This window comes from Microbispora rosea (assembly GCF_044460045.1).
Classification (GTDB): domain Bacteria; phylum Actinomycetota; class Actinomycetes; order Streptosporangiales; family Streptosporangiaceae; genus Microbispora; species Microbispora rosea.
The window spans coordinates 778,161-833,545 of the sequence record NZ_JBITJO010000003.1 but is presented as its reverse complement, the minus strand read 5'-3'; the positions used below and the strand labels follow the sequence as shown (position 1 = coordinate 833,545).

51 protein-coding genes and 1 riboswitch (2 of these 52 cut by a window edge) are annotated in these 55,385 nt (G+C 72.1%); of the genes, 19 read left to right on the top strand and 32 right to left on the bottom strand.

From position 1 onward, the window contains the following. On the bottom strand, positions 1–1,344 hold the 5' portion of the coding sequence (gene polX, locus ACIBK1_RS16060; protein WP_396735572.1) for a DNA polymerase/3'-5' exonuclease PolX. The gene continues 375 nt to the left of window position 1, outside the view; 1,344 of the gene's 1,719 nt are visible here — the first part of the coding sequence; it begins with the start codon at positions 1,342–1,344; the stop codon falls past the left edge of the window. Positions 1,345–1,502: 158 nt separating this feature from the next. Here polX and ACIBK1_RS16055 point away from each other — a divergent pair, with 158 nt between their 5' ends. Both ACIBK1_RS16055 and ACIBK1_RS16050 read left to right on the top strand, forming a co-directional pair. Continuing rightward, positions 1,503–2,693, top strand: coding sequence for a sensor histidine kinase (locus ACIBK1_RS16055; RefSeq protein ID WP_396735570.1), 1,191 nt, complete (start codon positions 1,503–1,505; stop codon positions 2,691–2,693). Further along, positions 2,690–3,295, top strand: coding sequence for a response regulator transcription factor (locus tag ACIBK1_RS16050; protein ID WP_030507990.1), 606 nt, complete (start codon positions 2,690–2,692; stop codon positions 3,293–3,295). Before ACIBK1_RS16055 ends, ACIBK1_RS16050 begins: the two co-directional genes overlap by 4 nt. Before the next feature lie 15 nt (positions 3,296–3,310). Here ACIBK1_RS16050 and ACIBK1_RS16045 read toward each other — a convergent pair whose 3' ends face one another. From ACIBK1_RS16045 to ACIBK1_RS16035, 3 genes are all read right to left on the bottom strand, one after another. Further along, entirely contained in the window at positions 3,311–4,312 is a 1,002-nt protein-coding gene (locus tag ACIBK1_RS16045) for an acetamidase/formamidase family protein (protein ID WP_363535634.1), read from the bottom strand. Between the two features lie 5 nt (positions 4,313–4,317). Continuing rightward, positions 4,318–5,718: an APC family permease gene (locus ACIBK1_RS16040; protein WP_036406544.1), complete on the bottom strand. Its 1,401-nt coding sequence runs from the start codon at positions 5,716–5,718 to the stop codon at positions 4,318–4,320. An 81-nt stretch (positions 5,719–5,799) separates the two neighbouring features. Continuing rightward, positions 5,800–6,906, bottom strand: a complete 1,107-nt coding sequence (locus ACIBK1_RS16035; RefSeq protein ID WP_030507987.1) for a substrate-binding domain-containing protein — start codon at positions 6,904–6,906, stop codon at positions 5,800–5,802. Between ACIBK1_RS16035 and ACIBK1_RS16030 the strand changes: the two genes are divergently transcribed. From ACIBK1_RS16030 to ACIBK1_RS16020, 3 genes are all read left to right on the top strand, one after another. Then, positions 6,907–7,359, top strand: a complete 453-nt coding sequence (locus ACIBK1_RS16030) for a MarR family winged helix-turn-helix transcriptional regulator (protein WP_030507986.1) — start codon at positions 6,907–6,909, stop codon at positions 7,357–7,359. Positions 7,360–7,465: 106 nt separating this feature from the next. Further along, entirely contained in the window at positions 7,466–8,203 is a 738-nt protein-coding gene (locus ACIBK1_RS16025) for a TetR/AcrR family transcriptional regulator (protein WP_396735567.1), read from the top strand. Positions 8,204–8,218: 15 nt separating this feature from the next. Then, positions 8,219–9,481, top strand: coding sequence for a cytochrome P450 family protein (locus ACIBK1_RS16020; RefSeq protein WP_030507984.1), 1,263 nt, complete (start codon positions 8,219–8,221; stop codon positions 9,479–9,481). On the opposite strand, the gene ACIBK1_RS16015 is transcribed toward ACIBK1_RS16020, so the two are convergent. From ACIBK1_RS16015 to ACIBK1_RS16005, 3 genes are all read right to left on the bottom strand, one after another. Continuing rightward, positions 9,471–11,066 carry a peptide chain release factor 3 gene (locus ACIBK1_RS16015; protein WP_396735564.1) on the bottom strand — a complete coding sequence of 532 codons (1,596 nt, stop codon included), beginning with the start codon at positions 11,064–11,066 and terminating at the stop codon, positions 9,471–9,473. The genes ACIBK1_RS16020 and ACIBK1_RS16015 overlap by 11 nt on opposite strands. Before the next feature lie 177 nt (positions 11,067–11,243). After that, positions 11,244–11,816 carry a TetR/AcrR family transcriptional regulator gene (locus ACIBK1_RS16010; protein ID WP_396735561.1) on the bottom strand — a complete coding sequence of 191 codons (573 nt, stop codon included), beginning with the start codon at positions 11,814–11,816 and terminating at the stop codon, positions 11,244–11,246. A gap of 19 nt (positions 11,817–11,835) precedes the next feature. Continuing rightward, positions 11,836–12,828 carry an ArsR/SmtB family transcription factor gene (locus tag ACIBK1_RS16005; protein ID WP_396735558.1) on the bottom strand — a complete coding sequence of 331 codons (993 nt, stop codon included), beginning with the start codon at positions 12,826–12,828 and terminating at the stop codon, positions 11,836–11,838. 63 nt (positions 12,829–12,891) lie between these two features. Here ACIBK1_RS16005 and ACIBK1_RS16000 point away from each other — a divergent pair, with 63 nt between their 5' ends. From ACIBK1_RS16000 to ACIBK1_RS15990, 3 genes are all read left to right on the top strand, one after another. After that, positions 12,892–13,872 carry an aldo/keto reductase gene (locus tag ACIBK1_RS16000; protein WP_396735555.1) on the top strand — a complete coding sequence of 327 codons (981 nt, stop codon included), beginning with the start codon at positions 12,892–12,894 and terminating at the stop codon, positions 13,870–13,872. 159 nt (positions 13,873–14,031) lie between these two features. Then, positions 14,032–14,400 (top strand): hypothetical protein, encoded by a 369-nt coding sequence (locus tag ACIBK1_RS15995; RefSeq protein ID WP_396735552.1) that lies wholly within the window; start codon positions 14,032–14,034, stop codon positions 14,398–14,400. Further along, positions 14,401–16,140 (top strand): HNH endonuclease signature motif containing protein, encoded by a 1,740-nt coding sequence (locus tag ACIBK1_RS15990; protein ID WP_396735549.1) that lies wholly within the window; start codon positions 14,401–14,403, stop codon positions 16,138–16,140. Between the two features lie 50 nt (positions 16,141–16,190). Here ACIBK1_RS15990 and ACIBK1_RS15985 read toward each other — a convergent pair whose 3' ends face one another. The 6 genes from ACIBK1_RS15985 to ACIBK1_RS15960 form a co-directional block, all read right to left on the bottom strand. Next, positions 16,191–17,492, bottom strand: a complete 1,302-nt coding sequence (locus ACIBK1_RS15985) for a condensation domain-containing protein (protein WP_396735546.1) — start codon at positions 17,490–17,492, stop codon at positions 16,191–16,193. A gap of 112 nt (positions 17,493–17,604) precedes the next feature. Then, complete coding sequence (locus ACIBK1_RS15980; RefSeq protein WP_396735543.1) at positions 17,605–18,780, bottom strand: lipid-transfer protein; 1,176 nt, start codon at positions 18,778–18,780, stop codon at positions 17,605–17,607. After that, the gene (locus tag ACIBK1_RS15975; RefSeq protein WP_396735540.1) at positions 18,777–19,202 is read right to left on the bottom strand and encodes a MaoC family dehydratase; all 426 of its coding nucleotides are present in this window, start codon (positions 19,200–19,202) and stop codon (positions 18,777–18,779) included. Before ACIBK1_RS15975 ends, ACIBK1_RS15980 begins: the two co-directional genes overlap by 4 nt. Next, positions 19,199–20,122, bottom strand: a complete 924-nt coding sequence (locus ACIBK1_RS15970) for a bifunctional MaoC family dehydratase N-terminal/OB-fold nucleic acid binding domain-containing protein (protein WP_363537140.1) — start codon at positions 20,120–20,122, stop codon at positions 19,199–19,201. The genes ACIBK1_RS15975 and ACIBK1_RS15970 overlap by 4 nt, the downstream gene beginning before the upstream one ends. A gap of 102 nt (positions 20,123–20,224) precedes the next feature. Then, positions 20,225–21,055 carry a phosphoenolpyruvate hydrolase family protein gene (locus ACIBK1_RS15965; RefSeq protein WP_396735536.1) on the bottom strand — a complete coding sequence of 277 codons (831 nt, stop codon included), beginning with the start codon at positions 21,053–21,055 and terminating at the stop codon, positions 20,225–20,227. Position 21,056: 1 nt separating this feature from the next. Further along, positions 21,057–22,292: a Tm-1-like ATP-binding domain-containing protein gene (locus ACIBK1_RS15960; RefSeq protein WP_396735533.1), complete on the bottom strand. Its 1,236-nt coding sequence runs from the start codon at positions 22,290–22,292 to the stop codon at positions 21,057–21,059. 90 nt (positions 22,293–22,382) lie between these two features. Here ACIBK1_RS15960 and ACIBK1_RS15955 point away from each other — a divergent pair, with 90 nt between their 5' ends. Next, positions 22,383–23,774 carry an aminotransferase class I/II-fold pyridoxal phosphate-dependent enzyme gene (locus ACIBK1_RS15955; protein ID WP_396735530.1) on the top strand — a complete coding sequence of 464 codons (1,392 nt, stop codon included), beginning with the start codon at positions 22,383–22,385 and terminating at the stop codon, positions 23,772–23,774. Between the two features lie 76 nt (positions 23,775–23,850). Here ACIBK1_RS15955 and ACIBK1_RS15950 read toward each other — a convergent pair whose 3' ends face one another. From ACIBK1_RS15950 to ACIBK1_RS15905, 10 genes are all read right to left on the bottom strand, one after another. Then, complete coding sequence (locus tag ACIBK1_RS15950; protein ID WP_396735527.1) at positions 23,851–24,609, bottom strand: sugar isomerase domain-containing protein; 759 nt, start codon at positions 24,607–24,609, stop codon at positions 23,851–23,853. 10 nt (positions 24,610–24,619) lie between these two features. Next, complete coding sequence (locus tag ACIBK1_RS15945) at positions 24,620–25,360, bottom strand: GntR family transcriptional regulator (protein ID WP_363535093.1); 741 nt, start codon at positions 25,358–25,360, stop codon at positions 24,620–24,622. After that, positions 25,357–26,211 (bottom strand): ROK family protein, encoded by an 855-nt coding sequence (locus tag ACIBK1_RS15940; RefSeq protein WP_396735523.1) that lies wholly within the window; start codon positions 26,209–26,211, stop codon positions 25,357–25,359. Before ACIBK1_RS15940 ends, ACIBK1_RS15945 begins: the two co-directional genes overlap by 4 nt. Next, on the bottom strand, positions 26,208–27,032 hold the full coding sequence (locus tag ACIBK1_RS15935) for a carbohydrate ABC transporter permease (RefSeq protein WP_030512346.1): 825 nt from the start codon (positions 27,030–27,032) through the stop codon (positions 26,208–26,210). The genes ACIBK1_RS15940 and ACIBK1_RS15935 overlap by 4 nt, the downstream gene beginning before the upstream one ends. Continuing rightward, positions 27,029–27,934 (bottom strand): carbohydrate ABC transporter permease, encoded by a 906-nt coding sequence (locus ACIBK1_RS15930; protein ID WP_036409436.1) that lies wholly within the window; start codon positions 27,932–27,934, stop codon positions 27,029–27,031. The genes ACIBK1_RS15935 and ACIBK1_RS15930 overlap by 4 nt, the downstream gene beginning before the upstream one ends. Further along, positions 27,931–29,250 carry an extracellular solute-binding protein gene (locus ACIBK1_RS15925; protein WP_396735520.1) on the bottom strand — a complete coding sequence of 440 codons (1,320 nt, stop codon included), beginning with the start codon at positions 29,248–29,250 and terminating at the stop codon, positions 27,931–27,933. The genes ACIBK1_RS15930 and ACIBK1_RS15925 overlap by 4 nt, the downstream gene beginning before the upstream one ends. A gap of 138 nt (positions 29,251–29,388) precedes the next feature. Continuing rightward, entirely contained in the window at positions 29,389–30,549 is a 1,161-nt protein-coding gene (locus ACIBK1_RS15920) for a steroid 3-ketoacyl-CoA thiolase (protein ID WP_030512343.1), read from the bottom strand. After that, the gene (locus ACIBK1_RS15915) at positions 30,542–31,168 is read right to left on the bottom strand and encodes a TetR family transcriptional regulator (protein ID WP_030512342.1); all 627 of its coding nucleotides are present in this window, start codon (positions 31,166–31,168) and stop codon (positions 30,542–30,544) included. Before ACIBK1_RS15915 ends, ACIBK1_RS15920 begins: the two co-directional genes overlap by 8 nt. A gap of 112 nt (positions 31,169–31,280) precedes the next feature. Further along, complete coding sequence (gene hsaA / locus ACIBK1_RS15910) at positions 31,281–32,447, bottom strand: 3-hydroxy-9,10-secoandrosta-1,3,5(10)-triene-9,17-dione monooxygenase oxygenase subunit (RefSeq protein ID WP_030512341.1); 1,167 nt, start codon at positions 32,445–32,447, stop codon at positions 31,281–31,283. Positions 32,448–32,508: 61 nt separating this feature from the next. After that, entirely contained in the window at positions 32,509–33,273 is a 765-nt protein-coding gene (locus ACIBK1_RS15905) for a TetR/AcrR family transcriptional regulator (protein ID WP_396723146.1), read from the bottom strand. A 112-nt stretch (positions 33,274–33,385) separates the two neighbouring features. Between ACIBK1_RS15905 and ACIBK1_RS15900 the strand changes: the two genes are divergently transcribed. Genes ACIBK1_RS15900 through ACIBK1_RS15890 form a run of 3 tightly spaced genes read left to right on the top strand, consistent with a single transcriptional unit; the run spans position 33,386 to position 37,543 of the window. After that, positions 33,386–33,976: an NADPH-dependent FMN reductase gene (locus ACIBK1_RS15900; protein ID WP_396723144.1), complete on the top strand. Its 591-nt coding sequence runs from the start codon at positions 33,386–33,388 to the stop codon at positions 33,974–33,976. 1 nt (position 33,977) lies between these two features. Further along, positions 33,978–35,705, top strand: coding sequence for an ABC transporter ATP-binding protein (locus ACIBK1_RS15895; protein ID WP_396735514.1), 1,728 nt, complete (start codon positions 33,978–33,980; stop codon positions 35,703–35,705). Next, complete coding sequence (locus ACIBK1_RS15890) at positions 35,702–37,543, top strand: ABC transporter ATP-binding protein (protein WP_396735511.1); 1,842 nt, start codon at positions 35,702–35,704, stop codon at positions 37,541–37,543. Before ACIBK1_RS15895 ends, ACIBK1_RS15890 begins: the two co-directional genes overlap by 4 nt. On the opposite strand, the gene ACIBK1_RS15885 is transcribed toward ACIBK1_RS15890, so the two are convergent. The 4 genes from ACIBK1_RS15885 to ACIBK1_RS15870 form a co-directional block, all read right to left on the bottom strand. Further along, entirely contained in the window at positions 37,464–37,802 is a 339-nt protein-coding gene (locus ACIBK1_RS15885; RefSeq protein WP_030512336.1) for a TraR/DksA family transcriptional regulator, read from the bottom strand. The two genes, ACIBK1_RS15890 and ACIBK1_RS15885, sit on opposite strands and share 80 nt — an antisense overlap. After that, on the bottom strand, positions 37,789–38,574 hold the full coding sequence (locus ACIBK1_RS15880) for a rod shape-determining protein (RefSeq protein ID WP_030512335.1): 786 nt from the start codon (positions 38,572–38,574) through the stop codon (positions 37,789–37,791). Before ACIBK1_RS15880 ends, ACIBK1_RS15885 begins: the two co-directional genes overlap by 14 nt. Next, positions 38,571–38,855, bottom strand: coding sequence for a TraR/DksA family transcriptional regulator (locus tag ACIBK1_RS15875; RefSeq protein ID WP_051762837.1), 285 nt, complete (start codon positions 38,853–38,855; stop codon positions 38,571–38,573). The genes ACIBK1_RS15880 and ACIBK1_RS15875 overlap by 4 nt, the downstream gene beginning before the upstream one ends. Before the next feature lie 199 nt (positions 38,856–39,054). After that, a complete protein-coding gene (locus ACIBK1_RS15870) occupies positions 39,055–39,426 on the bottom strand; it encodes a hypothetical protein (protein ID WP_143734163.1) in 372 nt (123 codons plus the stop codon). Between the two features lie 205 nt (positions 39,427–39,631). On the opposite strand from ACIBK1_RS15870, the gene ACIBK1_RS15865 reads away from it, so the two are divergent. Both ACIBK1_RS15865 and secD read left to right on the top strand, forming a co-directional pair. Further along, complete coding sequence (locus ACIBK1_RS15865) at positions 39,632–40,039, top strand: hypothetical protein (RefSeq protein WP_030512332.1); 408 nt, start codon at positions 39,632–39,634, stop codon at positions 40,037–40,039. 33 nt (positions 40,040–40,072) lie between these two features. Beyond that, complete coding sequence (gene secD, locus ACIBK1_RS15860; RefSeq protein WP_030512331.1) at positions 40,073–42,319, top strand: protein translocase subunit SecD; 2,247 nt, start codon at positions 40,073–40,075, stop codon at positions 42,317–42,319. 61 nt (positions 42,320–42,380) lie between these two features. On the opposite strand, the gene ACIBK1_RS15855 is transcribed toward secD, so the two are convergent. After that, entirely contained in the window at positions 42,381–43,103 is a 723-nt protein-coding gene (locus ACIBK1_RS15855; RefSeq protein WP_396735507.1) for a glycoside hydrolase family 25 protein, read from the bottom strand. Positions 43,104–43,115: 12 nt separating this feature from the next. Then, a riboswitch (cyclic di-AMP (ydaO/yuaA leader) is annotated at positions 43,116–43,260 on the bottom strand. 518 nt (positions 43,261–43,778) lie between these two features. On the opposite strand from ACIBK1_RS15855, the gene ACIBK1_RS15850 reads away from it, so the two are divergent. Then, on the top strand, positions 43,779–44,351 hold the full coding sequence (locus ACIBK1_RS15850) for a flavin reductase family protein (RefSeq protein WP_396735504.1): 573 nt from the start codon (positions 43,779–43,781) through the stop codon (positions 44,349–44,351). A gap of 491 nt (positions 44,352–44,842) precedes the next feature. Then, positions 44,843–47,374, top strand: coding sequence for a DUF222 domain-containing protein (locus tag ACIBK1_RS15845; RefSeq protein WP_396735501.1), 2,532 nt, complete (start codon positions 44,843–44,845; stop codon positions 47,372–47,374). A gap of 23 nt (positions 47,375–47,397) precedes the next feature. Here the strand turns inward: ACIBK1_RS15845 and ACIBK1_RS15840 are convergent, their stop codons facing one another. Further along, entirely contained in the window at positions 47,398–48,288 is an 891-nt protein-coding gene (locus ACIBK1_RS15840; protein WP_030512267.1) for an IclR family transcriptional regulator, read from the bottom strand. 376 nt (positions 48,289–48,664) lie between these two features. On the opposite strand from ACIBK1_RS15840, the gene ACIBK1_RS15835 reads away from it, so the two are divergent. Beyond that, positions 48,665–50,347, top strand: a complete 1,683-nt coding sequence (locus tag ACIBK1_RS15835; RefSeq protein WP_396735497.1) for an alpha/beta hydrolase — start codon at positions 48,665–48,667, stop codon at positions 50,345–50,347. Here ACIBK1_RS15835 and ACIBK1_RS15830 read toward each other — a convergent pair. Continuing rightward, the gene (locus ACIBK1_RS15830) at positions 50,336–50,923 is read right to left on the bottom strand and encodes a TetR/AcrR family transcriptional regulator (protein ID WP_396735494.1); all 588 of its coding nucleotides are present in this window, start codon (positions 50,921–50,923) and stop codon (positions 50,336–50,338) included. The two genes, ACIBK1_RS15835 and ACIBK1_RS15830, sit on opposite strands and share 12 nt — an antisense overlap. Before the next feature lie 59 nt (positions 50,924–50,982). Beyond that, positions 50,983–52,266 carry a C39 family peptidase gene (locus ACIBK1_RS15825; protein ID WP_396735491.1) on the bottom strand — a complete coding sequence of 428 codons (1,284 nt, stop codon included), beginning with the start codon at positions 52,264–52,266 and terminating at the stop codon, positions 50,983–50,985. A gap of 253 nt (positions 52,267–52,519) precedes the next feature. On the opposite strand from ACIBK1_RS15825, the gene ACIBK1_RS15820 reads away from it, so the two are divergent. Together ACIBK1_RS15820 and ACIBK1_RS15815 are read left to right on the top strand one after the other, a co-directional pair. Further along, positions 52,520–53,347: a D-alanyl-D-alanine carboxypeptidase family protein gene (locus ACIBK1_RS15820; RefSeq protein ID WP_231514188.1), complete on the top strand. Its 828-nt coding sequence runs from the start codon at positions 52,520–52,522 to the stop codon at positions 53,345–53,347. Between the two features lie 117 nt (positions 53,348–53,464). Beyond that, positions 53,465–55,000, top strand: a complete 1,536-nt coding sequence (locus ACIBK1_RS15815) for a M28 family metallopeptidase (RefSeq protein ID WP_357314883.1) — start codon at positions 53,465–53,467, stop codon at positions 54,998–55,000. Between the two features lie 18 nt (positions 55,001–55,018). On the opposite strand, the gene ACIBK1_RS15810 is transcribed toward ACIBK1_RS15815, so the two are convergent. Then, positions 55,019–55,385, bottom strand: partial view of a DMT family transporter gene (locus tag ACIBK1_RS15810; RefSeq protein WP_396735487.1) — the 3' end only. The gene runs 560 nt beyond the window's last position; the window shows 367 of its 927 coding nt (coding positions 561–927); its start codon lies off the right edge, out of view; it ends in the stop codon at positions 55,019–55,021.

Here is a 55,385-nt window from a genome sequence, read left to right as displayed (position 1 = left end):
CTCGGGCGGCTGGGTGAAGTGCGAGTGCACCGAGGCCACGCACAGGTCGAACCCGGCCAGGAACTCCGGCGGCCAGTCGACCTCGCCCTCCGGGCCGATGTTGAGCTCACACCCGTGCAGCAGCGTCATGCCGTGGCGGGCCGCGCCGAGGCGGCGCAGCCGCTCGCGCTGGTCCAGCGCCTTCTCGTCGGTCATCCGCTGCATGAAGAGGTCGGGCGCGTGGTCGGTCACCGCGTAGTAGGCGTAGCCGCGCGCCGCGGCCGCCTCGACCATCTCCTCCAGCGGCGCGAGCCCGTCGGTCAGGTCGGTGTGGGTGTGCAGGTCACCGCGGATGTCGGTCAGGGTCACCACCGTGGGCAGCCCCCCGGCCAGCGCGGCCTCGATCTCCCCGGTGTCCTCGCGCAGCGCCGGCGCGATCCACGGCAGGCCGAGCATGCCGTACACCTCGGCCTCGTCCGCCGAGGTGATCTTCTCGCCGGTCGCCACGTCGAACACGCCGTACTCCGACAGCTTCAGCTTCCGATGCACGGCGATCTCGCGGGTGCGGATGTTGTGCGCCTTGGAGCCGGTGAAGTACTGCAGCGCGGCTCCCCAGGAGTCCCCCGGCACCACCCGCAGGTCGACCTGGAGCCCCGCGGCCGTGCGGACCGAGCTCTTCGTCTCGCCGTGCGCGATCACCTCGGTGACGTACGGCAGTGTGGTGAAGGCCGCCATCAGAGCGGCCGGATCCTCGGCCGTGGCCAGGACGTCCACGTCGCCGATCGTGTCCTTCATCCGCCGCAGCGACCCGGCGTACGCGCACCGCTCGCAGCCCGGCACGGCCTGCAGCGCGGGGACGATCTCCTCGGCGACCGCCATCGCGATCCCGATGTGCACCCGGCTGCCGGTCTTGCGCATCACCTCGATGCCGTGGAGCAGGTTCTCCTCGGTCTTCGTCCCGAAGCCGTGCAGCCCCTCGAGGGCCCCGGCGTGGATGGCGTCCTCCAGCTTCTCGATCGAGTCGACGCCCCGCTCGTGATACAGGACCATGGCCTTCTTCGGCCCGAGCGTGGGGATCGTGGTCAGCAGGCGCACCCCGGCGGGGATCTTCGTCCGCAGCTCCTCCAGCTGGTGGATCGACCCCGTCCGCAGGTATTCGTCGATCTTCGCGGCGATCGACGCGCCGACGTTCGGGATCGCCCGCAGGGCCGCCGCGTCCATGCCGTCGATCTCGTGGCCGTACCCGCCGACCGACCGGGCCGCCTTCTCGTAGACCCGCACCTTGAACGCGTCTCCCCCGGTGATCGCGATCAGGTCGGCGTACTCCTGCAGCAGCCCGGCGACCTCCTCGTTGCAGCGTCTCATCACAGGCACCCCCAGGCCAGGCTGCGACGAGCCCCGGATCCCCCTCCAGGTGCGGAGGTCCCGGCCCGGTGTGACCGAAGACCCGGGTGATTCGTACTGCTCTCAAGGCGACATCCCGCCCTGCCCTCCCGGGCCGGAAGTTGACCATAATGGCGGCCATGACGGAAGCGGCGGAGCGGGCGGAGGAGCGCGAACCCGAGTCTGCCCCGCCGCGCCCTTCCCTGCTGCGGCCCGTGCGGCTGCCTCGCCGGTTGCTCGTCCCGGCGTTCGGGCTGACCGTCCTGCTGCTGATCGCGCCGGCCGCGACCGCGGCGTCGGCGGTGCCGACCTGGCCCGCCTGGTCCCTGGTCGCCGCCGCGGGGCTGTCGTTCGTGGGAACCGTGCTGACCGCCCGCCGGGATCGCCCGGGCGTACGGCCCCTGACGGTGGCGTTCGTCGCGCTGCTCGCGGCGGTCACGGTCACGGCGGCCCTGGCCTACAGGACGGACGGATGGCAGACGCTGTTCTCTCTGCTCTCCGTGGCCGTGGCGCTCGTGCTCCCGGTCCGTGCGGCGCCCCCGCTCGTCGCCGTCACGGCCGTGCTGGCCACGATCGTCCCGGTGCACGGCTCGTTCGGCGAAGCGCTGTGGGGCGCCGCGCTGACCACCTTCCTCGCGGGGATCACGACGTACGGCTTCCGCCGGATGGGCGAGGTGATCGAGGAGCTCGGCCGGACCCGGGAGGCGCTCGCCGTCGCCGCCGTCTCGGCCGAGCGCCTGCGCTTCTCTCGTGACCTGCACGACCTGCTCGGCCACACGCTCTCGATGGTGGTCGTCAAGGCCGAGGCCGTACGGCGGCTGGCCCCACGCGACACGGAGGCGGCCATGCGGCACGCCGCGGACATCGAGGCCATCGGGCGTCAGGCGCTGACCGAGGTGCGTGAGGCGGTCACGGGTTACCGGGACGCGAGCCTCGCCTCCGAGCTCGACAGCGCCAGGGCGGCCCTGGCCTCGGCCGGCGTCGACTGCGTGGTGAAGGAGTCGGGGCCCGCGCTGTCGCGGGAGACCGACATGCTGCTGAGCTGGGTCGTCCGGGAGGGGGTCACGAACGTCGTGCGGCACTCCGGCGCCCGGCGCTGCGTCATCACGCTGCGCCGCGACCGCGACCCGGTCCTGGTGGAGATCGGCGACGACGGGACCGGCGCTGTGGCCGGTGAGGAGGACGGCAGCGGCCTGCGCGGGCTGCGTGAGCGCCTGACCGCCGCGGGCGGGCGCCTGACCGCCGTCCGCGGGCCGCGGGGGTTCGTCCTCACCGCCGAGATCCCGCACGCGGGCGTGGACGATGACGACGACCGGAAGGACGGCCTGTGACCCGTGTGCTGATCGCCGAGGACCAGACGATGATGCGCGACGCGCTCACCGTGCTGCTCGACCTGGAGGACGACTTCGAGGTCGTCGCGCAGGTCTCGGCGGCGGGCGAGATCGTTCCCACCGCGCTGCGGGTCAAGCCCGACGTGGCCCTGCTCGACATCGAGATGCCCGGCGGCAGCGGTCTCGACGCGGCCGCGGACCTGCGGGCCGCCCTTCCGGAGTGCGTGGTGGTCATCGTCACGACGTTCGGACGGCCCGGTTATCTGCGCCGGGCGCTCGACGCGGGCGCCAGGGGCTTCGTGGTCAAGGACCGGCCCGTCGGCGAACTGGCCCAGGCGATCAGGCGCGTGCTCGCGGGCGAGGTCGTGGTCGATCCCGCCCTGGCCACGGCCGCCCTCAGCGCCGGGCCGAACCCCCTGACGCCGCGCGAGCGCGAGGTGCTCGCCGCCGCCGCGGACGGCTCGGCCGCCGCCGACATCTCCCGCCGCCTCTACCTGTCGGAGAGCACCGTACGCAACCACCTGTCCGCGTGCATCACCAAGACCGGCACCCGCAACCGCATGGAGGCCGTCCGGGTCGCCCGCCACAACGGCTGGCTGTAACCCCTCGACGACCCCTCAGCGGGTGGACAGGTACTCCTCCCCGAGGGCGCGCAGGCGCGCGTGCGCGGAGCCGTACACGTCCGGGCCGCCCAGGTACGCCTTGGGCAGCTTGGCCACCATCGTGTAGTTGGTGTCGCAGACGTTGCCGACCGGGGCCTCCCCGCCCTGGCTGACGAGCTGGTAGGCGTCCAGCTCGTCGAGGCCGGTGAGGGACGCGGCCCAGGTGACGAGGTCGTGCTGGCTGATGCGGTAGGCGTCCTCCAGTGGCCGGGCCGAGCCGGTCGACATGATGTGGCGGTCGTCCTCCAGCCGGGGCCACGGCGTGACGGCGCCCTTGATCAGCTCGACGGCGACGACGGTGTTCATCGCGGCCTCGACGGCCGTGCCGCAGACCTCGCCGTGGCCCTGGCGGCAGTGGCCGTCGCCGATCGCGAACAACGCGCCCGGCACGTTGACGCCCAGGTAGACGGTGACCCCGGCGCGCAGCTCGGGGGTGTCCATGTTTCCGCCGTGTGCGTCCGGGGTGATGGTCATCCGCGCCTCGGCGGCGGCCGGGGCGACGCCCACGGTCCCGTGCATCGGGTCGAGCGGCATCTCGACGGCGAAGTCGCCCCGCCGGGCGCGGTAGCGCACGGTCCGCCGCGCGGCGTCCACCTCGTACGTCCACACGGCCTCCTCCAGCGGCGGCTGGAGCGTGGCGGTGGTGTGCGTGCTCGTCAGCGCGCCGAAGTGCGGGAACGTCGTGGAGACCGCCCAGTCGCGGGCGGGCTCGATGGAGACGAAGTGGAGGGCCAGGGTGTCGCCGGGCTCGGCCCCCTCGACGTGGAACGGGCCGGTGACCGGATTCAGATACGGGAACTCGCAGACCTGCGACGGGAGGTCGCCGGGGCCGCGCACCCGGCCGCCGAAGCAGTCCTCGGTGTACAGCTCCAGCACCGCGCCGGGCGCGACGGACTCGACGGCCGGACGGCCGCCGAAGGTGTACGCCAGGTCGTCGGGACGGGGACGGTAGGACACGATGTTCACTCGTTGGCCTCCGGGGTGACGGCGGACAGGGTGGGGCGCCGGCCCATCATGTAGGAGCCGGCGAGGATGACAACGCCGATCGCCAGCCAGACGAAGCCGAGCACCTGGGCGGCGATGCTGGCGTTGATCACGACGTAGAGCAGGATCAGGAAGCCGATCGCGGGGGCCACGAGGTGCCGCCACCAGTCACGGCTGCGGTTGCGGACGACGTAGTGGACGACGACCGAGACGTGCAGGGCGAGGAACGCGGTCATGGCGCCGAAGTTGACCAGCGTGCCGAGCAGCGTGATGCCGTCGTCGCGCGAGCTCATGTACAGGCCGAGGACCAGGGACACCCCGGCCACCAGGAACGTGGCGTTGACCGGCACCTTGTGCTTGGGGTGCACCTTGCCGAGGAACGCCGGGAGCTGGCGGTCGCGGGCCATCGCGAACAGCAGGCGGGAGGTGGCCGCCTGGGCGACGAGGGAGTTGGCGAAGCCCCAGGCGACGGCGGTGGCGACGGCCGTCAGCACGCTCAGCCAGTGGCCTCCGGCGTACTCGGCGGTGTCGTAGAACGCGGTGCCGGCCGGGTCGCCCTCGCTGAGCAGCGTGGCGCGGTCGGGGGTGAGCAGCGCCGCCACCCAGGTCTGCACGACGAACAGCGCGCCGGCCAGGGCGAGGGCGAAGACCATCGACCGGCCGAGGCGGCGGCTGCTCTCGCGGCTCTCCTCGGCGAGCATCGAGATGCCGTCGAAGCCGAGGAACGACAGCACCGCCACGGACACGGCGCCGAACGCCAGCGGCCAGGAGAACGTGGAGGAGTCGAACAGCGGGCTGAGCGCGGCGCCGTGGCCCTTGCCCTGCGCCAGAGCGACGATCCCGACGATCAGGAAGATCGCCAGCACGATCAGCTCGGCGACCAGCATGATCTTGTTCATCCGGGCGGTCATCTCGATGCCGAGGTAGTTGACCACCGTGTTGAGCACGATGAAGGCGATCAGCCACACCCAGATCGGCACGCCGGGCACGAACGACGTCATGGCCGCGCTCGCCACGAGGTACAGCAGCGACGGCACGAGCACGTAGTCGAGCAGGATCACCCAGCCGGCGAGGAAGCCGACCGGGGCGGCGATGCCCCGGCCCGCGTACGTGTAGACCGAGCCCGCCATCGGGAACGCGCGGGCCATCTGGGCGTACGACAGGGCGGTGAACGCCATCGCGACCATGCCGATGACGTAGGCCAGCGCCACCATCCCGCCGGACGACTGGAAGACGCTGCCGAAGATGCCGAACGGCGCGATCGGCACCATGAAGATCAAGCCGTAGATGAGCAGGTCGGCGAAGCCGAGCGAGCGCCGCAGCTCCTGCTGGTAACCGAAGCGCTCGACGCCGGGCGCCTCTGACTGTGGGGACGACATGGATCCGCTCCTAAAACGCACGGGGGCAGAGCCGTACGATAGGGGCAATCCTTGAAAACGAAAAGATTTCCGGTGGAAGTTTTACATCGGGTACATCAGCGGCGTGACGACCTCGAAGTCCAGCCCGTCCGCCCGGGCGAGGTACACCCGCTGGCGCACCCGGCCCGCGACCAGCGTGAGCGGGCCGCGTCCGGAGACGATCGTCGTGCCGTCGGCGACCGCCTCGACGGCCGGCACCGCCAGGGTGCCCGCGCGCCGTGCCAGGGCGGCCAGCATGAGCACGCCCTCGTAGCAGCCGTGCCCGTGCCCGTTCAGCAGCGGCGCATCCGGGCCGAACATGGCCGTGTAGCGCTCGGCCAGGGAGAGGTTGGCGTCGGTGGCGATGCCGCCGAAGTACCCCATCGCGGCGTAGAGCCCACCGGTCGTGTCGCCGCCGGCGGCGAGCAGCCCGTGCTCCTCCAGCGCGCCACACAGCCGCGCGCACCCGAGGCCGCTGGTGGCGAAGGCCCGGTTGAACCCGATCAGGTCGCTGCCGATGAGGGTGAGCAGCACGGCGTCCGGCCGCGCCGCGGCCACCTCCTCCAGCAGCCGGTCCGTCGCGGCGGTCCCTGGCGGGACGAGCCGCTCCCCCACGACCGTCGCGGACCTGGCGCGCAGGTGGCCGCGGGCCGCGGCGTGCACCAGGCGCGGCCAGACGTAGTCGTTGCCGAGCAGGAACCAGCGCCGGGCCCGCCGGTGCCCGACCAGCCAGTCGATCGCCGGGGCGACCTGCAGCGAGGCGGGCTCGCCGAGGTAGTACACGCCCGGACGGCGGGCGCCGCCCTCGTACGGCGGGGTGTAGACGAAGGGGGCCGCGCCGCCCAGCTCCTGTTCGACCGCGACGCGCACGTCGCTGGCGTGGGTGCCGACCACCGCCTCGACGACGCCGGAGCGCACCAGGCCCCGCACCTCCGAGGCGACCGCGGCCGGGCCGCGGCCCCCGTCCACGAGCACGAGTTCGACCGGCCTGCCCAGCACACCCCCGGCGGCGTTGACCTCCCGGGCGGCGAGCACGGCACAGTTGATCGCTCCCGGCCCGAGCAGGCCGAGCACGCCGGAGACCGGCACCACCAGCGCGACGCGGAGCGTGTCCGCGGGCAGCAGATGGGCCTCATAGGAGTCGATGACGACTGTGACAGGATCGGCCACATGCACGAGTATCCCCCCGTCGAACAGGTGACCGGCCTCGGGTCGTCGCTCGCCTATCTGCTGAGCCGCGCCGAGCGCGGCGTCAATCGCGGGCTGGCCGCCGTGCTGGCCGCCGAGGACGTGACCGTCGAGCAGTGGCGCATCCTGCAGGCGCTCGCGGACGGGCGCGGGCACTCGATGGGCGACCTGGCCGAGGCCGCGCTGATGCCCCACCCCACGCTGACCAAGGCGGTGGACCGGCTGGTGGAACGCGCGGTGGTCTACCGGGGGCACGACCCGGCCGACCGCCGCAAGGTCGCGGTCTTCCTCGCCGATCGCGGCCGCGATCTGCTCGCCCGCCTGGAGGCGGGCATCGCCGAGCACCAGCGGTCGATCCTCGCGGCGTACGGCCCGGCCCGCACCGAGCGGCTGATGCGCGACCTGGAGTCGCTGCTGGCCTCCCTGGAGGCCTGAGCCGGGGTGGGCGGGATTCAGCCTTGCCCGGCCGCCTCTCGCGGCGTACGTTCGACTGTGTGACCGGAATCGTCATCTCGGTCACGGCCGCGGCGGAGGGGGCGCGATGACGGATCTCGACTCCCGACCGGCGGAACCCGCCTCCACCCGGCGGGACCGCGAGCGGCGGGCCGAGCGCATCCTCGACGCCGCGGGCGAGCTCCTGGTGTCCTGGGGATACCCGCGCGTCACGGTCGAGGACGTGGCCCGGCGGGCGGGCGTCGGCAAGGGCACGGTTTACCTGCATTTCAGCACCAAGGAGCTCCTCTTCCTCGCGGTGCTGATCCGCGCCGAGGCGCGGATCATCGAGCGCTTCACCCTCGGCGTGCGCGCCGATCCCGCCGCGGTCCTGCTCAGCAGCGTGGCCAGGTCGGTGTACCTGTGGATGCACGAGGAGCCGGTCTTCCGGGCGACGCTCCTCGGCGACGGCGACACCCTCGGCACGCTGAGCAGGAGCGCCGCCGAGAACCTGCCCGGCCTGCTCAACGTGCGCGACCGCACGCTCCTGGCGCACGTCGAGGTGCTGCGCGAGCACGGCCTGGTCCGCACCGAGCAGTCCCCGGCACTCCAGGTCCACGCGTACGAGTCGATCCTGACCGGCTTCGTCACGATCGAGCCTCTGTCGCCGTCCACCGTGCCCGCCCTCGACGACAACGCGGACATGATCGCCCACGTCGTCCGCTCGGCCTTCGAGTTTCCGGGACGGTCCGAGAGCGTCCGGGCGGCGGCGCCGCGAGTGAACGAGATCTACCAGCGCCTGCTGGACCGGCTCAACCAGGAGATCCAGCGGCACAGACGCACCTGACACGTGGAGGCAGGCATGAGCACTTCCAGCACGGCAGGACCCGTCAACCTGTTCGACGCGGACCTGGTGCGCGATCCGTTCGCGGGCTACTCGCGTCTGCGGGAGCAGGCCCCGATGGTGCGCGGCTCCTTCCCCGGCCTGGACTCCCCGGTCTGGCTCGTCACGCGGTACGACGACGTCAAGACCGTGCTGAGCGACCGCCGGTTCGTCAACAACCCGGCGAACGTGCCGGGGGCGAACGTGCACAACATCCGCGAGCAGCTCATCGAGGCGCGGGGCATTCCCCGCGAGTACGCCGCGTACATCCTGGACAGCGTCCTCGACTCCGACGGCGACGACCACCTCCGGCTGCGCCGGCTGGTCTCGCGCGCCTTCACCGCCCGCCGTGTGGCCGAGCTGCGGCCCCGGGTGGAGGAGATCGCCGAGGACCTCCTCGACCGGCTGCCCGGCCACGCCGAGGACGGCGTCGCCGACCTGATCGAGCACTTCGCCTATCCCCTGCCGATCACCGTCATCTGCGAGCTGGTCGGCATCCCCGAGGAGGACCGACCGCTGTGGCGGGAGTGGGGCAGGAGCCTGGTCTCGCTCCAGCCGGGAGCGATGGCCGAGCCGCTGCGGCACATGGTGACCTACATCCGGGAGCTCATCGCCCGCCGCCGGGCCGAGCCGGCCGGCGACCTGCTGACCGGCCTGATCCGCGCCCACGACGAGGACGGCGACCGGCTGACCGACACCGAGATGGTCACCATGGTCCTCACGCTCGTCCTCGCCGGGCACGAGACCACGGCCCATCTCATCGGCAACGGCACCGCCGCCCTGCTGACCCACCCGGACCAGCTCGCCGCGCTGCGGGCCGACCCGGCACTGCTGCCGCGCGCCGTGCACGAGCTGATGCGCTGGTGCGGGCCCGTCCAGGGCACCCGCATCCGGTACGCCGCCGAGGACGTCGAGTTCGACGGCATGACCGTGCGCCGGGGCGAGCCGGTGATGGCGGTGCTGGTCTCGGCGAACTACGACCCCCGGCGCTTCGACGACCCCGACCGTCTGGACATCACCCGGGAGCCCGACGGGCACAAGGAGGTCCACGTCGGCTTCGGCCACGGCCTGCACTACTGCCTGGGCGCGGCCCTCGCCCGCCAGGAGGGCGAGGTGGCCTTCGGCGCCCTGCTGCGCCGCTATCCCGGGCTCGAACCGGCCGTCGCGCCGCGGGACCTCGACCGGCAGTTCCTCCCCTTCTCCTGGCGCCTGGCCCGCCTTCCCGTACGCCTCAAGGCGTGACGGGAAGGCCCTGGCCGGCGATCAGCGGTTCGAGGGTCAGACCCTCGTGCTCACGCTGGATGGAGCGCATGCGCCACTGGTCGGCGAACACGGCGAGCAGCGCCTGGTCGCGGCTGCGGGTCAGCACCTCCGCGCCGCGCTGGCGCCGCAGCACCTCCGCGGACTCGGCGTCGGTGCGGAGGGCGAGGCTGTACTCCAGCCGGTCGAGGACGATCTCCGCGCCGAACTCGGTGGCCAGGCGTTGCTCCACGACCTCGAACTGCATGGGCCCGACCGCCGCGAGCACGGGGGCCTGGTCGCCGCGCAGGTCGGAGCGGAGCACCTGGATCACGCCCTCGCCGTCGAGCTGGTCGATGCCGCGGCGGAACTGCTTGGCCTTGGCGGTGCTCCGGGACCGGGCCACCGCGAAATGCTCGGGGGCGAAGCTGGGGATGGGCGGGAACTCCACCGGCTTCCCCTCGTAGAGGGTGTCCCCGGGCCGCAGGGCGGTGGCGTTCACCAGCCCGACCACGTCTCCCGGGTACGCCTCGTCGATGGTGGCGCGCTCCTGGCCGAACACCGACTGGGCGTACTTGGTGGCGAAGGGGCGGCCGGTGGCGGCGTGGGTGAGCACCATGCCCCGCTCGAACCGGCCGGAGCAGACCCGGACGAACGCGATGCGGTCGCGGTGGGCGGGGTCCATGTTCGCCTGCACCTTGAAGACCAGGCCGGAGAACGGCGCGTCCAGCGGCCGGACCGTGCCCTCGACGTCGGGCCGGGGCGCCGGGGCGGGAGCGAGGTCGACGAGCACGTCCAGCAGCCGGGCCACGCCGAAGTTGGACAGCGCCGCGCCGAACAGCACGGGCGTGGACTCGTGCGCCTCGAACGCCTTCTGGTCGTGCTCGGCGCCGATGGCGGCGAGCAGGTCGGCCTCCTCCCCCGCGCGTTCCCAGTCGGCCCCGAGCTCGGCGGCGGCCTGCTCGGGGGTCAGCTCGGTCTCCAGCGCCTTGGTGGCGCCGCCGGGGGTGCGGGTGTAGCGGACCGCGCGGCCCCGCAGCCGGTCGACCACGCCGTGGAAGTTCCCGGCCCCGCCGATCGGCCAGGTGACCGGCGTGGGACGCAGGCCCGTACGCTCCTCGATCTCGTCGAGCAGCTCCAGCGGCTCCCGGCCCGGCCGGTCCCACTTGTTCACGAACGTGATGACGGGGATGCGGCGGTGGCGGCAGACCTCGAACAGCTTCATGGTCTGCGGCTCCATGCCCTTGGCCGCGTCGAGCAGCATGACCGCGCAGTCGACCGCGGCCAGCACGCGGTAGGTGTCCTCGGAGAAGTCCGCGTGGCCGGGAGTGTCCACCAGGTTGAACACGTGGCCGCGGTAGTCGAAGCGCAGCGCGGCCGAGGTGATGGAGATGCCGCGGGCCCGCTCCATCTCCATCCAGTCGGACGTCACGCCCCGCCGGCCGGCCTTGCCGTGCACGGCTCCTGCCTGGGTGATCGCCGAGGCGTGCAGGGCGAGCGCCTCGGTCATCGTGGACTTTCCGGCGTCCGGGTGGCTGATCACCGCGAACGTGCGGCGCCTGGCCGCCTCACTCGTGGCGGTGCTCATCGCCGCAGCCCCCTGTCGGCGCGGGCGCGGGTCGTCGTGGTGCGGTCGTGCGTGCAGGCCATCCGTGCTCCCAAACAGCATGAGGACGGTTGAGGTTACCGCGCCGGACGCTCCACCCCGAATCGGCGGGCGCACGCGGCAGCGAAGGCCGCGCCGGCTGGGTGCCTCGGAACCCTCTCACCCGGCGGCGCCGGCGACCATGCCGCCGATCCGTCGCGTGACCGAGTGGATGACGGCGGTGTCGCGGCGCACGCGGGCGAGCAGGAGGGCTCCCTGCAGCGAGGACAGCACCAGGTCGGCGAGCGCCTCGGCCTCGTCCACGCCGTGCCCGTGCAGATAGTCGGCCAGGCCTAGCAGCCAGGAGGCGTACGCCTCGTCACAGGCCGACCGGATGGGTTCGCTGTCGCCCGCGGCCTCCAGGGCGACCGTGGCCACCGGGCAGCCCTCCTGGAATCCCGACTCCTCCAGGTTATGGGCGAGCAGGTCGCCGATCCGGGCGACGGCCTCGGCGGGACCGGGGGCTGCGGCCACCGCGGCGGCGATCCGCTCGCCGAGCTCGCCGCCCGCGACCGCCACCGCCTCGGCGGCCAGTTGCTCCTTGCCGTCGGGGAAGTGGAAGTACAGCGAGCCCTTGGGCGCCCGGCTCTCCGCCAGCACCTGGTTGAGGCCGGTGGCGTTGTAGCCCTGCCGCTGGAAGAGCCCGGCGGCCGTGCGCAGGACACGCTCGCGCGTGTCGTTCCTTCGGATCATGCCGCGACACTAGACCGGTCTACTTATTCCTGTCCAACGGCGCCCGGTCCTCCCCCGCGAGCTGTTCGCCGAGGCCGGTGCGCCGGTAGCGCAGCCGCCGGCCGTCCCGTTCGCCGGTCACCAGCCCGGCGTCCCTGAGCGTGGTCAGATGGTGCGAGGCGGTCGCCGGAGCCAGCCGGAGGGCGGCGGCCACCTCTCCCGTGCTGGACGGTCGGGCCAGCAGGACGAGCACGGCCGCGCGGGTCGGGCCGAGCAGGGCGGCCAGCGCCTCCGGCGGTTCGGCCGGCACCGGCGGATCCCACAGCCGGCCGTGGCCGCCCGGCGCGTACCACAGGGCCCGCCCTGACGGTGTGTCGGTCATCGTGTACACGTGCGGGCCGGTGAATCCGGTCGGCAGCAGGGTGAGCGGGTGCCCGTCCAGGCCGAACTCGCCGTCCTTGTCGTACGCCAGCCGCAGCGCCCCGCCGTCCCAGTCGAGGCGCGGGTGCAGGTCCGTGAGCAGCGCCCGCGGCCCCCGCTCCGCCGCGAGCAGCCCGCGGCGGGTCAGCTCGCCTTCCGCCAGCGCGCGCAGCCGCGGCCAGCTCGGCGCGATCGCCGCCGAGAAGTAGCGCCGGATCTCCCGCACCGTCACGGCCAGCGCACCCGCGGGGTCGATCGAGAAGCGCTCGACCTCCGGCGGCGCGCGGTGCCCGGCCCAGGCCCGTTCCACCTCGGCCGCGGCCCGGTCGGACGGGGTGGCGGCCACCACCCGCAGCTCCTGCTCCAGGGTCGGGCGGGTGATGGACGGCGCCGGGGTGAGGAAGTCCGGCACGTAACCGGTGGGCCCCGGGACCAGCGGACGGAGCGTGGTCAGGTCTCGCAGCAGCGGCTCGGCCCGAGCCCGCCAGGACACTGGGACCAGGCGCGCCGAGCGGGAGCGCAACGCGAGGCAACTGGCCACGACCTCCGCCATCGGGCTGTGCGCGAACCTGAGCCGCAGCAGGTCGGCGGGGGCGAACTCGATCCGGATCACCCGTCCATTCGAGCACGCTCGAACGGTTAACGGGGAGCGCCCCCCGGTTCCTACGGTCGGCACATGGAATACACCCGTTTGGGGCGGACCGGTCTCCTCGTCAGCCGGATCTGCCTCGGCACCATGAACTTCGGCTGGCAGATCGGCGAGGCCGAGAGCCATGCGATCCTCGACCGGGCGCACGCCGACGGCGTGAACTTCGTCGACACCGCGAACATGTACGGCCGGGAGACCGGCGACGGCCTGAGCGAGCAGTTCATCGGCCGGTGGTTCGGCAAGACCGGCCACCGGGACCGGATCGTGCTGGCCACGAAGGTGTACGCGCCGATGACCGACTGGCCGAACGACGGCGGACTGTCGGCCCGGCACATCATCGCCGCCTGCGAGGCGTCGCTGCGCCGCCTGCGGACCGACTGGATCGACCTCTACCAGATGCACCACGTGCAGCGGGACACGCCGTGGGAGGAGATCTGGCAGGCCATGGAGACACTGGTGGTCCAGGGCAAGGTGCGGTACGCCGGGTCGTCCAATTTCGCCGGCTGGCACCTCGCCCGCGCGCAGGCCGCGGCCGACCGGAGGAACTTCCTCGGCCTGGTCTCCGAACAGTGCAAGTACAACCTGCTCACCCGGCACGTCGAGCTGGAGGTGCTGCCCGCCGCGATCGAGCTGGGGATCGGGATCCTGCCCTACTCGCCGCTGCACTTCGGCGCGCTGTCCGGGGCGCTGCGCAAGCAGCGCGAAGGCGCGGCCGGCCGCAGCGTCCTGCACGCCCCGGAACGGGTCGAGCCGCACCGGGCGGCGATCGAGGGCTACGAGAAGCTCTGCGCCGACATCGGCGAGGAGCCCACCACGGTCGCGCTCGCCTGGCTGCTGTCGCGGCCCGGAGTGACCGCCCCGGTCATCGGGCCGCGTACGCCGGGGCAGCTCGACCTGCCGCTGACGGCGCTGCGCACCGAGTTGTCCGCCGAGACCCTGACTCGGCTGGACGAGCTGTTCCCGCCTGTCGGCAACGGCGGCCCCGGCCCCGAGGCCTGGGCGTGGTGATCCCCACCCCGTGAGTCTCATCCGGCCGCGTACGCGGGGGCGGCGGCCGGACGACCGTCACCCGCCTGCAACTCCAACTTATCCGCTCGGTCAGTTGCTACCCGTAGAGGAGGGGTGACAGAATTAAAACAAGTTTTCGAATTGATTGAGGAGGGCGAGATGGATCTGTTCGATCCGGACTCTGATCGCCCTCATCGTGCGAATAACATTGACGACGGCTGGTGGGACCGGTTGACCGCCGACTCGCCGTTGTGGTCTGCCGACGGCTCATCCGCCCGCGAGCACTTTCCGATCATCGACCTCGACCCGCCGCAGCACACGAGCGCGAACACGAGCGACGGCGCGCCCCGTGCCGGTGGGGACAGGGGCCGGTCGTCGTGGGTGCTGGTGGGGTCGTTGCGGGAGTCGGCGTTGGCGTTGGCGTTGACGCCGACGCCGGAGGATGCGGGTGTCTGTCTTGCTGAGGCGGAGGATTTGCTGTTCGCGCGGGATCGGATCACCTGTGCGCTGGCCGATCGGGTGGGATGAGTGCATGCCGCGGGGCGGGCCAAGCAGCATGGGCATGCCTCCACCCGCAGCTGGCTGCGCACCGCCGCCGGGATGAGCGTGGCCGGTGCGGGCCGCCTGCTGACGTTGGCGGTGGAGCTGGCGCGTCTGCCCCGGGTGCGGGAGAAGTTCGCCGCCGGGCAGTTGGCGGCGGGGGTGGTGGAGGCCATCTGCACCGCCACCGCGAACCTGTCCGACGAGCACGCCGGTCTGGCCGAGCCGATCCTGCTGGAACTGGCAACCAAAGCAGGCGCGGCCGAGGTCGCCAAAGCCGGCCGCTACCTGCGTGCCGTACTGGACCCCGACGGAGAAGACCGCGATGAGCGGGCCGACTACGGGCGGCGGTTCCTACGGGTACGTCCCGGCCGGGGCGGCGGCCTGGAAGGGGAGTTCTCCCTCCCCCGCGAAGCGGCAGCCCGGCTACGCGCCCTGCTCGACGCCTACGCCAAACCCCGCACGGAAGGCGATGACCGGCCACTGAGCGTGCGCCAGGCCGATGCCTTCATCGCGCTGCTGGAACAGAAGATCGCCGCCGAACTCCTGGTCCTGGTCAACGCCGAATCCCTCCCCACCGACCCCGCCACCGACCCCGCCACTGACGACGCCAGCGACCCCCACCCTGCCGACTCTGCCCCCGGCGAGGCCACCACCACCGCCGAAGGCACCAGCGACTCTGCCCCCGCTGCCGACGACGCCAGCGGCTCTGCCGTGGGCGAGGCCGCCACCACCGAGCACGCCGCCGACCCTGACCACGCCGGAAGCGCCGACCGTGCCACCACCGGTCCCCGCAATGAGGAGGCTCGCCAGCCAGGGCCCGACGAGCGCGAGACACGTGAGCGCGAGACACGTGAGCGCGGGGCTGGTGAGCGGCGGGCCGGTGAGTGCGAGCCGCCTGGCACCGCGAGCGCCGCCTCTGCCGAGGGCGACGACACCACGCCCGTGGAGGGCGAAGACCGCGACCGTGCTGTGGCACAGACCGGGGTAACGCACGCCAGGCGGCGCGGGTCAGCATGGCCTGCAGACGGCGGCCGGCCCTCGCACGCAGCGCCTTCACATGCAGCGCCTTCGAACACAACACCCTCGAACACAGCGCCCTCGAACGCAGCACCTTCCGGCACAGCGTCTGCCCAGGCAGCGCAGCCGGATCCTCCTCCCGAGGACACCGCCGCGCATCACACCCACGCCGGGCCTCGGCCTGCGAGGGAGTACCCGCGTGGGCAGGACACCACGTCGGCCGGAGAGCCGCCGGAGGCACTGTCCGGCACGGCGCCGGGGGCGCTGTTCGGGACGCCGCCGGGGGCTTTGCCGGGGACGGCGTTGGGCACGGTGCCGGGGTTGTTGCTGGCGACCGGGCAAATGCTGCCCGTCACCAGCGTGCACCGCCTCGCCCGCACCTCGACTCTCGTGCGGCTCGTCATGGACGCCGAGGGACAAGTGCTCGACATGGGCCGCAAGGTCCGCTTGGCCACCCCCGCCCAACGCAGGGCCGTCTTCGCCCGGTATGCCACCTGCTGGATCGACGGCTGCCCACTCCCCGCCACCATGTGCCAGATCGACCACGCCGACAACTGGAGCACCGGCGGCCTCACCGACCTGAAACTCCTCGGACCCGCCTGCCAGTTCCACAACCGCGACCGCTACCAGCACCCCCACCGCTACACCCGCCGCCAAACCGGCACCGACCGCTGGACCTTCACCTACAAACGGCCCCGGCCCAGGTGAGCGTGCACCGGCTGCTGGACGCCGCAAGGTCGGCGCTGCTGCAAGAGCGACTACGAGAGCGGCCGAGCCGCGCCGACCACGAAGGACTCCAGCCGGTGCAGCAGCGCGGCCATCTCGCCCTCGGGCAGGCGGGTGGTGTCGGCGTTCAGCTCCACCCCGAGCGTGCCCTTCCAGCGCATCAGTGCCACGCAGAAGTCGCAGCTGCGCTTGTCCGTGCCGGGGAGCCACTCCAGCTCCGACTCCCCATCCGCGCTGCCGGCGCCAGCAGGGTCCTCGCCCGGGCGCAGGTCGTTGAAGCAGCACGACGGGAACAGGGGGACGCCCCGGTCGGCGCTCATCCGGTCGATCATCGCGTTCAGGGCCAGCGAATCGAAGCGAGCCCGCCGGTAGGACGCGAGAACCGACGGATAGGCGCTCACGAGCGTCTCGGGAAGGCTCGCGCAGGGCCCCAGGGTGAACAACCCCAACTGGTTCAGGCTGGTGACCAGGTCCCGGCTCCGGTCGCTGAAGCGGTTGTGCACGATCGGGGTGATCGCGGCGACCTCGTGTCCGGTCAGCTCGCGCAGCAGCATGGCGACCGCCACCAGCAGGACGGTGGCGGTGCTGACGCCGGCGCGGCGGGCGAGCACCTGGGCGGCGTGGTTGAGCCGGGGCGACGACAGCACGGCCCGCGCGTATCGCGGCGACGCGCCCGCTCCGACCGTTTCCGGGAACATGGCGGACGGCACCGTGCGGAGAAGCGCCTCCCACTGCGCGATGGCCCGGTCCGAACGGGCCGACGCCGCCTCCTCATCCCGCACGAGGTCGAGCAGCTGCGACGGCGGCGGCCCTGCGATCGACCCGCGGAGCAGCAGCATCCGCAGGTCGCGCACCACGACGTCGGCCGCGCGCCAGTCCGCGACGGCGTGACTGAGCACGAGCGCCACGTGAGTGGCGGCTCCGTCACAGATCACGAGACCGGCGCGCACCGGCTGCTCCCCGTCGCCGAAGGATCGACCGGCCAAGCGGGCGACGAGGTCCGCCGCGGCGCCGTCCGCGGCGCCCCGAGCCACCTCGACCGTCTCGATCGGCAGAGTCCCGGCCGCCGCCACCTCCTGATACGGCCCCGCCGCGCCGAGCCGCACCAGCGATCGCAGAGCGTCGTGCCGGCCGATCACCTCCGCCAGGGCGGCCGCCACGGCCCGGGGGCTGCGCGGGCCGCCCGCGCCCGGGACGGTGAGGAGCCGGGGCACGTTGAAATAGTGCGCGCTGTCCGGTCCCACCCTTCGGATGGCCTCCCAGATGTCCCGCTGTCCCCACGCGAGCTCCGCCGTTCCCGAACGATTGGAGGCGAAGTCCACAGAAAGCCGCATGGCTCTCCTTCACGAGTGGGGCGGGCGAACGTGGAAACGCTCCAACGAAGGCTAGGTTTCACCTCCGTGCGGGTCAAGATTCCATAATTCACCGCAGGTGAACCACTGGCGTTCAGCCGTCGGCTCCGAGGACCAGGCCGCTGGTGGGCACGCCGGTGCCCGCCGTCACGATCACGTTGCGCACCCCTTCCGGCTGGTTGACGCTGGTGCCCCGCACCAGGCGGACGGCCTCGGCGATGCCGTTCATGCCGTGCAGGTACGCCTCGCCGAGCTGGCCGCCGTGGGTGTTGAACGGCAGCCGCCCGCCGAGCTCCAGGTTGCCCCCGGCGACGAAGTCCTTGGCCTCGCCGGGGGCGCAGAAGCCCAGCTCCTCCAGTTGCGGCAGCACCAGCGGCGTGAAGTGGTCGTACAGGATCGCCGCGTCCATGTCGGCGGGGCCGAGGCCGCTCTGCGCGTACAGCTGCCGTCCGACCAGCCCCATCTCGGGGATGCCGGTGATGCGGGGGCGGTAGTAGCTGGTCATCATGTGCTGGTCGTCGCCCGAGCCCTGGGCCGCGCCGAGGACGACGGCGGGCGGGTGCGGCAGGTCGCGCGCCCGTTCGGCGGAGACCACGACCAACGCCTGGCCGCCGTCGGTCTCCTGGCAGCAGTCGAGCAGGTGCAGCGGCTCGGCGATCCAGCGCGACGCCTGGTGGTCCTCCAGCGTGATGGGCCGCCGGTAGAACCAGGCCGCCGGATTGGTCGCGGCGTGCCTGCGGTCCACCACCGCCACCCGGCCGAAGTCCTCACTGGTCGCGCCGTACTCGTGCATGTAGCGGCGGGCGAACATGGCGACCCACTGGGCGGGCGTCGACAGGCCGAACGGGGTGAGCCACGCGTACGCCGCGCTGTCGGCCCCCGTCTCGGCCGGGCCGTCCGCCTGGCCGAGGCCGTAGCGCACACCGGACCGCTCATTGAAGGCCCGGTAGCAGACCACGACGTCGGCGACGCCGGTCGCGACGGCCAGCGCCGCCTGCTGGACGGTGCCGCAGGCCGCGCCGCCGCCGTGCGGGATGCGCGAGAAGAACGTCAGGTCGCGCATGCCGGTGCTGCGGGCGATGTGGATCTCGGCGTTGGTGTCGGCGGTGAACGTCACCATCCCGTCCACGTCGGACGGCTTCAGGCCGGCGTCGGCGACGGCCGCGAGCACGGCCTCGCAGGCGAGCCGCAGCTCGCTGCGGCCGGAGTCCTTGGAGAACTCGGTGGCGCCGATGCCGGCGATCGCCGCCGCACCCGAAAAGCCGCTCATGTCGCGTCCTTCGCCGGAAGCCGTACGGCGACGGTGCCGGTGACGTGGGCGCCCAGGCCGTTCTCGCCGCGCACGGCGATCTCGACCCGGCGGTCCTCGTCGTGCTTGGCGGTGACCGTGCCGGTCAGCGTCATCGTGTCGCCCGGGTAGTTGGGCACGCCGAGCCTGATTCTGATCGCCGTGACCACGGCGGCCGGGCCCGCCCATTCCGTCACGTACCGGTCGACCAGGCCGTTGGTGGTGAGGATGTTCATGAAGATGTCCGTGGACCCGCGCTCGACCGCGAGGCCGGGGTCGTGGTGGACGTCCTGGTAGTCGCGGCTCGCGATGGCGGTCGCCACGATGAGCGTGCGGGTCAGCGGGATCGACAGCGCGGGCAGTTCCTCCCCCGTCGCCACCTCCTCGTACGTTCGCCCGTTCATGCCGCGATCCCGCTCTGCGGGCGGAACACCGGAAGTGACAGGTCGGGATCGGCGTCCAGCCAGTCGAGGACGACGGGCATGCCGATCTCGACCTCTCCGGGTTCCACACCGACCAGGTTGGTGACGAGCCGCGTGCCCTCATCGAGCTCCACGACCGCGACGATCAGCGGATACTCGAACGCCGGGTGGCGGGGGTGGTGGTTGACCACGAAGCTGTAGACCTGCCCGCGGCCGGACGCCTCGGCGGCGTCCCAGTCGAACGAGCCGCAGTGCGGGCAGCAGGGGCCGGGCGGGTGGCGCAGCGTCCCGCACCCCGCGCAGCGCTGGATCACCAGCCGGTGCTCGCGCGCCGCCTCGAACCAGAACGCGTTGTCCCGGTTCACCGCGGGCCGCGGCCGCGGCGCCCGCGCGGCCTTCGGCCTGAAGCGCAGCAGCCGCCAGCGCTGCACGGCGACGACCTCACCGTCCTGGTCGGTGTAGGTGCGGACCGTGGTCACGAACCGGCCGGCGCCAAGCGCGGTGCTCTTCTCCGGCGAGATCGACTCAACCACCTCGCGGACGCTCACCCGGTCGCCGGCCACCAGCTCGCGGTGGAACTCGAACTCCGAGTCGGTCGCCACCACCGAGGTGTAGCCGTCCTTCTCCAGCAGTGCGTCCAGCTCTCGCGCCCCCGCCGCGGCCCCGGCATCCGGGCCCTCCACGGTGGCGGCGTACCCCCGCATCGTCCACGCCTGCATCATCGACGCGGGCGCGACGATACCGGGGCGGCCGGTCGCGCGGGCGGCGGCGTCGTCGCGGTAGATCGGGTTGCGGTCGCCCATCGCCTCGGCCCAGTGCCGGATCATGGGCACGTTCACCGGGTCGGGCCCCTCCCACAGCGGGAGGATCTCCCGTCCGGCGAAATCCTCGTAGGTGGTCATCGGTCCTCCACGCCGGTCTTCCGCCGTCCCGACGTTAGTCAGCGGGACCCGCCGGAGACCCGGCGAATCCCGCTGACCGGGAGACCGCATCCACGCGGCCGGTCAGGCAGTGCGCAGCCGCAGGCCCTTGAACTCGGTCGCCTGGGCGGCGATCGCCTTCTCCGTGGGAAGGCGTTCCATCGACGACGCCCCGAAGAAGCCCGCGATCCCATTCGTGTGATCGAGGACGAACTGGGCGTCCTCCGGCTCGGCGATGGGGCCGCCGTGGCACAGCACGATGACGTCGGGGTTCACCGCGACGGCGGCATCGCGCATCTCCTGCACCGCGGCGGCCGCCTCTTCGAGGGTGAGGGCGGTCTCCGCGCCGATGCTGCCGCTGGTGGTCAAGCCAACATGGGGCACGAGGACGTCGGCTCCGGCCTCGGCCATCGCGACGGCCTGCTCCGCGTCGAAGACGTAGGGGGCGGTGAGCAGGTCACGCCGGTGCGCTTCGCGGATCATGTCCACCTCGAGCCGGTAGCCCATCCCGGTCTCCTCGAGGTTCTGCCGGAACTTGCCGTCGTACAGACCCACGGTGGGGAAGTTCTGCACGCCCGCGAAGCCCATCGCCTTGAGCTCGTCGAGGAAGGGGCCCATGAGACGGAAGGGGTCGGTGCCGCAGACCCCGGCCAGCACGGGGGTGTCGCGCACGACCGGGAGGACCTCCCTGGCCATGTCGACGACGATCGCGTTGGCGTCGCCGTACGGAAGCAACCCGGCGAGCGACCCCCGGCCGGCCATGCGGTAGCGGCCCGAGTTGTAGATGATCAGCAGGTCGACGCCGCCGGCCTCGGCGGCCTTGGCCGACAGGCCGGTGCCGGCGCCCGCGCCGATGATGGGCCGGCCGGTCCCGGCGGTGGCGCGCAGGCGTTCGAGAGCTGTCTCGCGGTTCATCTCATTCTCCAGTCCGGCGTGCGCCGATAAGGCGGTGCAGGGCTTCGGCCGCGGCCCGGCCGAAGCCCGGATCGTTGATGGCGGCGTCCACGTCGTGGACGGGGACGCCGGTGTCCTTCAGACCGTCGCGGAGCGCGGCGAAGCAGGCGGCGTCGGCGTCGGGGTCGGCGAACGGCCCTCCTTCGACGTCGATCCCGGAGACGCCCCTCAGCGGCAGGTAGACCTCCACCGGCCCGGCGGCGCGGCTGAGCTTGTCGCCGATCCTGGCGCCCAGCTCGGCCATCTCGTCGCGGGTCGTCCGCATGAGGGTGACCGTGGGGTTGTGCACCAGGAACTTCCGGTCCGCGAACCTGTCCGGCACGGTCTCCCGGGGGCCGAAGTTGACCATGTCGAGTGCGCCCACGCTGACCACCTGCGGGATGCCGGCCCGTCCCGCCGCCTCCAGCCGGTGGGGGCCGGCGGTGAGCACCCCGCCGACGAGGTCGTCGGCCAGCTCCGTGGTGGTCAGGTCGAGGACGCCGTCGAGCATCCCGGAGGCGGCGAGGGCCTCCATCGCCCGCCCGCCGGAACCCGTGGCGTGGAAGACCAGGACTTCGTATCCGAGGGAGGTCAGGTGCTCGCGGGCCTCATCGACGGCGGGCGTGGTGAGCCCGAACATCGTGGCCCCGACGAGTTTCCGCTCGTCACCGGTCTCGTCCCGGACCCGGGCGTACCGCTGGGCCATCCCGGCCGCCGCGGCGGCGGCGTTGCCGAGAACCGCGCGGGAGAGCCGGTTGATGCCGGAGATGTCCACGACGGAGTACATGAGGGTGACGTCGGCGTCTCCGACGTACGGGCCGACGTCACCCGAGGCCATGGTCGAGACCAGCAGCTTGGGCACTCCGACGGGCAGGGCCTGGAGAGCACGGGCGGCGACCGACGAGCCGCTGGAGCCGCCGATCGCGAGAAGGCCGTCGAGGCGCCCCTCCTCGAACAGCCGCCGGACGACGACGGCGGCGCCGGTCGCCATCGCGTCCATCGCGGCGCCGCGGTCGCGGGCGTCGCGGAGCAGGTCGAGCTCGGTGCCCGCCGCCCGCGCCACCTCGTCGGCGCCGATGTCGGCGAGCTCCGCCCCGTGCGCGAAGGTGCCCACATTGATCAGGAGCACCTCACAGCCCGCCTCGTTCAGCTGGTCACGGACCCAGCGGTACTCCTCGCTCTTGGTGTCCAGCGTTCCCAGCAGCACTACCGTCGCCACCGCGGCCTCCTGTCGTCGTCGACCTGCCCGTACGGCCGAGGATGTCCGGCCGCGGCCGAAGCGGCCAGGCCAATCACGCAGAATTGGTCCATGGCACGTGCGGAACATGTCGACAGTGCCGCCTTGGCCCGCCTCATCGGCGGGTGGCGGGCGGAGGACGGGCCGCTGCCGCACGCGCTCGCGGATGCCCTCGCCGAGCTGATCGCCGGCAACGTGCTGGTCGAGGGGGCCGCGCTGCCGCCGCAACGGGCGCTGGCCGCCGCGCTCGGGGTGTCCCGCGGGACCGTGGCCGAGGCGTACGCGGAGCTGGCCGCGCGGGGGCGGCTGACGTCCCGGCAGGGGTCCGGGTCACGCGTGCGGGGCGGCCGGATCACAGGAGGGGATCACGTCGTCGAGGGGCGGCTCGCGTCCTTCGGCCGCACCCGCCGCCTCGTCGAGCTGGACCTTTCCAGCGGCGCCCTGCCCGCCCTGTCGCTGGTGCGGGACGCCGTGTCGGCGGTCGATCTACCGGAACTCGACGTCTATCTCGCGGACGACGGCTACTACGCGGCGGGGCTGCCTCGTCTCCGCGCGGTCGTGGCCGAGCAGTACACCCTGCAGGGGTTGCCGACCGGGCCCGACCAGATCCTCGTCACCTCCGGCTCCCAGCAGGCCGTCTGGTTGTGCGCGTCGTCCCTGGTCGCGCCGGGAGACGAGGTCCTGGTCGAGGAGCCGGGTTACCGCGGCGCGATCGAGGCCTTCCGTACGGCCGGGGCGCGGCTGACCGGAGTGCCCGTACGGGAGGACGGCCTCGACCTCGACCACCTCGACCGGGTCGCCCATCGGGCCGCCCTGCTCTACTGCCAGCCCGCGGCGCACAACCCCACGGGGATCAGCCTGCCGGCGGCCGAGCGGGAACGGCTCAGCCGGATCGTCGGCAGGCACGGCGTGCTGACGATCGAAGACCGATCCTGCGCCGATCTCGTCCTCGACGACCGCGGGATGCGGCCACCGCTGCCCGATCCCGCGAACCCCGGCCTGGTGATCCGGATCGGCACCGCGTCGAAGCTGCTCTGGGGCGGGTTGCGGGTCGGTTGGATACGTGCGGAACGTCCGGTGATCACGCGGTTGACACAGGCCAAGGCGGCACTGGACCTGGCCGCGCCGGTGATCGACCAGATGGTGACGGCCGAGCTCCTGGCGCAGGCCGACCGGGCCCGGCAGGAGCGCGCCCGGCGCCTGCGGGCCCATCTCGCCGAGGCGGCGGCGGTTCTGACGGAACTGCGGCCGGCGTGGCGGTGGACGCCGCCGAGCGGCGGCACGGCGCTGTGGATCGACACCGGAACCGACGCCGTCGCCCTGGCCGAGCGCGCACGCGGGAGGGGCGTGCTGGTCACCGCGGGCCCGGCCTTCTCCCCCTCCAACGCGCAGCGCACCCGGCTGCGGCTGCCGTTCTGGAAGCCCCTGGAGCAGTTCGCGCACGCGGTCGAACTCCTCGAATGAGCGACGGCTCCGGTCATGGAGGAAGGGCCTGACCACCGGCTACGGCGATCAGGCCCTCAGACGTCACCGCGTCACCTCACCGCCGGTCGCGGCCCTCGGCGGCGTGCAGGCGGCGCTGGTGGTCGGCGAACACCTCGTCGTTCGACGAGACGGTGGCCCCGGGCACGGTCGGGGAGACGAACGTCGGCACCACGACGCCCCGGCCGGCGAGCACGGCCGCCGTACGGGTGACGATCTCGTGGCTGACCACGCTGGCCACCACCGTCGAGGCGCCCCCTGTCGGACGGTCCCAGCCGTCCACCTCGATGATGGCGTCCTGCACCGGCACACCGGTGTCGATCGTGACGTCGCAGATCTCCGCAATCCGCCGGCCGCTGGAGTGCTCGGCCGGGCGTTCGAGGTTGGCCACCGAGGTGACCGCGACGGTGAACAGGCCGCGCTCGGCGGCGTACATGGCCGCCTCGACGGGCGCCGCGTTCCTGCCGCCGTGGCTGTAGACCACCATCACGTCGCCGGAGGCGAGCGGCTCGTGGTCCAGGTACTGCTTGATGTACCCCTCGGTGCGCTCCAGCCAGAGCAGCTCGCGCACGCCGCCCGGCCCCAGCACGTTGTGCCACATCAGCCGGGGATCGGTGAGCGGGTGGATGCCCGCGAAGCTGCCGTACCTGGGGAAGGCGTCCATGGTGGGGATCACCGAGTGGCCGCTGCCGAACAGGTGGATCAGGCCGCCGTTCTGGATGGCGTCCGCGCAGCGCTCGGCCGCGGTCGCCAGCGCCTCCTCCTGCGTGGAGTCGAGCCGGTCAAGGATGGTCATCAGGGTTCGGGTGTAACTCACGGCGTTCCTTTCATGAGGTCCGCAACGCCAGCCGCACGCGGTATCGGTCACCGCGCATGACGCTGCGTACGTGTTCGAACGGACCATGGGCGTCGAAGGTGAGGCGTTCGACGTAGAACGCGTGGGCGCCCGCGGTCACTCCGAGGGTCGCGGCGTCCTCGTCGAGCACGCCGCCGACCGTGAAGGTCTCGACGGCCTCGCGCGGGACCAGCCCGTAGCGCTCGTTGAGGGTCCGGTAGAGCGACCGGTCGGTGAAGTCGAGATCGGCGAGACCCGGAAACCGGTCGAGCGGGAGGAGCGCGGTCTGCACGCCCACCGGCCGGGAGCCGTCGGTCCTCAGCCTGCGCAGCCGCAGCATCCGGGAGTCGGCCGGCAACTGCATCTCGGGGGGCAGATCCTCCTCGCCCGCCGTGACGATCGTCTGGCCGAGGACCCGCGAGCCCGCGCTGTGACCGAGCTGCGCGAGCTCCGCGGTGAAGGATGTGACCCACCGAGCGCCCGCGGTCAGGCTCGTGTCGCGGACGAAGGTGCCCCGGCCCTGTTCCCTGACCAGCACCCCGCGGTCGACCATCCGGGCCACCGCCTGCCGGACCGTGACGCGGCTCACGCCGTACGCCTTGCCCAGCTCCTCCTCGGTCGGCAGCTGCTGGCCCGGCACCCACTCGCCGGCGTCGACGCGTTGCTGCAGACTCCGTTCGACCTGCAGGTAGAGAGGGATTCCCGACGTGGAGTCCATTCCCTTGACGATCACCATTCCTCCGTTCTGGCGATGAGGAGCGCTCCCACGACGCCCGCCCGGGAGCCCAGGGCGGTGGGCCGCACGGGCACCCGGCGGCCGTCGGGTGAGGCGAACCTCGCGACGTGCCGCTGCAGCGGAGGGCCGAGGACGTCCATCGCGTCGGCCAGCCCGCCGCCGATGAGTATGATCTCGGGATCGATCGTGCTGGCGACCGCCGCGACCCCCCGGGCGAGACGGGCGGCGTACGCGTCGAGCGCGGCACACGCCCGCTCGTCCCCCGCGCGGGCCGCCGCCACCAGGGCGGGGCCGTCGCGCAGCGAGGAGCCGGAGGCGGCCTGCTCGAACGGGCCGTGTACCGCATCGTGCATCGGGTCGTGGACCGGGTCGTCCGGCACATTGGCCGGCAACCAGCCCCACGATCCGGCGCTGCCGTGGACGCCGCGCCAGATCCTGCCGTCGATCAGGAGGGCGCCGCCGATGCCGGTCCCGACGGCCAGCAGCACGGCGGACCTGACCCCCTTGGCCGCCCCTTCCGCGGCCTCGGCGAGCAGGGTGAGGTGGCCGTCCAGGCCGAGCCGCACCGGCGCGCCGAGGCGGGCCTCCAGGTCGTCCCGCAGCGGACGGCCCTCCAGCCACGGCAGCGCGGGGACGAACAGCGGCCGGCTCTCGCCGGAGGTCCCCGGCAGGCCGACGCCGACTCCCGCCGGTCGTGCGATTCCCGCGCAGAGCCCGGTCACCTGGGTGAGGAACGCGTCGTAGGAGCCGGCCACCGGAGCCGTGACCGGCTCGCCGCGGCCGTCCGGCGTCTCGGCCAGGACCCGTACGGAGGTGCCGCCGACGTCGATGCCGACGAACGTCGTCATCCCTTCACCCCCGTCCGGGAGATGCTCTGCACGAACACGCGCTGGGCGAGCAGGAACACCACGATCGTGGGCACGCTGGCGATCAGCGCTCCGGCCATGACCACGTTCTGGTACTGCACGCTCGTGCTGTAGGACAGCAGGCGGCTCAGCGCGAGGACGACGGGGAACTTGTCGTCCGACTGCAGGATCGACAGCGGCCACAGGAAGTTGTTCCAGTAGAAGACGAAGGCGAAGATCGCGAGGCTGACCAGCGCGGGACGCAGCAACGGCGTGACGATCTGCCAGACGATGCGCGCCTCCGAGGCGCCGTCCAGCCGGGCGGCCTCGATCAGCTCCTCGGGAACGTCCGCGATGAACTGCCGCATCAGGAAGATGCCGAAGGCGTTCGCCAGCCAGGGCAGCATCACGCCCAGGTAGGAGTCGGCCAGGCCCATCGTGGAGACCAGCCAGTACAACGGCACCAGGGTCACGACCGGCGGCAGGAACATCGTGGCGACGACCGACCAGAAGAGCAGGTCGCGACCCCGGAAGCGGTACTTCGCGAACACGAAGCCGGCCATGACGCTGGTCACCAGGACCGACAGCGTGGAGACCCCGGCGATCAGGACGCTGTTGACGAAGGCGCTGCCGAAGGGGACGGCCTGGAAGACCTCGCCGAACGCGGAGAACGTCACGTGGGACGGGAACCAGGTCGGCGGAGCCTTCTGAAGCTCTTCCGGGCCCTTCAGTGCCGAGATCACCATCCAGTAGAGGGGGAACAGCGGCACCAGGATGACCAGCCCGAGCGCGAGAACCGTGGCCGCGCGTGTGATTCGCCTCATGACCGTCCCTCCGCCGCCGTCCGCCTGCGCATGGCCGCGAGGACGACTCCCGCGACGGCCACCAGCACGAGCAGCAGGCTGAAGGCCATCGCGCTCGCCTGGCCCGCCATCCCGTTCTGGAACGCCGCCCGCTGGATCGCGTACGACAGGACCGTGGTGCTCTCGGCCGGGCCGCCCTGGGTGAGGATGTAGACGGGGTCGAAGACCTGGATCGCGTTGATCGCGGCGATCAGCACGATGAACGTCGTCGTACGGCGGAGCAGGGGCAGCGTGACGCTGAACGTCTGCCGCCAGAAGCCGGCGCCGTCGATGCGCGCCGCCTCGTACACGTCGTCGGGGATCTGGGTGAGCCCCGCGATGACCAGGATCGTGTAGTAACCGGTCATCTGCCAGACGTGGAAGATCACCAGAGAGAGCAGCGCCGTCTGGGGGTCGCTCAGCCAGGCGGGCGAATCGATCCCGACAGCGCCGAGCGCCTGCGAGACGGGGCCGTAGTCGGGCGCGTAGAGCGCTCCCCAGACGATCGCGATGGCCACCGTGGGGATCACGTAGGTCGAGAACAGGGCGGCCCGCGCCACCGCCTTGCCCGCGGCCTTCGGGAAGTAGAGCAGCATCCCGAGCGCCAGGGCCAGCGGAACCGTCGTCACCAGGACGAGCACGACGTACACCAGGGTGTTCCCGAGCGCGTTCAGGAAGTCGTCGCTGTGCAGCAGGTCGGTGTAGTTGCCGAGGCCCCGCCACGTCATCTGCGACAGCGGCGTGTACATCGACCAGTCGTGCAGGCTGATCCAGAACGTCAGGGCGATCGGCACGGCGACGAACAGGACGATGACCGCCATCGCCGGCGAGAGGAAGGCGATCGCCGCCCCTCGCCTGGCGCTGCGGGACGCCTGAACCGTCATGCCCCGGCCTTGGCGAGGATGCCGGCGACCTCGCTCTGCGCCGCGGTCATCGCCTGCTGCGCGGTCTCCTTGCCGAACACGACGTTCTCGATGTGCTTCTGCACGGCCTGGCTCATGGCCTCACCGCCCAGCACCGTCGGGAAGGGCTTGGCGTTCGGCAGCTCGGCGACGTACGCCGCGATGAACGGGTCGGACAGTTCGGCCTTGTGCGCCGTGAGATCGCTGGTCCTGCTGGGCAGGATGCCCATCGACATCAGGATGTCGCCCATCGCGGACGAGCCGCCCTTGCCGCTCTCGGGTCCGTTGAGGAACTGGAGGAACTTCCACGCCGCGTCCTGCTTGGCCGGCGAGGCCTTGCCGTTGACCATCGTCAGCCAGGAGTAGGACACGCCAGCCGACCCCGTGCCGTCCAGGCCGACCGGCACCGGCGCCACGCCGACGTCGGAGTACCGGTCGCCCATCGCCTGCTTGAGCGCGCTCTGCCACCAGTTCGCCATGATGATCATCCCGGTCTTGCCGTTGACGAAGTTGTCGAGGTACGGCCCGGTCGTGTTGGCGTTGGCGCTGCTCATGGACGGCTGGGTGGCGCCGCTCTTGACGAGGTCCGCGTAGAGCTGCGCGGCGGCCACGACCTTCGGGTCGTCCAGCTTGGGAGTGCTGCCGTCGAGCAGTTGCCCGCCGTTGGAGTTCACCAGCGACAGCCAGGGGTGGACGGCGCCCGAGGCCCAGCTCGTGATCACGCCGAAGCCCTGCTGCGTCACCTTGCCGCCGTCGCGCTTGGTCAGCTTGGCGGCGTCGGCCGTCAGTTCGTCCCAGGTCTTGGGCGGCGCGGGGATGCCCGCCTCGGCGAACAGCTTCTTGTTGTAGTTGAGCGCGTAGAGGTCGACCTCGTTCGGATAGCCGCGCACCTGCCCCTGCTTGGTGACGCCGTCGGCCATGTTGGCCGGCCAGCCGGCCTTGACGTCCGCGGCCGCGCCCGAGGGGGCGGGGGCGGCGAGACCGTCGCGCACCAGTTCGGGGAGCCAGAGGTCGTAGATTCCCGCGATGGTGGGACCGTTGGGGCTCGCGCCCTGCGTCCGCAGCGTGCTGAGCAGATTGGCGAACGGAACCGCCCGGATGTCGACGGTGACATCGGGATTCTTGGTGTGGAACGCGGCGGCCGCGGCCTTGAGCGCCGTCACCTGCTCGGGTCCCCAGTGGGTAAGGAATGAAATCGTCTGCGGTCCGCCGGCCGCTCCGGAGTCACCCGAGCCGCCGCATCCGGCGAGCGCGAGCGCCAGCACGGCACCAAGTGAGATCGCTCCGACAGTTCTCAAGGGGGTCGCCTCCTCCCCGCTGTACGCCGCCGCCGACCGGGCGTCGTTACATCGTTATGTTGTTATAACGAATTTTTGCCGAGAGGGGAAGATAGGGAGAGGACCTAACCTGGATTTCAGGTCAGTACGGCGGCGGCCTCAGATTCGTTCGATGACGGTGGCCGTGGCGTGGGCGCCGCCCGCGCACATGGTGACGAGCGCGGTCGAGCCGCCGGTGCGTTCCAGTTCGTGGAGCGCCTGGGTGAGCAGGCGGGAGCCGGTGGAGCCCACGGCGTGGCCGAGCGCGATGGCGCCGCCGTTCACGTTGACCTTGTCCATGTCGGCGTCGAGCTCCCGCGCCCAGGAGAGCACGACCGAGGCGAACGCCTCGTTGATCTCGACGAGGTCGAGGTCGGACAGCGTCATGCGCGCCTTCTTGAGGACGTGCCGGGTCGCGTCGATCGGGCCGTCGAGGTGGTAGTAGGGGTCGGAGCCGACCATGCCGGAGGCGACGATGCGCGCCCGCGGGCGCAGGCCGAGATCACGCGCCCGGGCGGCGCTCGTCAGCAGCACCCCAGCGGCGCCGTCGCTGATCTGCGAGGTGTTGCCCGCGGTGTGGATGCCCTCCGGCAGCACCGGCCGCAACCTCCCAAGGGCCTCCATGCCGGTGTCGCGCAGCCCCTGGTCCCGGGAGACGACGGCGGTCTCCCCCGTCGGGCCCTCGGGCCCCGTCACCGGCGCCTCCACCGTGAGGACCTGCCCGTCGAACCTGCCTTCCGCCCACGCCCGCGCCGCGCGCCGCTGGGAGCGCAGACCGAACGCGTCGGCGTCCTCGCGGGTGATGCCGCGCCGCCGCGCGATCCGCTCGGCCGCGGTGAACTGGTCGGGCATGTCCAGCGACCACGACGGCGGGAACGGGCTGCCGGCCTCCGGGGTGACCGCCGCGCCGAGGAAGACCCGGCTCATCGCCTCGACGCCGCAGCCGATGCCGACGTCGATCGCACCGGCCGCGATCAGCCCGGCCACCAGGTGGACGGCCTGCTGGCCGGACCCGCACGCGCAGTCGATCGACGTGCAGGCCGTGCCGTACGGCAGGCCGGCGTGCAGCCACGCCTGGCGGGTGACGTTGTTGGCCTGCTCCCCCGCCTGGGTGACGCAGCCGCCGATCACCTGCTCGATCGTCTCGGCGGCGAGGCCGCTGCGCTCGATCAGGCCCCGGTGCACGACGCCGAGCAACTCGGCGGGGTGCAGCCCGGACAGGACGCCGTAGCGCTTGCCGACCGGCGTGCGCACCGCGTCGACGATGACGGCCTCAGGCATCGCTCCTCCTGGCGGCGTTGGAGCGGGGCGCGAGCAGCAGCCGGCACGCGATCCGGATGTCGCTTTCGGTGTCGGGGACCGACGACAGGCCGTTCAGGCTCGACTGCAGCACGCCATGCCAGCACTGCATGAGCAGCCGGATCAGCGTGACGTCCATGACGGTCGGCTCCCGGATGCCGAGCGTGCGCAGGACGATCTGCCGGAACGTCCTGTCGATCCGGCCGGTGCCGGCCACGGCGGCGGCGTTGGCGGAGTTCGCCGACTGCAGCATCGCGATGGCGAGCGCGGGGCGGCTCAGCAGCTGCCTGCTGGCCAGCACGAGCACGTCGGCGACTGCGTCCTCGGGCGCGGTGCCCGGCTTCGGCTGCGGGAGGCTCTCCTCGAACCGGTCGACCTGCTCGGCCATCACGGCGGTGAACAGGTGGGTCTTCGAGGGAAAATACCGGTACAGCGTGGCGATCGCGACCCCGGCCTCCTTGGCCACCTCGTGCATCTGGACGCGCTCGAGGCCCTTCTCCGCGCCCATCCTGGCGGCGGCGCGCAGGATGCGCAGGTGCCGGGCCCGCTGCTCCGGCGAGCTGGGCTCCGCCGGCGCCCTGACCTCGGCGATCCTCGGCACGTCTCCCCCTGACCGTTCGTGTGTCGCAACGACGATACAAAGCCGTGCGGAGGTGCCTGCCAACGGTCCGTGCCACTCAGTGGGACGAGCGGGCGCCGTCGTCTCCGGCGGCTCAGATCAGGTTGTCCTCGACGGCCAGGCCGAACTCGCCCTTGCCGTACATCGCGAGGGCGCGCTCGACGTCGTTGGCGACGTGGACGCTGCCCGCGTGGGCGTCGCGCCAGGCCCGCTCGATGGGGTTGCCCCGGCTGAGGGAGTTGCCCCCGGCGGTCTTGAACAGGATGTCGATCGCCTCAAGCGCCCGTTCCGTGGCGCGCACCTGGTCCCTGCGCACCCGCAGCCGCAGCTCCACCGGGATCGCCTCGCCCCGCACGGCGTGCTCGTACGTCTCCCGCACGTTGCGGTCGGTCTGCAGGATTGCCGCGTCGATCTCCGACGCCGCCCGGGCCACCGCGACCTGAGCGAACTGGTCCTCGGCGAACCGGCCGCCGCCCAGGCTGAGCCGCACGCGGTCGCGCATCGCGGTCACGTACGACCGGTAGCAGCCGACGGCCATCCCGACGACCGGGGCGGTGATCGTGGTGGTGAACACGGTGCCGAACGGGATGCGGAAGAGCGGGCCGGTGTTCACCTTCTGCCCGGGGCCGCGCAGCTGTGCCATGTCGTGGTTGCGCATCACGCGGTGCGCGGGCACGAAGGCGTCCTCGACGATGATGTCGTTGCTGCCCGTGCCGCGCAGCCCGATGACGTCCCACACGTCCGCGATGGAGTAGTCGGAGCGGGGCACCAGAACGGTCATGACGTCCACCGGCCTACCCTGGTCGCCGAGGACGAGGCCGCCCACCATCGCCCACGAGGCGTGCTCGCAGCCGGAGGAGAAGCGCCACCGGCCGGACAGCCGGTAGCCGCCCTCGGCGGGGACGAGCCGCCCGACGGGCGCGTACGACGAGGAGATCAGCGCGTCCGGGTCGCTCCCCCACACCTCGTCCTGGGCGGCCTCGTCGAACAGGGCGAGCTGCCAGGGGTGCACCCCGAGCACGGCCGCGGTCCATCCGGTGGACCCGCACACCGCGGAGATCTCCCGGATCACCTCGTAGAAGCTCACCGGGTCGCTCTCCGCGCCGCCGTACCTCTTGGGCTGCAGCATCCGGAAGACCCCGGCCCGGACCAGCTCCCTGATCGACTCCGCCGGGACCCGCCGATCCTCGTCGGTCGACCGGGCCCGTTCGGCGATCTTCGGCAGCAGCGCCCGGACCGCGTCCAGGACCTCGTTGCTCATCGGGGAGTCCTCCGTGTCACGCTCGTCGGCAGATGCCGTCCATGATGGCGCTGCCCCACTGTCAGATGGGCAGCCGGGCGGCGATGCCGTCGAGGACGCTGTCCAGCCCGAGCTCGAACTGCCAGTCGTCGTCGTCCTTTCTGACGCCCTGGCGGATGTAGCGCGCGAACGCGGGATAGCGGCCCGAGTCCAGCAGCCACCCCATCCGTGACGAGTAGAGGACGCGAAGGTCGTCCATCTTCTCCGCGCCCTCCTTGCGCATGAGCCGGGTCATCCTGATCCGGGCGGTGGTCGCCCCGCTGACGAACGCGTCGACCGTGTCGAGGACCGTCATCGCCGTGTCGGGGTCGAGGCCGAGGCCGTACAGCGACGCGAGCAGCCGGTCGGCGCGCGCGACGAAGTTCGGGGTCAGCGGCGCGGCCTGCCCGGTGGTCTCCACCAGCCACGGATGGCGCAGCATGAGGCCGCGCAGGCACAGGGCGGACACGCGCAGGACCTCCCGCCAGTCGCCGGAGAGGACGCCGCCCTCTCCGGCCCGCGCCTCCTCGGCGTAGACCGCGTCCACCATCAGCTCGATCACGTCGTCCTTGCCGCGCACGTAGCGGTAGAGGCCCATGGTGGCGACGCCGAGCCGCTCGGCCAGGCGGCGCATGGAGACCGCGTCGAGCCCCTCGGCGTCCGCGATCTCCACGGCCGCCGCGCCGATCTGCGCGTGGGTCAGCGCCGCACGGGGAGGCCGGGCGGGCCGCTCCATCCGCTGCCAGACGGACTCGTGGGTCACATCCTGGCGTCCATCCTGCGCGTCGTCCGCTTTCTTCCCGGCCATCGTCGTGCTCCTCCCGGTTCGCCGTGTACATCGTACTCCGACTTGTACATCGTACGCACCAGCGCGTACGGTGTACCCGTTGCGTACGGCGTACTCACCTCGTGGAGGAACGATGTCCGGAGAAGACCGGCTCAAAGTGGGGATGATCATCGGCAGCGTGCGGGAGGGGAGGGTCGCGCCCCTCGTCGCGAACTGGTTCGCCGGTCAGGCCGAGCGGCGCGACGACGTGGCGCTCGACGTGATCGACCTGGCAGAGACCCGGCTCCCCGACGGGCTGCGCGGGCATTTCGGCGGCGAGAAGCCGGAGGAGACGGTCGGGCTGCGGCCCCGGGTGGAGGCCGCGGACGCCTTCGTCGTGGTGACCCCGGAGTACAACCGCAGCTTCCCCGCCGCGCTCAAACTGATGATCGACAGCTATCACCGGGAGTGGGCGGCCAAGCCCGTCGGGTTCGTCTGCTACGGCGGCATGTCCAGCGGCCTGCGGGCCGTCGAGCAGCTCCGGCTGGTCTTCGCCGAGCTGCACGCGGTGACGATCCGCGACTCCGTCGCCTTCCAGAGCCCCTGGACGCTGTTCGACGCGGAGGGGAACTGGCCGAAGGACCCCGCGGGCCCGGAGGGCGCGGCCAAGGTCATGCTCGACGAGCTCGTCTGGTTCGGCCGGGCCCTGCGCGAGGCGCGGGCGGCGCGGCCGTACGGAGGCTGAGATGGGCTCCCTGCTCCGCTCCGCCCTGCGTCCCCATCGCGGCGCCGTCGCCCTGGTCGCCGTACTCCAGATCGCGCAGGCGCTCGCCGCCCTTCTGCTGCCCACGATCAACGCCACGCTCATCGACGACGGCGTGCTGCGCGGCGACACCGGGCTGATCCTGCGTCTGGGCGGCCTCATGGTGGCCGGGACCCTGGCACAGGTCCTGTGCTCGGCCGTGGTGGGCGTCCTCGCGGCCAGAACCGCCGCCGCCGTCGGTCACGAGCTGCGTGCCGACGTCTACGCGAAGGTCCAGTCGTTCTCCTCACGGGAGGTGGGCCGCTTCGGAGTCCCGTCCCTGATCACCCGCACGGTCGGCGACGTGCAGCAGGTGCAGACGCTGGTCTTCATGGGGCTGACCGGCCTGGCCGGCACGCCGATGATCTTCCTCGGCGGGGTGGTCATGGCGTTGCGGCAGGACCTGCGCCTGTCCACGCTGCTGCTGGTCGCGCTGCCCGCGCTGTCGGCCGTCCTGTGGGTGATCCTGCACCGGCTCACCCCCCTGGCGCATGCGACGCAGCGCGGCGTCGACCAGGTCAACCGGCTGATGCGCGAGCAGATCGCCGGGGTCAGGGTCGTCCGGGCGTTCGCCGCCGAGGACCGCGAACGCGCCGGGTTCGCCGAGGCCAACGGCGCGCTGCTGGGCTTCGCCGTACGCGCCGCGCGGCTGGGGACCGTGATGTTTCCCGCCGGGATGCTGATCGGCAACCTGTGCGGCGTGGCGATCATCTGGTACGGCGGGCACCTCGTCGACGACGGCGTCACCCGGGTCGGCTCGCTGGTGGCGTTCTTCAACTACCTGGCCGTGATCCTGGGGTCCGCCCTGCTCGCGACCTTCACCGTCCTGGCCGCGCCGCGCGCCCGGGTATCCGCGCTCCGGATGCGCGAGGTGCTGGAGACCGGGTCCCGACCGGACGCGCCGCCGGCCGCCAGCGACCGGATGTGGAAGGGAGAGGTCGAGGTCCGCGACGCGCACGTGCGCTATCCGGGGGCCGAGGAACCGGTGCTGCGCGGCGTGCATCTCCACGTCCGCCCCGGCGAGACCGTCGCGGTCGTCGGCTCCACCGGCTCGGGCAAGACGACGCTGCTGAACCTCGTGGCCCGGCTGCTCGGCCCGACCGCTGGACGGGTGCTCCTCGACGGGACGGACGTCGCGTCGCTGCCCGCCGAGGAGCCGGCCGGCGTCGTCGCGCTGGTGCCGCAGCGGCCGTACCTGTTCTCCGGCACCATCGCCGGCAACCTCAGGTACGGCAGGCCCGAGGCGACGGACGCCGAACTGTGGCACGCGCTGGAGGTCGCGCAGGCGCGCGACTTCGTCGAGGCGCTGCCGGAGGGCCTGGAGACACCGCTCGGGCAGGGGGGCGCCTCGCTGTCCGGCGGCCAGCGGCAGCGTTTGACGGTGGCGCGGGCGCTTGTCGCCCGTCCCCGGGTGCTGCTGCTCGACGACCCGTTCTCCGCTCTCGACCCGGTCACCGAGCGGGCCCTCGCCGACGCGCTGGCGGGGGAGACCCGCGACGTCGCCGTCGTCCTGGTCGCCCAGCGGATCTCCTCGGCCCGCCACGCCGACCGGGTGGTGGTGCTCGACGAGGGCCGCGTCGCCGGGTCGGGAACCCACGAGGAGCTGATGGCCTCGTGCCCCGCCTACCGCGAGATCGTCTTCTCCCAGACAGGCCAGGAGGTGGCCGCGTGACAGCCCCGAAGCACGGAACCGTCCGGCGTCTGCTGGAGACGGCCCGCCCCGAACTCCCGCTCGCCGTGGCCGCCCTCGCCTGCGCGGCCGTGGCCGTGGCCCTGACCGTGGCGGTCCCCCGGCTGCTCGGCGCGGCCACCGACCTGGTGCTGTCGGCCGTGTCCGGGCACCGCCGGGTGGACTTCGCCGCGATCGGCGGGGTGCTGCTCGGCGCCCTCGCCTGCTATCTGGCCGCGTTCCTCCTCTCCCTCGCCCAGCAGCGGACGACCGCGACCGTCGCGCAGCGGCTGGTCTTCCGGCTGCGGGAGCGGACCCAGGCCAAGCTCGCGCGGCTGCCGCTCGCCTACTTCGACGGACAGCAGCGGGGCGATGTGCTCTCCCGCGCCACCAACGACGTCGACAACGTCGGCCAGACGCTGCAGCAGGTGCTCAGCGTGGCGGTCACCGCGCTGATCACTCTCGTCGGCGTGCTGGCGATGATGGTGTGGACCTCGCCGCTGCTCGCCCTCGTCTCGCTGGTCATGGTGCCGCTGTCCGTCGTGGCGGCCAGGGCGGTCGGCAGGCGGGCCCAGCCGAGGTTCGCGGAACAGTTCGCCGCCACGGGCCGGCTCAACGCCCACATCGAGGAGACCTACACCGGGCACGCCCTGGTCAGGGTGTTCGGCCGGCGGCACCAGGCCGTACGGGAGTTCGGCGAGCGCAACGACGCGGTGTTCCGCGCGGGGTTCCGGGCGCAGCTGCTGTCCAGCCTGATCGGCCCGTCGATGTCGCTCGTCATGAACCTCAACTACGTGCTCGTCGCGGTGATCGGCGGCCTGCGGGTGGCGGCCGGCGCGCTGTCGGTCGGCGACGTGCAGGCGTTCATCCAGTACTGCCTGCAGTTCGGGCAGCCGGTGAACCAGGTCACGTCGATGTCCACCCTCCTGCAGTCGGTGCTCGCCTCGGCCGGGCGGATCTTCGAACTGCTCGACGAGGACGAGGAGGAGCCGGTGCGCGACCCCGTCCGCCTTCCGGCCGCGACCACCGGCCGGGTGACGTTCGAGAACGTCTCGTTCCGGTACGCGCCGGATCGCCCCCTCATCGAGAACCTGTCCCTGGTCGCCGAGCCGGGGCAGACCGTCGCGATCGTCGGCCCGACGGGCGCGGGCAAGACCACGCTGATCAACCTGCTCATGCGCTTCTACGACGTCACGGGCGGGCGGATCACGGTGGACGGGGTGGACATCGCCCGGGTGCCCAGGCGGGAGCTTCGCGCCAGGATCGGCATGGTGCTCCAGGACACCTGGCTGCGGCACGGCACGATCGCCGACAACATCGCGTACGGCGCCGGCGCCGTACCGCGCGACCGGATCGTCGAGGTGGCCAGGGCCACCGGCGTCGACCACCTCGTGCGCACGCTGCCCGACGGGTACGACACGGTGGTCGACGACGACGGCGAGGGGCTCAGCGCGGGCGAGCGGCAGCTCGTCACGATCGCCCGCGCGTTCCTGGCCGATCCCCCCATCCTGGTGCTCGACGAGGCCACCAGCGCGCTCGACACCCGCACGGAGGTGCTGGTGCAGCGCGCCATGACCTCGCTGCGGGCCGGGCGCACGGGGTTCGTCATCGCCCACCGCCTGTCGACCGTCAGGAACGCCGACCTCATCCTCGTGATGGACGAGGGGCGGATCGTCGAGCAGGGCACGCACGACGAGCTGCTGACGGCGGAAGGCGCGTACGCCCGGCTGTATCGAGCACAACTCCCCGGCGGGGACGGCCTCAGCGGGCCTCGTGGCGCCGCTGGCAGGCGATGCAGTAGCGGGCCATGGGCCGGATCTTCAGCCGCCCGAACGGGATGACCGCGGTGCAGTCGGCGCACCGGCCGTAGCTTCCCTCCTCGATCCGCTCCAGCGCCTTGCGCAGCTCGGCGACCCCCCGCTCGGTGGCGGCGAGGTCGGCGAGCAGGGCGAGCCTCGCGGTGTCGTCGTTGCCGCCGTCGACGGCGGCCCGCAGGTCGCGCAGCTGCACCTCGCGCCGGTGGAGCTGCTCCTCCAGGTCGGCGCGCATGGCCTGCGTCTGCAGCTCGCTGATGGCGGTGAACTCGTCACTGGTGGTCATCGTCGACGTCCTTTCGTCCGATGGCATTCGTCATGGCAGAGGTGCCGGAAGTGCGGTGCTCGACCGTGGGCAGCAGGCAGGCCAGCCCTCTGACGGTCGCGTTGACGGGATCGGGCGCGGGGCTGACGGTGATCCGCAGCTCCGCGCAGAGCTTGCGGGCCAGTTCCGGGTCACGGGCGCCGCCGCCGGTGATCAGCAGGCCCTGCCGCCGGGCGGTGGCCCGCAGGGCGGCGGGGATGCGCGCGATCAGGTCGGCGACCATCGCCACGACCCGTTCCCGCGCGTGCGCCGGGCAGCCGGCCAGGTCGCCCACGTCGACCTGTACGGCGCCCGCGTCGGCGATCTCGCCCGCGCGGATGACGACGGCCTCGGCGATCCCCGCTCCCGCGTCGAGCAGGATCCTGGGCCTCGGGTCGGCGATGTCCACCCCGCAGCCGACCGCCGCGGCCAGCGGCTCCTCGACGATCGTCACCCGGCAGCGGGCGGCGCTGCTGACCGCCGCGTACGCCGCTCGCCGGTCGAGTCGCGAGGCCGCGACGGGCACGCCGAGCAGCACGCGTTCCAGCGGCGGGTGTTGCCCGGTCACGGCGTCGCTCAGCGCCGCGCGGACCAGCCGGACGCAGCTTGGCATGTCGGCGACCATGCCGTGCCGCACCGGCCACCGGCGCGTCCCCGGCTCGCCGAACGCCGAGGGCCGCTCCTTGATCGCCGTGCTGCCGGACAGCAGCAGCCGGGTCCGCGCGGTGCCGAGGTCGAGGGCCAGGGCCGTCATGCCGTCAGCCGTGTCTCGCCGGCGCAGGAGGCGCACTGCTGCACCTGCGGCGCGGCCCTGAGCCGGTCGAGCGGAAGGAACGCCTCGCATCGGATACAGGTGCCGTAGAGGCCCCGCTCCATCCGCTCCAGTGCCGCCTCGATCGCGGCGATGTCGAGACGCGCCCGCCGTGCCCGGGCGGCGTGGAGCCGCTCCTCGAGCAGCATGCGCAGCTCGGACAGCTGCGTCGTGTACCGCCGGCACTCCTCCATGAGGAGGCGCGGCGACCTGATCTCTGCCATAAGCGGCATCACTCCAGGTGAGGGATGAGGTGGCGCGCGAGCACGCGCGCCGTCGGCGCACCGGTGCCGGTGCGCGAAACGAGTACGCGGGAATGGCCCGCGCGCGATGGTGGTCAGGGCTGGGAGGACGGCCGCATGACGGCGCGCGCCACGGCCGCCGGGGCGGTATGGCGGGTCAGGCGCGCTTCGAGCGAGCTCGTCAGAGGGCCTGTGGCGGGCTGCGCGAGCCCGCGGTGCGATGCCCGGTCTGTTGCGGGCTGAGGACGATGTCCTCGTGATGCCGGGCGGGCTCCGGCGCGGAGACGGGAGCATCCGGCGCGGCCGCCACGCTGCGCGGCCGGAACGGGAACGGCAGATGCTCGGGACCTGCGGCGCCCGTGGGCAGGGTCGCCGACTGCGGCGTCCACGCCCCCGGCGTCCACACCTCGGCCGCGGCCTGCGGCGCACGCTGAGCGGGATCGCCGCCGTACCAGGCGGGGGTGGAGGCGACCAGCGCGAGGGCAAGCATCAGCAGGCCCACCACCAACGTGAAGGCGGTGGACCCGCACGTGCCACGTCGTGAGGTCGCCATGTGACCGACCATAACCCACCTTCGCGAAACGGTCATCCGCGTTTCCCGTTGCCCGTTTCTCCCAATCGGTCCCTGCCCGATTTCCGCCATTTGTTGTGCATACCCGCATCTCCGGAAACGTTCCCGTCCACTCGGGTGCGTTCTCCGTTCCCCTCTACTTGGGTACGGTGGCCGCAAGGCACGGGTTTCGCGGGAGGGGGGAAGGATGGCGCGACGCAGGCTGACCGCCGCGCTGCTGCTCCTGCTGCACGCGATCTTCCTGACCTCCGGCGGCGTGCCCGCGTCCGCGGGCACACTGCAGACGCCACATCGCGTCACCGGCATTCACCACGCCGCCGGCACCCACCTCGCCACCGGCCGTCCGGCCGTCGAGACGGGCGGCGTGCGCTGCCCTCCGGCGCACGCCACACGGCCGGCTCAGGGCGACCCGCCCCGGGTCCAGGCGGGCGCGGGCGGCCCCGGCGCGTCCGGCGGACCGGTCGTGCTGCCCAACCCGGCGGCGCCGCGCGGCGGCACCCGGGTCACCCGGGCCGGGCCGCATCACGACGGCCCGCCCGCCCAGTGCCCGCACCGGGCCGCCACCGCCCGAGCTCCTCCCTCCACCGCGTACTGAGACCTTTCCCACTCGTACGCCTGTGGAGGCTTCATGTCCCGTGCGCCCATGTGGCGTGCGGTGGCGGCGCTCGCCGTCATCGCGACCTCACTGCTGCTCGCTTTCACCATGGCCCCGCGCCTCGGCCTCGACCTGCGCGGCGGCACCCAGCTCGTCTTCGAGACGAAGGACTCACCCACGGTCAAGGCGGACGCCGACGCCACCGACCGCGCCCTCGACGTGCTCCGGCGCAGGGCCGACGCCCTCGGAGTCGTCGATCCCACCCTGGTCCGCTCCGGCGAGAAGCGGATCATCGTCGAACTGCCCGGCGTGCTCGACCCGCGCGAGGCCGCCGCGGTCATCGGCAAGACCGCCCAGCTCAACTTCCATCCGGTGCTCGGTCCCGCCGAGGACGGCGACAGGGACGCGGTCGCCGACGAGAGCGGCCAGAGGCTGAAGCTCGGCCCGGTCGCGCTCAGCGGGGCGGGCGTCACCGACGCCGCCGCGCGCAGCGACCCCCAGATGGGGCCGGGCTGGTTCGTCACGATCGACTTCAAGGAGCCCGGTCCCTGGCGGGAGCTGACCGGGACAGCGGCCTGCGCGCCGGTCGGCGACCACAAGCGCCGCGTCGCCATCGTCCTCGACAACGAGATCATCTCCTCGCCGCAGGTGGACGAGTCGATCGCCTGCGAGGCGGGGATCTCCGGCGGCAGCACGCAGATCACCGGGTCGTTCACCGCCCAGGAGGCGCAGAACCTCGCGGTGCTGGTCAAGGGCGGCTCGCTCCCGGTGCCGCTGGAGCTGGTCGAGCAGCGCACGGTCGGCCCGACCCTCGGCGCCGACGCCATCGCCGCGAGCGCCAAGGCCGGCGTCGTCGGGGTGATCCTGACCGCGGTGTTCATCGGCGTCGTCTACCGGCTGGTGGGCGTGCTGGCCGCGGTCGCGCTCGCCTGCTACGGCCTGATCTCGTACGCCGGGCTCGTGGCCATGGGTGCCACGCTCACACTGCCCGGCCTGGCCGGGTTCGTCCTGGCCATCGGCATGGCCGTGGACGCCAACGTGCTGGTCTTCGAACGGGCCAGGGAGGAGTACGGCGAGGCGCCCCGCCGGGGTCTCAAGGCGGCTCTCGAACGCGGCTTCAAGAACGCCTGGAGCGCGATCGCCGACTCCAACATCACCACCCTGCTCGCCGCCGGGCTGCTGTTCTGGCTGGCCTCGGGGCCGGTGAAGGGCTTCGGCGTGACGCTGGCCATCGGCGTGCTGGCCTCGCTGGTGTCGGCGATGCTGATCACCCGGGTGCTCGCCGCCGCCCTGATCGCGAGGATCGGCCCGCGGGCGTCCGGCATCGGCTCGATCGGCCGGGTCAGGACCTGGCTGACCCGGCGCGGGCCGGACCTGATGCGCGGCAGGCGGCTGTGGCTCGCCGTCGCGGCCGGGCTGCTCGTGCTCGCGGGGGCGGGGCTGGTCACCCGCGGCCTGAACTACGGCGTCGAGTTCACCGGAGGCCGGATCGTGGAGTTCGGCACGAGCCGGCCGGTCGACGTCGCGGCGGCGAGGCAGGCGGTGGCGGACGCCGGGTTCCCCTCCGCCGTCGTCCAGAGGTCGGACGACGCGATCTCGGTGCGCACCGGGCAGATCAGCGCCGACGACGTGGTGCGCGTGGAGCAGGCGCTTGACCGGAGCGTGGGTGAGGTCACCAAGCACCGCGACGAGCTCATCGGTCCGAGCCTGGGTGAGGAGCTGCGCCGCAACGCGCTCATCGCGCTCGCCGTCGCGCTCGCCGCGCAGCTCGTCTACCTGGCGTTCCGGTTCCGGTGGACGTTCGGCACGGCGGCCGTGGCGGCCCTGTTCGTGGACGCGGCCGTCGTCGTCGGCACGTTCGCCTGGCTGGGCAAGCCGATCGACGGGGTGTTCCTGGCCGCGATGCTCACGATCATCGGTTACTCGGTCAACGACAAGGTCGTGCTGTTCGACCGGGTGCGCGAGCTGTGGCCGCTGCGGCGCCGGGAGCCGTTCGGCCGGGTGGTGAACGCCGCGATCCTGCAGACCGTGCCGCGCACGGTGAACACCGGGCTCGGGGCGCTGTTCATCCTGGCGGCTTTGGCGGTGTTCGGCGGCGACTCGCTGCGTGACTTCGCCGTCGCCCTGCTGATCGGCATCGTCGTGGGGACGCTGTCGTCGTCGTTCGTGGCCGGGCCGGTGGCGATCGCGCTGGAGCGGCGGTCCGGCCAGCCGCCGCCGGCTCCCGCCGCGCCGCGTGCGAGGCCCGCGCGGCGTGACGGCTCCGGCGCGGTGGTCTGACCGAGCCGGTCGACCGGCCTCGGCCCCGGGGCGGGGACGCCCCGCCCCGGGGCCCGTTCGGCTACGGCCGGCCGAGCGCGCGCAGCTGGGCGGGCGTCAGCGCGGAGACGTTCTGGTCGATGGGCGTGTCGGTGTACTGGTGGATCGCCCAGGACTTCCAGTCGGCGGGCGGCGTGATGTCGCCCGGCGCCTTGCTGTAGTGGGCCACCCACAGGGGGTACTGGCCGAGGCCGCGGCCGTACTTGTTCGCGAAGTTCCAGCCGCTGTAGAACATCGGCCTGGTGCCGGTCTTGGCCGTCACGTACTCCAGCCAGGTCTTGGCCCACCTGTTGACCTGCTCGACGGACTCGCCGTCGGCGGTCTCCAGGTCGAGGACCAGGATGTCGCCGGGCTTGTGCGGCTGCGAGTTCACCACACTGAGGAAGTGGTCGGCCTCGGCGATGGGGTCGTTGGAGGGATGGCCGTAGTGGTAGACGCCGCGGACGATGCCCTTCTTGGCCAGCTCCTGCCAGTGCCGGGGGAAGGACGAGTCGACCCAGTCGGTCCCCTCGGTGGCCTTGATGAACCCGAACTGCGCGCGGCTGTTCATCCAGTCGTGGTCGGCCTCGTAGCCGGAGACGTCCTGGCCGTACGTGTGCGGGTTCGCGTACGCCGGGGCGGGCAGGGCGACGGCCGCCGTGACGGTGGCCGTGGCGGCCGAGACCGCGAGGGTCGCCGCAGCGAGGGCGGAGCGCAGGCGCCGGCGGGAGGGCCGGCCCCCGAGGGAGAGCCGATGGATGGACATGGCGGGGTTGACTCCTTGCTTCCATTCCGCCTACCGGGTTAGCTGACGGGTTCGGGCAGGAAGTGCCCTACGGGCGCATCTGGGGGCCTGCGCGCCGATTCACCCCGAGAGAGTGGGTCCCCGGCTCCACATGACGCGGATTCGGCGGCCGCGCGACCACCGCGCGGTCCGGGCAACGACACGGCAAGGGATACGACGGAGAATGTCGGCCGGTACCCATGCCGTGCGACCTAAAGGTACACACAGCACCAGAATGGTGTAAACAGGACAAAACCCGTCTTTACCTGCAGCGGGACGGCGACGCCCGGCCCGTGTCGATCAGCTCGATGCCGGGCACGACGTACTCGGTCGCGGCTCGTCCCGCGACAGCACCATGTCGTCGAGCAGGTGGCCGTAGTCGAGCTCGTGCACGCCCATCACCCGCCGCATCACCGGGGAGGACAGCCCCGCTCGACGTCCGCGCTCGTCCGCAATTCGGTGTCGCTAACTGGACAGATATCGCGAACAGGACGATCATCCCGATGAGTGAGGCCGGGGCGGGCCGGCAGGTGACCCGCTCGGACCGTAACCCCGCCCGTACGCGGCTTCCGTTGACCGGGATCCCCGTGCGATCCGCCCGTAAGGGGGTTTGTAAGTTCGTCACCTGAGGCACCGACACGTACGCGAGGTGAGTCCATGACCGCTGCACCCGCCGACCCCGAGTTCACCGAGGTGGCGCCGCCGACGCCGGCCGAGTTCCGGCGCGCGCTGGGCATGTTCGCGACCGGCGTTAGCGTGGTCACGGGCCTCGACGACGGGGAACCGGTGGGCTTCGCCTGCCAGTCGTTCGCCTCGGTGTCCCTCGAACCGCCGCTGATCCTGTTCTGTGCCGACCACAAGGGCCGCGCCTGGCCGCGGATCAAAAAGTCGGGCCGCTTCTGCGTGAACGTCCTCGGCGAGGATCAGATCGACATCTGCGGCCGATTCGGCTCCAGCAGAGGCGACAAGTTCGCTGGACTCGACTGGGACCTGTCGCGATGGGGCACTCCGGCGTTGCGGAAGGTGCTGCTGCGAGTCCACGGCGACGTGCGCGACGTGCACGTCGCCGGTGACCACGACGTGATCATCGGCCACGTGCGCGAGCTCGAACCCGTCGTCACCGAGCAGCGCCCGATGCTGTTCTTCCGCGGCCGGTTCGGAGTGGAGCAGGACGACCAGGCCGCCGCCCTCGGTCCCAATCTGTGGGGCTGGGGCGACCACTGGGGGTGAGCACCGACCTCCCCCTGCCGCGGCCCCTTCCGGTGATCCGGCCGTCCGAGTGCGCGGGGCGACCCGGCGAATTCGCAGCCTTCTGGTCGACGCCCTAACCACCGGGGTTGATTTCGAGGAGGCACAGTCCTTCTCGCCGCAGGACACGATTCCCGAGCTCACCGTCGCCGTACAGGGCGATCGACGGCGCGCCCCGGCACCATCCGGACATCGACAACGATGACGTCAAAGCCGCGACCGCACGGCTGACCCCTCTCTGCGCCACCTATAAGTGGAGTTGCTGCTGGCAGGATTGCCCCTTCCTGCGCGTACCCGGCGCGTCGTTGCCGTCGCGACCGCCCCGGATGCATGCACCAGCACCGCCAGAACCGGGCCCTGACCTGCCTATCTCCTCCCACCTGTAACTCCAGCTAATCGCTTCGTCGCGTTGCTCGACGACCTGGAGCAATGAGAGAATTCATACAGACTTTCGAATTTCCCGAGGAGGTGTGATGGATCTGTTCGACTCTCATCCTGACCGCCTTCGTCGTTCGAATAGTTCCGACGACTGGTGGGACCGGTTGACCGCCGACTCGCCGTTGTGGTCTGCCGATGGCTCATCCGCCCGCGAGTACTTCCCGATCGCCGACCTCCAGCCGCCGCAGCACACGAGCGCGCACACGAGCGACGGCACGCCCGGCACCGGGAGCCCAGGCAGCCTGGGTGCCGATGGCCTTGGTGTCGATGGTGGTGGCGGCGCGGGTGCCGCCGATGCGGGTGGTCGTCCGCGCGCTCGGTCGTCGTGGGTGCTGGTGGGGTCTGTTCGTGAGTCGGCGCAGGCGTTGGCGTTGGCGCCGCTTCCGGAGGATGCGGATGTCTGCCTGGCTGAGGCGGAGGATTTGCTGTTCGCGCGGGATCGGATCACCTGCGCAATTGCCGATCGGGTGGGCCGGGTCCATCGGGCGGGGCAGGTCAAGCAGCATGGGCATGCCTCCACCCGCAGCTGGCTGCGCACCGCCGCCGGGATGAGCGTCGGCGGAGCCAGCCGCCTGCTGACGTTGGCGGTGGAGCTGGCGCGTCTGCCCCGGGTGCGGGAGAAGTTCGCCGCCGGCCAGTTGGCGGCAGGGGTGGTGGAAGCGATCTGCACCGCCACCGCGAACCTGTCCGACGAGCACGCCGGTCTGGCCGAGCCGATCCTGCTGGAGCTCGCAACCAAAGCAGGCGCGGCGGAGGTGGCCAAGGCCGGGCGTTACCTGCGTGCCGTGCTGGACCCTGATGGGGAGGACCGCGACGAGCGGGCCGACTACGGGCGGCGGTTCCTGCGGGTGCGCCCCGGGCGGGGCGGCGGCCTGGAAGGGGAGTTCTCCCTCCCCCGCGAAGCGGCAGCCCGGCTACGCGCCCTGCTCGACGCCTACGCCAAACCCCGCGCGGAAGGCGATGACCGGCCACTGAGCGTGCGCCAGGCCGATGCCTTCATCGCCCTGCTGGAACAGAAGATCGCCACCGAACTCCTGGTCCTCGTCAACGCCGAATCCCTCCCCACCGACCCCACCACCGACCCCCACCCTGCCGACTCCGACCCCGCCGCCGACGACGCCAGCGGCTCTGCCCCCAGCGAGGCCGCCACCACCGACCCCGCCGCCACCACCGACCACCCCGCGGACCCTGACCATGCCGAAAGCACTGACGACACCAACGAGGCCGACGACGCCGTCCCCGGCGCGACGGGGGACCCCGGTAACGCGGGCGGTGCCGACGGAGCGACGGACTCCGGTGCGGGGAGCGACGCCGGAGCCGATGGAGCCGCACACGCCGATGCCGGAAACGCCGACCGCGCCACCACCGGTCCCCGCGATAAGGAGTCCCGCCACCCAGGCCCCGACGAGCACGGGGCAGGTGAGCACGGAACCTACGAGCGCGGGACCGATAGGCGCGCACCCCGTGAGCGCGGGACTTGTGAGTGCGGCACTGGTGAGCAGCGGGCCGGTGAGCGCGAGCCGCACGACACCGCGAGCGCCACCTCTACCGAGGGCGACGACATCCCGCCGGTAGAGGGCGATGACTGCGACCGTGCCGCGGCACAGACCGGGGCAACGCACGCCAGGCGGCACGGGTCAGCATTGCCTGCTGACGGTGGCGGGCCTGCGCACGCAGCGCCTTCGAACACAACACCCTCGAACACAGCACTTTCCGGCACAGCGTCCTCGCACGCAGCACCTTCCGGCACAGCGCCTGCCCAGGCAGCGCAGCCCGATCCTCCTCCCGAGGACGCCTTCGCACGTCGCACCCACGCCGGGCATCAGCCTGCGGGGGACTGCCGGGATGCGCAGACCACGCCTGAGGACCACAGCGACGTGCGCTGCGGCCAGTACCGCCACGACCAGGGCCGCGAGGAGCAGGGCTGCGAGGAGCAAGGCCGGGCTCGGCAAGACGCGGCGGACGGCCAGGGCGCGTGCCGGTGCGGCGGCGCGGCGAGGTGCGCGTTTGCGACGCAGGCACCGGGGACGGGGCAGGGAGCGTCACCTGGGCCGCCGCCCGGGACGCCGGGGGCACTGTTAGGGACGCCGCCGGGGGCACTGTTCAGGACGCCGCCGGGGGCACTGTTCGAGACGGCGCCCGGGACGTTGCTGGGGACGGTGCCGGGGTTGTTGCTGGCGACCGGGCAGATGCTGCCCGTCACCAGCGTGCACCGCCTCGCCCGCACCTCGACTCTCGTGCGGCTGGTCATGGACGCCGAAGGACAAGTGCTCGACATGGGCCGCAAGGTCCGCCTGGCCACCCCCGCCCAACGACGAGCCATCTTCGCCCGGTATGCCACCTGCTGGATCGACGGCTGCCCGCTCCCCGCCACGATGTGCCAGATCGATCATGCCGACAACTGGAGCACCGGCGGACTCACCGACCTGAAACTCCTCGGCCCGGCCTGTCAGTTCCACAACCGCGACCGCTACCAGCACCCTCAGCGCTACACCCGCCGCCAAACCGGCACCGACCGCTGGACCTTCACCTACGAGCGGCCCCGGCCCGGGCGGCTGCGGATCTGATCGTGTTCAGGTCGAACGTGCCCTCAGAGCCAATCGCCGTTCTGGCCGACGGCCAGCAGGGGGTTCATGGTTCCCGGGGACCAGGTGCGGTCCGGCACGCGGTGGACGGCCCGGGATCTGCGCTGGGAATCCAGGTCGGGGAAGAGGGCGAGCGAGACCTGCCGCGCGGCGTCGACCACGAGCGGGGCCACCTTCTCCAGCGCCGTGCGGACGTCGCCCACCAGGGAGATGCCGGCCACCGGCCCTTCGTGGCCGCGAACGGCCGCGGCGACGCAGGAGATGTGGGGGAAGCACTCCCCCCGCTCGAAGGCGAGACCGCGGCGCCGCCGGATGCGGTTGAGCTCCTGGTGCAACGTGCCAATGTCGCCGATGGTCCGGCTGGTCAGACGGCTGATGTGCCCGTCGATGAGCGCCTCGACCTGCTCGGGCTCCATCCAGGCGAGGATCGCCTTGCCGAGCGCGGTGCAGTGGGCCGGAGCCCGGCCGCCGACACGGGACGGCACCGACAGGGCGAACCGGCCGCCGACCTTGTCGAGGTAGAACACCTCGGCGCCGTCGAGCACGGCGAGGTGGACGACCATACCGGTCCGGATCTGCAGGTTGTGGAGCAGCGGCGCGGCGGCCTCCCGGATCTCGTCGTGGCTGCCGTCCCGGCCGCCGAGCCGGAGCGCCCGCCTGCCCAGGCTGTAGCCGAACGGCGTGTGGTCCAGCCAGTTCAGTCGTACGAGCTGGTCGAGGATGCGATGAGCCGTCGAGCGCGGGAGGTGGGTGCAGCGCACCACGTCCTCAAGCGTGAGACGGGTGGAGCGACCGGGGAACGCGTCCATGATGAGCGTCATCCGTTCGACCATCGACGGCGGCGGCTCTCGTCGAGCGGGCGCCGTCGCCTCCCGCTCGGCACGGAGAGCGGTCATCGCACCTCCCCAAAAACTGAAATTGATTCTTGCTTCGGAATGTAGCAACGCATCACAGCCCTGAGAAGAGGACGAAGAGACAGCCCGTCCTGCTGCCTTCTGTCCGGTCCTGCCCGATGATCGGGCTCCTCCCCGACTCTCCTTCGTTCACCCACGGTTGACTGCGCAGGAGAGTCAATGAGCGCCGAACGGGAACCGTGGCTCGCCATCGACCCGCTGGTCGCCATCGCCACGGCCCTGCTCCCGCGCTGGGGACAGAGGCGGCCTTGGGCGGGGGTGTGACCGGGACGTCCCCCACCCGCGGCGTGACCAGTTCGTGACCTTGATAGCCTGCCTGCTCCGTAGGCCATCGGACGCTGCATGGATCGGGGACCTGATGGGGGAAAGACAGCGGCTGCGTCTCAACGCGCCGCTGGGCACGGCCGGAATCGTCCTCGCCGCCGCTTTCTTCTCCCTGTCTCTCACGCCGTCGCTGCTGCCCCGGCCTTGGACGCTGCAGGGGATCATCGCCGGGGTGCTCACCGCCACCGGATATCTGGTGGGAGTGCTCGCCGGCGCACTTGTGCGCCCGGCCGCGGCCCGGCTCCCGGCGAAGTGGCGCGCGGCATGGAAGCGCAAGGGAAGACGGCGGGTCCGGCGGCTGGTCGCGACGTTCGGCTGCGGTCTCGGCGCGGCCTCGCTGGTCCTGGGTGTACGCGCGCAGCGGGACATCTACGCGCTGATGGGGATGAACCCGCCGGAGCGACTCAACTACCTCGGCGTCCCGCTGATCGCGGCGGCCCTGTTCCTCGCCCTGCTGACCGCCGCCCGGACGCTGCGGATCGCGGCACGGGCGCTGGGCCGCCTCCTCGGACGGTGGTTCCCCGCGACGGCCGCGCAGTTCGCTGCAGGGCTCGGGGTGGGCGTGCTGGCCGTCTTCCTGACCGACGGGATCCTCACCGAGGCCCTGCTCAGAGGGGCCGACCACAGCTTCGCCGCGATCAACACCGAGACCTCGCCCGGCATCACCCCGCCGACGGCCGCCACGCTGTCGGGCAGCCCCTCCTCGCTGGCCTCCTGGGCGTCCCTCGGCTTGGAGGGCCGCGCGTTCGTCGCGCACGCGCCGACGGCAGGCGAGCTGAGCGGCTTCGCGGGGCGGCCCGCCGTCTCCCCGATCCGGGTCTACGCGGGGCTCGACTCCGCCGCGACCACACGCCAGAGGGCCGCCCTGGCCGTACGGGAACTGGAGCGGACCGGCGCGTTCGGCCGCAAGGTGCTCTGCGTGGTCACGACGACCGGCACCGGCTGGGTGGACCCGCAGGCGGCCGCCGCCCTGGAGTTCATGTACGGCGGAGACACCGCGCTGGTCTCCATGCAGTACTCCTATCTGCCGAGCTGGCTGTCGTTCCTGGTGGACCGCGAACGCGCCAGGGCGGCCGGGCGCGAGCTGTTCGACCAGGTGTACGCCCGCTGGTCGGCGCTGCCCGCCGGGCACCGGCCCAAGTTACTGGTCTTCGGGGAGAGCCTGGGTGCGTTCGGCGCGGAGTCGGCGTTCGGCGGCGACCGGGACCTGCGTGAGCGCACCGACGGCGCGCTGTTCGTCGGGCCGCCGGACAGCAGCGCGCTGTGGCGGCGGCTCGTCGACGGCCGCGACCCGGGCAGCAGGGAGGCGCTGCCCGTCTACCGGAACGGCGAGACCGTGCGCTTCGCCAACCGCCCCTCCGACCTGGACGCGCCCGATTCACCGTGGAACGCGCCGCGGGTCGTCTACCTCCAGCATCCCTCCGACCCGATCGTGTGGTGGGCGCCCCGGCTCGTCCTCTCCCGTCCCGACTGGCTGGAGGAGCGGCGCGGCGACGACGTGCTGCCCTGGATCCGGTGGTATCCGTTCGTGACGTTCTGGCAGATCACCGCCGACCTGGTCTTCTCCCTCGACGCGCCGCCGGGGCACGGCCACGACTATGACGGCGAGGTGGTCGCGGCGTGGGCGCGGATCGCCCCGCCGGACGGGTGGGACGACGCGCGGACCGCGGCGCTGACCACGCTGCTCGCGAAGCACGCGTCCGGCTCAGACGAGTGAGTCGAGCCAGCCGATCAGCCGGGCTCCCTCGCGCGTCATGATCCGGGGGTCGCGCAGGGCGTTCGCCAGCAGCGACATCCCCTGGTAGGCGCCCACAAGGGTCAGCGCGAGGCCGTCGGGCTCCGGCAGGCCGAGCTCCCGGAACTGCTGCTCGACCCATTCGAGCAGCAGCCGGATGACCTTGCCCGCCTCCGCGTCCAGGCCACCCTCGTCACGTTTGTCCAGCTCGGCGGCGAGTGTGCCGGTCGGGCAGCCGTACCGCGCCGCGAGGTCCCGCTGGCCGACCCAGGTCTCCACGAGGCCCTTGAGCCGCTCCCGGGGGTCCGGCAGCCGCTCCAGCCGTTCGGTGAGATCCCGCAGGTGGCGGGAGTGCTCGGCCAGCGCCGCGGCGACGAGCTCGTCCTTGGTCTTGAAGTAGTAGTACACGTTGCCGACCGGGACGTCGGCGGCGCGGGCGATGTCGGCGATGGTGGTGCGCTCCGCACCCTGCTGGTGCACCACCTGCGCGGCGGCGGCCATGAGCCGCTGCCGCTTTGCGCTCGCGGCCCTCACCCGGGCACTCGTCGAGTCAGTCACCTGACTGACTATAGGAGGGCCGGGCCCCGCGGTCGTACGCCGCGGGACCCGGGAGATCTCTACCAGTTCGCCGGGAGTCCCGGAGTGGTGGGCGGCAGGGGGTGGTTCTTCGGGTGGATGACGTACACGATCCCGCCGCTGCCGGTGCTGCGCAGCCAGACGTTCTCGAAGTTGGCCCGCGGGTAGACGTGGCGCACCGCGTCGTCGTCCGGCGAGGCGGGGTCGTTGGCGATCACGTCACCGTTGGCGGTGAAGCCGACGATGACCATGAGGTGGCCGTTGGTGCTGTATCCGGCGCCGGGCAGCTCCTCGGCCTTGAACGACTGCGATGTGACGACGGGGATGCCGGCCCGGATCAGCCGCTCCATCTCGGTCAGCGAGCGGAGCCGGGTGACGAACCCCTCAAGCCCGTACCGTCCGGCGTAGGCCGCGTTGAACGGCCAGTTGCCCGCCCCCTCGTACGCGTAGTCGTAGGTGTACCTGGCGGCGTAGTCGACCTCGGGGTCGGGGTCGGAGGGGTCCACCCAGGAGGTGTCCTGCTTGCTGGGCCACTTCCCCCAGTAGCCGAGGACCATGGTGGTCGAGGTCGGGCTGCACCACGCCTCTCCCCCGCCGTCCCACTCGGGGTAGTGGCCCTCGTGGACGTTCTGCGAGCGGCGGGGCACCGGAAGCTCGACGCCCCAGGCGCTGCCGCCGGGGCTGACCGGCACGGTCGCCCGGTCGGGCACCGCGGAGGCCATCGCGCCGAGCGTGCGCACGACCGGCTGCACGGCCGAGCCCGGCGCGCGGTAGAGCGTGACGCGCAGCTGGTAGGCGGTGATCGCCTTGCCCGCCGCGGCCACGAACGTGTCGACCGAGACGGTGCCGTCGGCGTCCCGCTGCCCGGACAGCGACGTGCGGCGGATGTCCTCGTCGCCGTAGGCCCAGCGGCCGAGCACGTACCACTTCGTCTGCCCGGCGGCGTGGCGGCCCCGCATCTCGACCTGCAGCCAGCTGCCGGCGGGCACGTCGGCGTTCCAGGAGGCGACCAGCTCGGTGGCGGCGAACCCGACCTGCTGCTCACGGCCGGTCCACCGGGCGTACTCCCAGGTCTTGGTGCCGAGTGCGTCGGTGTAGGAGATCGTTCCCACAGGGGCGGCGAAGGACAGGGTGTCGCCCGCCTTCACGCCCTCCCGGACGCCGGGGCCGAAGTGGGCCCGCTGGTAGACGACGTCGACGGGGGACGGCGGGGGCTTGGTCGCGGCCTCTGCGGCGGTGGCCGGGACGGTGAGGGCGGAGGTCGTCAGAAGGGCGGACAGGGACACGGGCAGGAACGCGGTCAGGAACGCGGTCAGCACGCGCATGGCTCACCTCGGGGTCTCGTGGGCGTCCCCGACGCTAGATACCTGCCGCCCTCCCGCGCATCGGCAGGAATACGTATCCGCTCCCGGCGTTCGCGGGGCAAGTCGCTAATTACCCGAGAAGCCATCTGAAACCCCTTGAGTCACATGCGTTTCGCCCCTTTACTGATATTTTGCGAGCTTTAGCCTTAAAGGCCCGAATAGCCATGGCACGCTGATTCGCATGTTCGCTCGGAAGCTTTCTCTTGGTGTCTCCATGGCCGCCTTTGCCCTGGCCACGGGAGTGGGGGCGCCGGTCGTCGCCTCTCCCGCCCTGGCCTCTCCCGGCCTGACGCTGGCCCCTTCCGCGCCGCAGGTGCACGGGCGGGCCGTCTATCTGTGGGACGCCACGACCGGGCAGGACCTGCTGGACAAGAACGCGGGCAAGCGCATGCCGGTCGCCAGCCTGACCAAGATCATGACCGCGTACATCGTGCTGCGGGACGCGAAGCTCGACGACGAGGTCACGGTCAAGCGTGAGGACCTCGAGTACGCCTGGGACAACGACGGCACGACGGCCGATCTCGAGCCCGGCGACACCCTGCCGGTCCGCGAGCTGCTGTACGCCCTGCTGCTCCCCTCGGGCGCGGACGCGGCGCACGCCCTGGCCCGCGTGTACGGCCCCGGCGTGCCCGGCTTCGTGGACAAGATGAACGCCGCCGCACGCCAGCTCGGATTGAAGGACACCCTGTACGTGAACGCCGACGGGCTCCCGACGTCCCACGGCGACGGCTACTCCACGGCACGCGACCAGGCCAGGCTCGCGGAGATCGCGCTGCGGAACCCGGTCTTCAAGAAGGTCACCTCGACCAGCGAGCACTCGACCGAGGACGGCCGGTACGACTGGTACAACACCAACCACATGCTCGGCCTGCCGGGCGCGATCGGCGTGAAGACCGGCTCCACGAACGCCGCCGGGTTCTGCCTGGCGTTCGCCGCCGACCGGGGCGGTCACCGGCTGATCGGGATCATCCTCGGCGAGAACGTGGCCAACCGCCGCTGGGACACCGCCGAGACGCTGCTCGACTGGGCGGGCGACCGCTGACCTCCGAATAGGGCGGGGCGCACAATACCCCGGCGGGTGAGAAAACAGGGTCTTTCCGGATCTGTCAAACCCGGTTAGGTTCCCGATCACTGTCCATTGGTCCCAAAGGAGAGCCCAATGCGCGCCTCGCCCGGCATGCGCGCCGCCGTCGTCACCGCGGCGTCCGCCCTCGTGCTTCCCCTCCTGCCGGCCGCGCCGGCGAACGCCGATCCCGACCCGGCCGCCATCGCGCAGACGGTGGTCGCGTCGGCGGTGAAGAAGCACCTGCGCAAGCTGCAGGACATCGCGAACGCCAACGGCGGCACGCGCGCCGCCGGCACTCCCGGCTTCGCGGCCTCGCGCGACTACGTCGCAGGCGTGCTGAAGAAGGCCGGCTACACGGTGACCGTGCAGGAGTTCGAGTTCCCGTTCTTCCAGGAGAACTCCACCGCGGTCCTGCAGCGGACGGCGCCCTCTCCCAAGACGTACGCGCCCACACCGCCGGACGGCAGCAGCGTCGGCGACTTCGCCACGATGACCTACTCCGGGTCGGGAGACGTCACGGGAGCCGTCAGGAACGTCGACCTCGTGCTGCCTCCCGGGCCCACGCCCAACTCGTCGACCTCCGGCTGCGAGGCCGCCGACTTCGCCGGCTTCCCCGCGGGCGCCGTCGCGCTGGTGCAGCGCGGCACCTGCAACTTCCAGGTGAAGGCGGAGAACGCGCAGGCCGCGGGCGCGTCCGCGGTGATCATCATGAACGAGGGCCAGCCCGGGCGCACCGAGACCCTGCAGGGCACGCTGGGCGAGCCCACCGTGCACATCCCCGCCGTGGGCGTTAGCTTCGCGGCCGGCCAGGAACTGTCCGCCGCCGGAACCACGGTGCGTGTGAAGACCGACACCACCAGCGAGATCCGCACGACCCACAACGTCATCGCCGACTCCCGGTGGGGCGACGCGAACAGGGTGGTGCAGCTCGGGGCGCACCTGGACAGCGTGCCGGCCGGGCCCGGCATCAACGACAACGGCTCGGGCAGCGCCGCGATCCTTGAGGTCGCCACCGCGCTCGGCAAGATCCCGACGAGGAACAGGCTGCGCTTCTCCTTCTGGAGCGCGGAGGAGCTGGGCCTGCTCGGGGCCGAGCACTACGTCGCGAGCCTGTCCCCCGCCGACCTGGCGAAGATCAAGCTGTATCTGAACTTCGACATGGTGGCCTCTCCGAACTACGCCCTGAAGATCTACGACGGCGACGACTCCGACGCCACCGGCGCGGGTCCCGGCCCCGAGGGATCCGGCGAGATCGAGAAGCTCTTCGAGAAGTACTTCGACACCCTCCGTCAGCGCCACAACGGCACCGACTTCGACGGACGGTCGGACTACGGGCCCTTCATCGACGCCGGGATTCCGTCCGGCGGGACGTTCACCGGCGCCGAGGGCGTCAAGACGCCCGAGGAGCAGGCGATGTTCGGCGGCACCGCCGGGGTGGCGTACGACTCGTGCTACCACCAGGCCTGCGACACCCTCGCCAACATCAGCGACAAGGCTCTCGCGCTGAACACCGGCGCGATCGCCACCGCCGCGGCCGTCTACGCCTTCAGCCGCGACCTGCCGGGTCCGGACAACCGCACCACCGCGCGCTCCGCAGCCGCCGCACGCACCTCCCCGGGCATGCGGTAGCCGTACACGGCCCGCCGGTCAGGCGCGGTCGCGAGGGGCCTGCTGCCCCTGCTCCGACTTCGCCAGGAACGGCGAGCGGCCGAGGATGACGATGCCCACCACGAGCGCCACCAGGCCGCCGACCTCCCCCGCGAGAGCGGGGGGATCGACGCGCAGGCGCTCGTCGAACATCGCGACGCCCAGGACGATGCCGACGATCGGCTCGGTCGCCGTGGTGGCGGGCAGCGAGATCCGCAGCGGCGCGGCGTCGAAGGCGCTCTGGTTGAGCAGGATGCCGGTCGCGGCGATCACGGGCAGCAGATAGGGCTCCCAGGAGGTGAACAGCGCCGCGGGTCCCTGCGCGAGCGTCAGCAGGGACCCGCGGGTCAGCGCGTCCTGGAGGCCG

Excerpts from the sequence above, each read along its gene's own strand:
- ACIBK1_RS16015 (WP_396735564.1), bottom strand. The coding sequence starts at position 11,066 with ATGAGCACCGCCACGAGTGAGGCGGCCAGGCGCCGCACGTTCGCGGTG.
- ACIBK1_RS15900 (WP_396723144.1), top strand. The coding sequence starts at position 33,386 with ATGTCCGGAGAAGACCGGCTCAAAGTGGGGATGATCATCGGCAGCGTG.
- ACIBK1_RS15985 (WP_396735546.1), bottom strand. The coding sequence starts at position 17,492 with ATGCGGCTTTCTGTGGACTTCGCCTCCAATCGTTCGGGAACGGCGGAG.
- ACIBK1_RS16030 (WP_030507986.1), top strand. The coding sequence starts at position 6,907 with ATGCACGAGTATCCCCCCGTCGAACAGGTGACCGGCCTCGGGTCGTCG.
- ACIBK1_RS16020 (WP_030507984.1), top strand. The coding sequence starts at position 8,219 with ATGAGCACTTCCAGCACGGCAGGACCCGTCAACCTGTTCGACGCGGAC.
- ACIBK1_RS15840 (WP_030512267.1), bottom strand. The coding sequence starts at position 48,288 with ATGACCGCTCTCCGTGCCGAGCGGGAGGCGACGGCGCCCGCTCGACGA.
- ACIBK1_RS15850 (WP_396735504.1), top strand. The coding sequence starts at position 43,779 with ATGACCGCTGCACCCGCCGACCCCGAGTTCACCGAGGTGGCGCCGCCG.
- ACIBK1_RS15845 (WP_396735501.1), top strand. The coding sequence starts at position 44,843 with ATGGATCTGTTCGACTCTCATCCTGACCGCCTTCGTCGTTCGAATAGT.
- ACIBK1_RS15905 (WP_396723146.1), bottom strand. The coding sequence starts at position 33,273 with ATGGCCGGGAAGAAAGCGGACGACGCGCAGGATGGACGCCAGGATGTG.
- ACIBK1_RS15940 (WP_396735523.1), bottom strand. The coding sequence starts at position 26,211 with ATGACGACGTTCGTCGGCATCGACGTCGGCGGCACCTCCGTACGGGTC.
- ACIBK1_RS16055 (WP_396735570.1), top strand. The coding sequence starts at position 1,503 with ATGACGGAAGCGGCGGAGCGGGCGGAGGAGCGCGAACCCGAGTCTGCC.
- ACIBK1_RS15975 (WP_396735540.1), bottom strand. The coding sequence starts at position 19,202 with ATGAACGGGCGAACGTACGAGGAGGTGGCGACGGGGGAGGAACTGCCC.
- ACIBK1_RS15855 (WP_396735507.1), bottom strand. The coding sequence starts at position 43,103 with ATGTCCATCCATCGGCTCTCCCTCGGGGGCCGGCCCTCCCGCCGGCGC.
- ACIBK1_RS15825 (WP_396735491.1), bottom strand. The coding sequence starts at position 52,266 with ATGCGCGTGCTGACCGCGTTCCTGACCGCGTTCCTGCCCGTGTCCCTG.
- ACIBK1_RS16040 (WP_036406544.1), bottom strand. The coding sequence starts at position 5,718 with ATGTCGTCCCCACAGTCAGAGGCGCCCGGCGTCGAGCGCTTCGGTTAC.
- ACIBK1_RS15880 (WP_030512335.1), bottom strand. The coding sequence starts at position 38,574 with ATGACGGCCCTGGCCCTCGACCTCGGCACCGCGCGGACCCGGCTGCTG.
- ACIBK1_RS15895 (WP_396735514.1), top strand. The coding sequence starts at position 33,978 with ATGGGCTCCCTGCTCCGCTCCGCCCTGCGTCCCCATCGCGGCGCCGTC.
- ACIBK1_RS15815 (WP_357314883.1), top strand. The coding sequence starts at position 53,465 with ATGCGCGCCTCGCCCGGCATGCGCGCCGCCGTCGTCACCGCGGCGTCC.
- ACIBK1_RS15970 (WP_363537140.1), bottom strand. The coding sequence starts at position 20,122 with ATGACCACCTACGAGGATTTCGCCGGACGGGAGATCCTCCCGCTGTGG.
- ACIBK1_RS15865 (WP_030512332.1), top strand. The coding sequence starts at position 39,632 with ATGGCGCGACGCAGGCTGACCGCCGCGCTGCTGCTCCTGCTGCACGCG.
- ACIBK1_RS15875 (WP_051762837.1), bottom strand. The coding sequence starts at position 38,855 with ATGGCAGAGATCAGGTCGCCGCGCCTCCTCATGGAGGAGTGCCGGCGG.
- ACIBK1_RS16010 (WP_396735561.1), bottom strand. The coding sequence starts at position 11,816 with ATGATCCGAAGGAACGACACGCGCGAGCGTGTCCTGCGCACGGCCGCC.
- ACIBK1_RS16025 (WP_396735567.1), top strand. The coding sequence starts at position 7,466 with ATGACGGATCTCGACTCCCGACCGGCGGAACCCGCCTCCACCCGGCGG.
- ACIBK1_RS15995 (WP_396735552.1), top strand. The coding sequence starts at position 14,032 with ATGGATCTGTTCGATCCGGACTCTGATCGCCCTCATCGTGCGAATAAC.
- hsaA (WP_030512341.1), bottom strand. The coding sequence starts at position 32,447 with ATGAGCAACGAGGTCCTGGACGCGGTCCGGGCGCTGCTGCCGAAGATC.
- ACIBK1_RS15870 (WP_143734163.1), bottom strand. The coding sequence starts at position 39,426 with ATGGCGACCTCACGACGTGGCACGTGCGGGTCCACCGCCTTCACGTTG.
- ACIBK1_RS15965 (WP_396735536.1), bottom strand. The coding sequence starts at position 21,055 with ATGAACCGCGAGACAGCTCTCGAACGCCTGCGCGCCACCGCCGGGACC.
- ACIBK1_RS15935 (WP_030512346.1), bottom strand. The coding sequence starts at position 27,032 with ATGAGGCGAATCACACGCGCGGCCACGGTTCTCGCGCTCGGGCTGGTC.
- ACIBK1_RS15955 (WP_396735530.1), top strand. The coding sequence starts at position 22,383 with ATGGCACGTGCGGAACATGTCGACAGTGCCGCCTTGGCCCGCCTCATC.
- ACIBK1_RS15980 (WP_396735543.1), bottom strand. The coding sequence starts at position 18,780 with ATGAGCGGCTTTTCGGGTGCGGCGGCGATCGCCGGCATCGGCGCCACC.
- ACIBK1_RS16000 (WP_396735555.1), top strand. The coding sequence starts at position 12,892 with ATGGAATACACCCGTTTGGGGCGGACCGGTCTCCTCGTCAGCCGGATC.
- ACIBK1_RS15930 (WP_036409436.1), bottom strand. The coding sequence starts at position 27,934 with ATGACGGTTCAGGCGTCCCGCAGCGCCAGGCGAGGGGCGGCGATCGCC.
- ACIBK1_RS15820 (WP_231514188.1), top strand. The coding sequence starts at position 52,520 with ATGGCCGCCTTTGCCCTGGCCACGGGAGTGGGGGCGCCGGTCGTCGCC.
- ACIBK1_RS15835 (WP_396735497.1), top strand. The coding sequence starts at position 48,665 with ATGGGGGAAAGACAGCGGCTGCGTCTCAACGCGCCGCTGGGCACGGCC.
- secD (WP_030512331.1), top strand. The coding sequence starts at position 40,073 with ATGTCCCGTGCGCCCATGTGGCGTGCGGTGGCGGCGCTCGCCGTCATC.
- ACIBK1_RS15885 (WP_030512336.1), bottom strand. The coding sequence starts at position 37,802 with ATGACCACCAGTGACGAGTTCACCGCCATCAGCGAGCTGCAGACGCAG.
- ACIBK1_RS15920 (WP_030512343.1), bottom strand. The coding sequence starts at position 30,549 with ATGCCTGAGGCCGTCATCGTCGACGCGGTGCGCACGCCGGTCGGCAAG.